The sequence below is a fragment of the Geodermatophilus maliterrae genome, from assembly GCF_041018925.1.
GTDB classification, from domain to species: domain Bacteria; phylum Actinomycetota; class Actinomycetes; order Mycobacteriales; family Geodermatophilaceae; genus Geodermatophilus; species Geodermatophilus maliterrae.
In genome coordinates, this window is sequence record NZ_JBFNXQ010000032.1 from 1 (window position 1) to 48,830 (window position 48,830).

Sequence of the window (48,830 nt, forward strand, 5' to 3'; positions counted from 1 at the left end):
GGGCCTTGCTGGCCGGCCGCGAGGTGGGCGCCCGCCTGCTCGCCGACGAGGCGCCGTACGGGGTCGGCTACCTGGTGGCCGCCTGGGCGGCCCGGTGAGCGCTGCGGACGACGGGCGCCCGCCCGTGGTCGCCGTCGTCGGGCCCACCGCCACCGGGAAGACGGCGCTCGCGGTCGCGCTGGCCCGGCGGCTCGGCGGCGAGGTGGTCAACGCCGACTCCATGCAGCTCTACCGCGGGATGGACGTCGGCACCGCCAAGCCCGACGCGGCCGAGCGGCAGGGCGTGCCGCACCACCTGCTCGACGTCTGGCACGTCCGCGAGGCCGCCTCGGTGGCCGAGTACCGGCGCCTGGCGCGCGCCGAGGTCGACCGGCTGCGCGCGGCCGGCGTGCTGCCCCTGCTGGTCGGCGGGTCGGGCCTGTACGTGCGCGCCGTCCTCGACGACCTCGACTTCCCGGGCACCGACCCGGCGGTGCGGGCCCGGCTGGAGGGCGAGCTGGCCGACGCCGGCCCGGCCGCGCTGCACGCCCGGCTGGCCGCCGTCGACCCGGCTGCTGCCGCCGCCGTCCTGCCCAGCAACGGACGGCGGATCGTGCGCGCGCTGGAGGTCGTCGAGCTGACCGGCGGCCCGTTCCGGGCGACGCTGCCCGAGCCGCGGCCGCACTACCCGGCCGTCGTCGTCGGCCTGGACCGGGAGCCGGCCGAGCTCGACGCCCGGGTGGCCGAGCGGGTGGACCGGATGTGGGCCGCCGGCCTCGTCGCCGAGGTCGAGGCGCTGGCCGCCGACGGGCTGCGGGAGGGGCTGACCGCCTCCCGCGCGCTCGGCTACGCGCAGGTGCTCGCCCAGCTGGACGGCGTGCTGACGCCGGAGGAGGCGCGGGAGCGGACGGTCACCGCGACGCGGCGGTTCGTCCGGCGGCAGCGGTCGTGGTTCCGCCGTGACGCGGCCACCACCTGGTTCGACGCCGCCCGTCCCGACCTCGCCGACGCCGTCGGGGCGCTGGTCGCCGGCCGTACGATCGGGCGGTGAGCGACCGGTTCCTCCTCGGGCACGGCACCGAGAACGACTTCGTCGTCCTGCCCGACCCCGACGGGGACCGCTGGCCCGAGGACCGCCTCGACGCCGCGCTGGTCGCCCGCCTGTGCGAGCGCCGCTCCGGCCTCGGCGGCGACGGCGTCCTGCGGGTGGTGCGCAGCCGGCACGTCCCCGACACGCCCGCCGTCCTGGGCGCGGACCTCGAGCGCTGCGAGTGGTTCATGGACCACCGCAACGCCGACGGCTCGTACGCCGAGATGTGCGGCAACGGCGTCCGGCTGTTCCTGCACGTGCTCGTCGGCGAGGGGCTGCTCGACCGGTCCGCCTGCGCCGACGGCGTGCTGGTCGGCACCCGCGGCGGGCCGCGCCGGGTGGGCGCGGGGCCCGACGGCACCTACTGGGTCGACATGGGCCCGGCCCGGCCCTTCGGCCGCGGCGAGGCGACCGTGGCGGGGCGGGCGTTCCCCGGGCAGGCGGTCTCGATGGGCAACCCGCACCTGGTCTGCCTCACCGACGCCGACCTCGACGCGCTCGACCTCACCGTCCGGCCCGGCGTCGACCCGGGGCTGTTCCCTGAGGGGGTCAACGTCGAGTTCGTGCGGGTGCTGGCGGCCGATGTGGAGGGCGCCGACGCGCACGTGCGGCTGCGGGTGCACGAGCGCGGCGTGGGGGAGACCCGCTCCTGCGGCACCGGCGCGTGCGCCACCGCCTACGCCGCGCTGGCCCACGCCCGGCCGGCCGCGGAGTCCGGCGACGACGCGGTGCGCGGCACGGTCGTCGTCGACGTCCCCGGCGGCCGGCTGTCGGTCGACGTCTCCGCGGAGACGACGGTGTTGCGCGGCCCCGCCGTCGTGGTGGCCACCGGCGAGCTGACGCGGGAGTGGCTGGACGACTGACGCCCGGCTAGGGGTTGTCGGGGGTGTCGGCGCGGGTCTCCGGCTCGTCGGTCGGCGCCTCCGGCTTGTCCCCGGGACCCACGTTGCCGGTGCCGCGCGGCTCGCCGGCCCCGGTGTCCTGGTCCGCGCCGCCGAAGGGGTTGCGCGGGACCTCGAGGCCCACGGGGTCGCGGCCCGGGTCGTCGGTACCGGCGTCGTCGCTCGTGCTCACGGTTCCTCCTCTGGGCGGGTCGGTCGCTCCCGGCCCTACCCGGCTCCCACCGGGATGTGAACGCGGGGATGCGAACGCCGGGATGCAAACGCCGTCCGCCGGTGTTGTACCCCGCGTATGACGACTGCACGGGTAAGTGAGATGACCGGGGACGGCGCGCGTGTCACGCTGGACCCGATGACGACCGCACAGAACCGCGCCGTGCTCGCGGACGCACAGGACCGAGCCGAGCGAGCAGAGGGTGATCCCCGGCCCGCACCGGCCGGCCAGTGGGACGACGACGACTCGACCGGCTCCTACGACCTCGAGGCCCGCGGCGCGCTGCGACGCGTGGCCGGGCTGTCCACCGAGCTCGCCGACATCAGCGAGGTCGAGTACCGGCAGCTGCGCCTCGAACGGGTCGTGCTGGTCGGCGTCTGGACCGAGGGCACGCAGGTCGACGCCGACCGGTCGCTGGCCGAGCTCGCCGCGCTGGCGGAGACGGCCGGCTCCGAGGTGCTCGAGGCGGTCACCCAGCGGCGCGACAAGCCCGACGCGGGCACCTACGTGGGCTCGGGCAAGGCGGCCGAGATCCGCGACATCGTGGCCGCCAGCGGTGCGGACACGGTGATCTGCGACGGCGAGCTGACCCCCGGCCAGCTCAACGCGCTGGAGAAGATCCTCAAGGTCAAGGTGGTCGACCGGACCGCCCTGATCCTCGACATCTTCGCCCAGCACGCCACCAGCCGGGAGGGCAAGGCCCAGGTCGAGCTGGCCCAGATGCAGTACATGCTGCCGCGGCTGCGCGGCTGGGGTGAGTCGCTGTCCCGGCAGGCCGGTGGCCGCGTCGCCGGCGGTGGCGGCATCGGTACGCGCGGTCCCGGTGAGACCAAGATCGAGACCGACCGGCGCCGCATCCGGTCGCGGGTGAGCAAGCTGCGCCGCGAGATCGCCGGCATGGCCACCGCCCGCGCCACCCAGCGCTCGGGCCGCGACCGCAACTCCGTCCCCGGTGTGGCGATCGCCGGGTACACCAACGCCGGTAAGTCCAGCCTGCTCAACCGGCTGACCGGCGCCGGCGTGCTGGTGGAGGACGCGCTGTTCGCCACCCTCGACCCGACGGTGCGCCGTGCCCAGTCGCCCGACGGCCGCGAGTACACGCTCACCGACACCGTCGGCTTCGTGCGGCACCTGCCGCACCAGCTGGTCGACGCGTTCCGGTCGACGCTCGAGGAGGTGGCCGGCGCCGACCTGCTGCTGCACGTCGTCGACGGCTCCGACCCCGACCCGCTCGGCCAGATCGACGCGGTGCGCGTCGTCCTCCAGGAGATCGACGCGGCGGCGGTGCCCGAGCTGATCGTCGTCAACAAGGTCGACGCCATGACCGAGGACGACGTGCTGACGCTGCGCCGCGCGCTGCCCGGTGCGGTGTGGGTCTCGGCCCGCACCGGCGAGGGCATCGAGCGGCTGCGGGAGATCGTCGCCACCCGCCTGCCGCACCCGGACGTCGAGGTCGAGGTCCTCGTCCCCTACGACCGCGGTGACCTGGTGGCCCGTGTGCACCGGGACGGTGAGGTGCTCAGCGAGCAGCACGAGGTGACCGGGACGCGGATGTCCGCCCGGGTCGACGGCGGCCTGGCCGCCACCCTGGAGCGGTTCGCCGCACCCGTCGGCTGACCGACTCCCTCCGCACCCGCCGCCCGGGTGCCCGGCTCCCCGCCGGGCACCCGGGCGGCTCGCCGTCGGCCGCTCCGAGGTCACGGGCCGGTCACGGGCCGGTACCGTGACCGCGTGACCAGCGGCGTGGCGCGACGCCCGGCCGGCGCGCCGTCCGGCGACGGGCCGGGTGAGCACGCGACCGCGTCCGGGCGCGTCACGGCCGGCCGGCCGCAGTGGTGGCTGCTGCTGGGTGCCCTCGTCGTGGCCGTCGCCGTCACGGCCGACCTGCTCACCCGCGGCTACCTCGAGCGGGTGGACCTGCAGGTCTCCGAGGTGGTCAGCGGCTGGGACCTGCGGGACTCACCGGCCTACCGGCCGGTCTGGGTGGTCACCCAGATCGGGGGCCGCGGCACCATCCTGGCCGTGCTGGCCGTCCTGGTCGGCTGGCTGTGCGTGCGGCAGCGGACGCTGCTCCCGCTCGTGCGTGTCCTCGCCGCGTTGGTGCTGCTGACGGTCGTCGTCTACGCCGTCAAGTTCGGCACCGGGCGCACCGCGCCGGCCTACCCCGGGTCGTTCTTCCACCGAGACGGGGCCTCCTACCCCTCCGGGCACGTGGCCAACGCCGTGCTCATGTGGGGTGTGGCCCGGTGGCAGGCGGTCGAGTACCGGCTCCGGCCGTGGCTGCAGCGCACGCTGTGGTGGCTCAGCGTCGTGGGGCCGGTGGCCACCGGCGTGGCCATGGTGTCGCTGGACTTCCACTGGGTCACCGACGCGGTGGTCGGCGCGGCCGTGGGCCTGCTCCTGCTGGGCGTGGTTCACGCACTCGACGCATCCGTGCTGTCACGCTGGGCGAGTGCCCGAGCCGGCCGTCCACCCGCGCAGCCCTGACGCGGGCCGCCGGCCCGTCCCCGGCCGCCGGGGTCCCCGCCCGATCCGTGCGGCCGCGCTCGCCGGCCCGGTGCTCGCCCTGACGCTGGGAGCCGCGCCGCCCGCCGGCGCCGAGGAGCCGGCCACCCCGTCGACCCGCTGTCAGGTGGGCGACCCGCGGCTGGCGGAGCTCTCCGGCCTGGTCGACGTCGGCGACCGCATGCTGGCGATGGTCGACGGCGGCGATCAGGTGACCGTGTACGTGCTGGACGGCACCTGCCAGGTCGTCGACGTTGTCACCGCCCCGCTGGACCCCTACGACCCCGAGGACCTCGCCGTCGGCGCCGACGGCACCGTCTGGCTGGCCGACACCGGGGACAACAACGCCACCCGGGCGACCGTCGCGCTCCTCGCCCTGCGCCCCGACGGGACGACGGCGCTGTACCGGATGACCTACCCCGACGGCCCGCACGACGCCGAGGCGCTGCTGCTGGCCCCCGACGGCACGCCGTACGTGGTGACCAAGGAGGTGCTCGGTGCCAGCCACGTCTACCGGCCGGCGACGGCGCTGGTCGACGGCGGGACGGTCGGACTGGCCGACGTCGGCACGGTGACCTTCACGCTGACCGGTACGCCCGGGGGCCCGGTGGGGCGCGCGGGCCAGCTGCTGGTGACCGGCGGGGCGGTCGCCCGCGACGGCAGCCGGATCGCGCTGCGGACCTACACCGACGCCTACGTGTGGCCGCTGGCCGGCGCCGACGTCCCCGGCGCGCTGGCCGGCGAGCCGGTGCGCGTCGCGCTGCCGGGCGCGCCGCAGGGCGAGGCGGTCAGCTTCACCGCGGACGGCAGTGCCCTGCTCGTCGCCGGCGAGGGCGTCCCCGGCGACGTCACGCTGGTCCCCGTCCCCGCCGCCACGGCGCCGTCGTCGACGGCGCCTCCCGCCGACCCGTCCCTGCCGGGGTTGCTCTCCGACGGGAGCGGCGGTGTCCCGCCCGTCACCGCCGGGCTGGTCGCCGCTGCCGTGGCGACGGCGCTGGTCTGGATCGGTGGGCGGCTGCTCCGGCGGCGCCCCGCGGCCGGCGACGCGCCCGGGCCGCCCCGGAACGGCTGACGGCCGCCCCGCGAGCGCGGGACGGCCGTCGGGCCGGAGCAGCGGTCAGACGCGGCGCAGCACCGTCACGACGCGGCCGAGGACGGTCGCCTCGTCGCCCGGGATCGGCTCGTAGGCGGGGTTGTGCGGCAGCAGCCACACGTGCCCGTCGCGACGCTTGTAGGTCTTCACCGTGGCCTCGCCGTCGAGCATCGCGGCGACGATCTCGCCGTTCTCCGCGGTGGGCTGCTGGCGCACGACCACCCAGTCGCCGTCGCAGATGGCCGCGTCGACCATCGAGTCGCCGGCGACGCGCAGCATGAACAGCGTGCCCTCGCCGACCAGCTCGCGGGGGAGCGGGAAGACGTCCTCGACCGCCTGCTCGGCGAGCACCGGGCCACCGGCGGCGATCCGGCCGACCAGCGGCACGTAGGTGGGTGCGCCGGCGTCGGCCGTGGCAGCCGGAGCCGCGGGTGCGCCGGTCTCGGCGGGCGTCTCGCCGGGGAGCCGGACGTCGAGCGCCCGGGGGCGGTTGGGGTCGCGCCGCAGCCAGCCCTTCTTCTGCAGCACCGAGAGCTGGTGGGCGACCGACGACGCCGAGGACAGGCCGACGGCCTCGCCGATCTCGCGCACCGAGGGCGGGTAGCCACGGCGCTCGATCGAGTCGCGGATGACCTTGAGCACCCTGCGCTGCCGCTGGGTCAGGCCGTCGCCGGCCTCCGTGCGGTCGGGGAAGGTCCGCACCGCGCCGGCCTGGTCGGCCGCGTCCGGGGTCTCCGTCGCCGCGCCGGCCTTCGCGCCGCGCCGGGTCGCCGTCCCACCGGTGCGCGTGCGCTGGCCGGTCCCGCTCGTGCCCGCCACGTCTCCTCCTCGCCGACTGTGCCGCCACAGCCCTCGTGTCCTGCCCTCCGCCCGCGGTGCCCCGGTCCGGCTGCCGATCCCGTGCGGGACCCGCGGCGGGCCGTGACCCCCACGACGCCCGGGGGCGACGGCGGACGGGTGCTGAACGGACGGTAGCGCCTCGGCGCCGGTACTTCAAACGTGTGTTCGAAACCGCGTGACGTGTCGGGTCGCCCCTATCGGGAGCGTGCGGTAGGAATCGTACGGGCGTTCGATCGAACACCTGTTCGACCGGGTGGGCTCGACGAGGAGGAGTGGTCATGGGGAGCGTGCGGCAGGACGTGCTGCAGTTCGACGCGACGGTCCGGGTCCCGTGGCGGCCGTTGCTCGGATCGGGGGCCGGTGGGGGTGCGGCGGCTCCCGGTCGCTCGGCCTGGCCGGCGGTGCGGGCCGCCCTGCCGGGCTCCGGACCGCGGGTCACCGGGCACCTGCGGCCCGTCCCCGACCGGCCGGCCGTCCCCGGGGGGCGCACCGGCGGGGCCGGTCCGGCCGTCGAGGCGCCGCCCACCCGCCGCGACCCGGCCCGCCCGAGTGGGCGGCCGCTCCGCTCCAGGACCGCCACCGGCCCGGTCCGGGGCGGGTGCGCGCCGTCGCCGGCCCCTGCGCGGCTGACCCGTCGGGGGCGGCGCCTCCTCGCCGCGCTCACCCTGGGCGGGGCCGTCGCCCTGGGCTCGTGGATCTCGCCCCTGCTGCCCGGCGGCGACGGCGGGCTGCGGCTGGCGGGGGAGAGCAGCGTCGTGGTCGAGCCGGGCGACACGGTGTGGTCGATCGCAGGCGAGCTCGCCGGGGACGGGCAGGACGTGCGGGTCGTGGTCGACGCCATCGAGGAGCTCAACGACCTCGAGGACTCGGCGGTCGTGCCCGGCCAGGTCCTCCAGCTGCCGTGAGCGCCGCGCCGACCCCGGGTGTCGCGTCGACCGTGGGCGCCGCGTCGACCCTCGTGGAGGCACGCGGCGTGCGCGCGGTGCCCCGGCCCCGTCCCGGCAGACTTGGACGAGGCTGCCGCGTCCGGTTCGTCAACCCTCCGCGCGAGGTCGCTCACGGATGGGAGCCGGTCCGGCACCTACGGTCGAGGGCGTGTCAGCAGCCGTGAACAGCCGGGCCGCAGTCGCCTTCCGCTCGCCGCAGGACGTCGAGGTCTGCCTGGACGGCACGTGGGCGCCCGGCGCCATGCTGGGCTGGCGGCACGACGAGACCGGTGGTTGCCAGGCGCAGGTCCGGTGGCAGGACGGAGCCGAGGGGGAGTCCACCTGGGTCGACCTCGCGGCCGTGCGGCTGCCCGAGCGGCACCTCGCCCTCGCCTCCGCCGAGGCGCCGGCCGTCGTGGCGTCGGCCGTCGTGGCGGCGGCCGGCGCCGGCGGTGGCGGGCAGGGTCCGGCGTCCCGACCCGACGCGACCGTGGTCATGACCGCGGTGGCGTCGGCCCGCCGCGCGTTCCGCGCCGTCCGCCGGCACGGCGCCGACGGCACCGCCGAGCAGCCCGCCGTGGGGTCCGCCGGCGCCGGGCGGCACCGCGCGCCCGCGGACGCCGGCCGCCACCGCGCCCTCACCGCCGAGATGCCCGCGATCGCCCTCGGCGCGCCCGCCCACGTCTCCGCCGCTGCTGCTCCCGGCGGCGCTGCCGGTGAGCCGGACCTGCTGACCCGCCCGATCCGTCTCGACGACCTCGCGTCGCACCCGCGTGGCGGCCGTCCCGCCGTCCGCCCCACCGTCTGAGTGGTCCCGGGGACTCCTACGGAGTCCGCCCGTCGGTGACCCTGTCGGCGTCCGTCCGGCGTCCGCCCGGCCGTCCCTTACCCCTGCCCCGGCCCTCTCCGCGCGTCGACACGCGCGGCGTCCCGGCGTGTCGTGTGACGGGTGGGAAGCGTGCTCGCACCTGGTCACCGGTGGGTCACGACCGCATCTCGGCGGAAGAGACACGCCCGCATCCGGCTTGCAGATGTAGTGGGGCCCGGCCTAGGGTTCCCCTACATCTAGTAGTTGCACCGCTGGGAGTTCTCCACAGGTCCGTCCTCAGGACTTCCCCCGGGCATCCACCGGATGTCCCCAACGGGGTCCACAGACGGACCCCCGGGGCGATCAGCGGCCGCCGGCACCGGCCGCCCGGGACCGGTCACCGGTCACGGGCGACCAACCGGTCGCGGAGGGGAGGTGAACCGCAGTGCGCTGCCCGTTCTGCCACAACCCCGACAGCCGGGTGATCGACTCGCGCGAGGCCGACGAGGGGGCCACCACCCGCCGCCGCCGCTCGTGCCCGGCCTGCGGTCGCCGCTTCACCACCGTGGAGGAGGCGGTCCTCGCCGTCGTCAAGCGCAGCGGCGTCAGCGAGCCGTTCAACCGGGCCAAGGTCGTCGCCGGCGTCCGCCGGGCCTGCCAGGGCCGGCCGGTCGACGAGGACCAGCTGCAGCAGCTCGCCCAGCAGGTGGAGGACGCCATCCGCGCCAGCGGGGCGGCCGAGGTCCCCAGTCACGAGGTGGGGCTGGCGATCCTGCGGCCGCTGCGGGAGCTCGACGAGGTGGCCTACCTCCGCTTCGCCAGTGTCTACCGGGCCTTCACCTCCCTCGAGGACTTCGAGAAGGCGATCACCGAGCTGCGGGCCCGCCACCTCGCCGGCGGCAACCCGCCGCTGCCCGGGATGCAGCTCGACCCGCCGGCGCCCCGGCGCCGCGGCGGCGGGCGCGCGCAGCCCGCGGCCGACCGCACGCCGTCCCCCTGACCGCCGTCCCCTGACCGACCCCGTCCCGACCCGCCGGCAGCGCCGCCGGCACGCAGAAACGTCAGTACCGACCGATAGAACGGTGGCGGCTCTTCCCCAGCCGCCGACCACCACACGAGGGAGAGCTCCGTGACCGAGACCGAGGACCGCTTGTCAGGCCGCACGCGTCGCGCCACCGCCAAGGCGCCGACCCGGGGGAAGGGCCTGAAGGTCAAGCGCGTCTACACCACCGCCGGGGTGCACCCCTACGACGAGGTGACCTGGGAGCGGCGCGACGTCGTCATGACCAACTGGCGTGACGGCTCGGTCAACTTCGAGCAGCGTGGCGTGGAGTTCCCCGCCGAGTGGAGCATCAACGCCACCAACATCGTCACCACCAAGTACTTCCGCGGCGCCGTCGGCACCCCGCAGCGCGAGACGAGCCTGCGCCAGCTCATCGACCGGGTGGTGCTCACCTACGGTGCGGCCGGCCGCGAGCACGGCTACTTCGCCAGCGAGGGCGACGCCGAGATCTTCGAGCACGAGCTCACCTGGATGCTGCTGCACCAGGTGTTCAGCTTCAACAGCCCCGTGTGGTTCAACGTCGGCACCAGCGCCCCGCAGCAGGTCAGCGCCTGCTTCATCCTCGCCGTCGACGACACGATGGACTCGATCCTCAACTGGTACCGCGAGGAGGGGCTGATCTTCAAGGGCGGCTCCGGTGCCGGCCTGAACCTCTCCCGCATCCGCTCGTCCAAGGAGCTGCTGTCCTCCGGCGGCACCGCCTCGGGCCCGGTCAGCTTCATGCGCGGCGCCGACGCCTCCGCCGGGACGATCAAGTCCGGTGGCGCCACCCGCCGTGCGGCCAAGATGGTCGTCCTCGACATCGACCACCCCGACATCGAGGAGTTCATCGAGACCAAGGCGCGCGAGGAGGACAAGATCCGCGCGCTGCGCGACGCCGGGTACGACATGGACCTCGGCGGGCGGGACATCACCAGCGTCCAGTACCAGAACGCCAACAACTCCGTCCGCGTCTCCGACGAGTTCATGCGCGCGGTGGAGGACGGCACCGACTTCGGCCTGCGCGGCCGCATGGACGGCTCGGTGATCGAGACCGTCGACGCCAAGGACCTGTTCCGCAAGGTCACCAAGGCCGCCTGGGAGTGCGCCGACCCCGGCATCCAGTACGACGACACGATCAACGACTGGCACACCAACCCCGAGACCGGGCGGATCAACGCGTCCAACCCGTGCTCGGAGTACATGAGCCTGGACAACAGCTCGTGCAACCTGGCGTCGCTGAACCTCATGAAGTTCCTGAAGGACGACGGGACCTTCGACGCCAAGACCTTCGTCAAGGCCGTCGAGCTCGTCATCACGGCGATGGACGTCTCGATCTGCTTCGCCGACTTCCCGACCGAGCCGATCGGTGAGACCACCCGCGCCTACCGGCAGCTGGGCATCGGCTACGCCAACCTCGGCGCGCTGCTCATGGCCACCGGCCACGCCTACGACTCGCGCGGCGGTCAGACGCTCGCCGCGGCGATCACCTCGCTGATGACCGGCACCGCCTACCGGCGCTCGGCCGAGCTCGCCGGCATCGTCGGCGCCTACGAGGGCTTCGCCCGCAACGCCGACGCCCACGCCCGGGTCATGCGCAAGCACGCCGCGGCCAACGACGCCATCCGCCCGGTCGGCGCCGACGACGCCGACGTGCTGCGGGTCGCCACCGCCCAGTGGCAGGAGTGCCTGGAGATCGGCGCCGACAACGGCTGGCGCAACGCGCAGGCCTCGGTGCTGGCCCCCACCGGGACCATCGGATTCATGATGGACTGCGACACGACCGGCATCGAGCCGGACTTCTCGCTGGTCAAGTACAAGAAGCTGGTCGGCGGCGGGTCCATGCAGATCGTCAACCAGACGGTCCCGCGGGCGCTGAAGAGCCTCGGCTACCAGGACGAGCAGGTCGAGGCGATCGTCGAGTTCATCGCCGAGCACGGCCACGTCGTCGACGCCCCGAGCCTGCGCCCGGAGCACTACGAGGTCTTCGACTGCGCGATGGGCGAGCGGGCCATCTCCCCGATGGGCCACGTCCGGATGATGGCCGCGGTGCAGCCGTTCATCTCCGGCGCCATCAGCAAGACGGTCAACATGCCGGAGACGGCGACCGTCGAGGACGTCGAGAACATCTACTTCCAGGGCTGGAAGCTCGGCCTCAAGGCGCTGGCGATCTACCGCGACAACTGCAAGGTCGGCCAGCCGCTGTCCGACGCGAAGGCGAAGAAGAAGGCCACGGACTCGGTCGAGACGCCGGCCCCGGTCACCACGACGTCGCACCCGGTCCGCCGCCGGCTGCCCAAGAAGCGGCAGAGCATGACGACGTCGTTCAGCGTCGCCGGTGCCGAGGGCTACATGACCGCTGGGATGTACGAGGACGGCAGCCTCGGCGAGGTGTTCCTCAAGCTCGGCAAGCAGGGCTCGACCCTGGCCGGTGTCATGGACGCCTTCTCGATCGGCATCTCGATCGCGCTGCAGCACGGTGTGCCGCTGGAGACCTACATCCAGAAGTTCACCAACATGCGCTTCGAGCCGGCCGGCATGACCGACGACCCGGACATCCGGATCGCCCAGTCGGTGATGGACTACATCTTCCGTCGCCTGGCGCTGGACCACCTGCCGGTCGACACCCGCGCCACCCTCGGCATCTTCACCGCCGAGGAGCGCGCGGCGCAGGTGTCGGGCTACGACACCTCCGCGTCGACGGCCGCCGTCGTCGAGGAGGAGGAGGTCGACGTCGAGGCGCTGCGCAGCTCGGTGCCGACCGAGGGCGACATCAAGGGCGTGGCCAAACCCGAGGTCGCCGACAAGCCGGTCAAGGAGGCCCACTCCTCGGCGGAGCTGTTCGAGCTGGTCACCGGGACCGCCACCGACGCGCCGCTGTGCATGACCTGCGGCACGAAGATGCGGCCGGCCGGCAGCTGCTACGTCTGCGAGGGCTGCGGCTCCACCAGCGGCTGCAGCTGAGCCGATGACGCGTCGGACGGGTCCCGGCTGACCGGGACCCGCTCGACGTGAGACGTGCCAGTGGCGGAGTGGGGGAGTCCCCCGCTCCGCCACTGGCGTTCCCGGGGTCGACCGGCCAGCCGTCCCGGTCGCCGCGGTGTCAGCTGAGCCGCTCGGTCAGCTGCACCGTGACGGTGTCGCCGGCGCCCTTGCCGATCGCCCGGCGGAGCTTGGCCGCGACCGGGAGCTTGTGGGTGCCGTCGCCGAGGGCCATGAACGAGCTGGTGAACGGCTCGCCGTCGACGGTGCCGGACACCTTGACCAGGCCCCGGGTGCCGAAGTAGTCGGCGGAGTCCTCGAGCACGACGTAGGTCCAGCCGCCCTTCGCGTCGCTCTGCTGCAGGACTGCGGTGAACCGGCGGTCGATCGGGCCGGCGGAGCGAGCTGCGGTGGTCATGACAGGTCCCTTCTGCGGTGGCGGTCGTCAGTGCAGTGCGCCGAGGACGGCGCCGATCAGCAGGAGCTTGAGCAGCCAGTCACCGGCGTGCAGCGCCGCGGTGACCGGCGGCGCGCCCTCCCAGGTGACGGAGCCGGTCAGCAGGACGACGGGGAACCCGATCCAGGTAACCAGGGCGAGCAGGGCAGCCCCCGGCAGGGTGAACAGGTCCGCGCTCGCGGCGATCCAGGCGAAGACGCTCGCCACCACCGCAGTGCGCAGGAGCTCCGCCGCGACCTGCCACGGACCCGGGCGTCCGCGGTCCAGCGCCCGGTCACCCAGCGCACGGCGCTCCAGTGGGGTGGCCACGCCGTAGTAGACGGAACTGAGCACGAACGCCGCCACGGACGCGACGGCCACTGCGAGTGCGGTCACGAGGACCTCCTTTTAGTACGTGCCAGTACGCTACTGCCATCGGTGCGTACTGTCCAGTACTGTTTCCGGGCATGGCCGAGGCGGTGGCAGCGAAGCGCGGGCGCCCGGGCGGCAGCACGGGCAGCGACCTGGTGGCGATCGCCCGGCAGGTGTTCCTCGCCCAGGGCTTCGCCGGCGCGACCATGGACGCGGTCGCGGCCGGGGCGCGCATCTCGAAGCAGACCCTCTACCGGCAGTACGCCTCCAAGGACGCGCTGTTCGCCGCCGTGGTCCGCGACTGGGTCGACCGGGGCCATGATGCGATGCGTCCGCACACGCGGGCGTTGCTCGCGGCGCCGGACCTGCGGGAGGGGCTGCTCCGGTTGGCCCGCGTCCTGCAGGCCGGCGTCCTGAGCACGCCCGTGCTGCAGATGCGGACGCTGGTCGCGGCCGAGGCGGAGCGGTTCCCCGAGGTGGCGGCGGACTACGTCGCACGCAGCTGGGACCGCAACCAGCGCCTCCTCGCGGAGGCGCTGGCCGAGCTCGCCGCGCGGGGGCAGCTGGACGTCGACGACGCCGGCATCGCCGCGGAGCAGTTCACCTGGCTGGCCCTCGCCGCGCCCCTGAACCGGCTCACGCTCCAGGCGGGCGCGCAGCCCTCCGTCGACCAGGACCTGGAGGTGATCGCGACGGAGGCGGTCACCACCTTCCTGAGCCGCTTCGGGCCCGCCGCCACGGCCGACTGACCTCCGTCCCGCCGTCGGCCCCGTGTCAGGGTGGCGGGGTGCGGATCCTGGTCACCGGCAGCTCGGGACACCTCGGCGAGGCGCTCGTGCGGGAGCTGCGCGCCGCGGGTGAGGACGTCGTGGGGCTCGACGTGCTCCCGTCGGAGTGGACGGACGTCCTCGCCTCGGTCACCGACCGGGCCGCCGTCCGCGAGGCGCTGGCCGGTGCCGACGCCGTCCTGCACACCGCGACGCTGCACAAGCCGCACGTCGGCTCGCACGACCGGCAGGCCTTCGTCGACACGAACGTGACCGGCACGCTGATCGTCCTGGAGGAGGCCGTGGCCGCCGGCGTCGGCCGGTTCGTGTACACGAGCACGACCAGCGCGTTCGGGCGCGCGCTGGTCCCCGCACCCGGGGAGCCGGCCGCATGGATCACCGAGGCGGTGCCCCCGCGGGTGCGGAACGTCTACGGCGTCACCAAGGTCGCCGCCGAGGACCTCTGCGAGCTCGTCGCCCGCGACACGGGGCTCCCGGTGATCGTCCTGCGCACCTCCCGGTTCTTCCCCGAGGGCGACGACGCCGACGACGTCCGCACCGCCTACGCCGACGACAACGCCAAGGTCAACGAGCTGCTGTACCGGCGCGTGGACATCGCCGACGTCGTCTCGGCCCACCGCGCCGCCCTGGCCCGTGCGCCGGAACTCGGCTTCGGCCGCTACGTCGTCAGCGCCACCACGCCGTTCCGGCAGGACGACCTCGCCGAGCTGCGCACCGACGCCCCGGCCGTCGTCGCCCGGCTGTTCCCGGACTCCGTCGAGCTCTACCGGCAGCTCGGCTGGCGCGTGTTCCCGGGCATCGACCGGGTGTACGTCAACGACGCGGCCCGCGCCGACCTCGGCTGGACGCCCCGCTACGACTTCCGCACGGCGCTGGACCTCCTGGCCCAAGGCCGGCCGCCGCGCAGCGACCTGGCCGTCGCGGTCGGCGCCAAGGGCTACCACCCGGTCACGACCGGGCCGTACACGAGACGCTGACGGTGCTGTCCTCCCTCAGCTGAACGGCCCCCGGGTGCCGCCGCGGCCGCCTAGCGTCCGGGCATGGACGTCGTCGAGGTCGTTCCGGGCCTGCACCTGTTGCCGCTGGGCATCGCCAACGCCTACCTGTGGCACGGCGGGGACGGCGTCACGCTGGTCGACACCGGCCCGCCCGGCAGTGGTCCCGCGGTCGTCGCCGCCCTGGACCACCTGGGCCTGCGCCGGCGCGACCTCCGCCGGATCGTGCTGACCCACTTCCACGACGACCACGCCGGCGCGGCGGCCGAGCTGGCGTCCTGGGCGAGTGCGCCCGTGGTCGCCGGGCGCGGCGACGCGGCATTCGTGCGTGGCGACGTCCCCGGCCCGCTGCCCTCCTTCACCGAGGCCGAGCGCGCGCTGCACGCGGTCGTCGCCGCCGACCTGCGACCCGCTGCCGCCTCCCCGGTGGACCAGGAGGTCGACGACGGGCAGGTCCTGGGGGCGGTCGGTGAGGCCGTGGTGCTCGCCGTGCCGGGTCACACACCGGGCAGCATCGCCCTGCACCTCCCTCGGCACGGCGTGCTCATCACCGGGGACACCGTCGCCGAGCACGAGGGGCGGGCGATCCTCGGTCCGTTCAACGCCGACCGCGCCGGCGCGTGGGCCTCCCTGCAGCGGCTCGCCGGGCTGGACGTCGACGTCGCCTGCCCCGGCCACGGCCGGCCGATCACGAGTGCAGCCGCGGCCGCCCTGCGCCGGGCCACCGACCCGTTCGGCAGCGCTCCGTAGGGCACGGGCCTGCTGCCGATGCCGCTCGGCGAGCAGGCGGGACGTCCACGTCGGTGAGGAACGCCGTCTCCCGCTGCGCCTCGTCGGCCGGGGTCGCCCGCGGTCACGCAGGAGCGCTGAACAGGACCGCGATGGGGCCGATGGCCTCCGGGGCGCCGGCGGGGGCGCGCACCGTCAGCACCGCCCGACCCGCCTCCTCCGTCACGTCCCACGTCACGAACGCGCAGCAGGTCGCCTCGGCGGCGGCGAGGCTCCGGAGCTCCTCCGTCACCCCGGGCCCGCCGGGGTAGCTGACCCGCAGCTCGCCGTCGGCCACGTGGACCGCCGGGACGGCGGTGCGGTGCAGCGCCTCCCAGCGCGACAGCCGGTCGCGCCCGTCCTCGGGTCCCAGGGTGCACGCCAGGGGGAGGACCGTCCTCGGGCTCGTCTCGGGCACGCCCGCAGTCGACGCCGCGCACGCCCCGCTGTCAACGGGCCAGCGCGGCGCCGAGCCGCCGCACCGCGTCGGTGAGGCGGTCCGGGGTGTGGGCGGCGTAGCCGAGGACGAGGCCGGGCGGGCCGGGCCGTTGCCGGTGCCAGGACAGCGGGTGCACCAGGACGCCGACGTCGCAGGCCCGGGCCGCCAGGTCGACGTCGTCCCCGGCCGCGGCGGGCAGGGTGAGCAGCAGGTGCAGGCCGGCGGCCGCGCCCTCCACGCGCGCGGCGGGCAGGTGCTCGCGGACGGCGGCCACCACGGCGTCGCGCCGGTCACGCTGCCGGGCGCGGACCTGGCGCAGGTGCCGGTCGTAGGCCCCGCTCGCCAGCAGCTCGGCCAGCACCAGCTGCGGCAGCACGGGGCTGCCGAGGTCGTTGGCGTGCTTGGCGGCGACCACCTCGGCCAGCAGGGAGGCCGGCGGCACCAGCCACCCCAGCCGCATGCCCGGCGCCAGCGTCTTGGACGTGCTGCCGGTGTGCGCGACCAGGTCCGGGGCGCCGGCCTGCAGGGCCGGGACCGGCGCGCGGTCGTAGCGGTGCTCGGCGTCGTAGTCGTCCTCGACGACGAGGCCGTCCGCCGCCCGGGCCCACGCCAGGACCTCGCGCCGTCGCCCGGGGGCGAGGACCACGCCGGTGGGGAACTGGTGCGCCGGGGTGAGCACCGCCGCCCGGGCGCCCGTCGCGGCCAGCTCGGCCACCCGGACGCCGTCCTCGTCGACCGGGACGGGCAGCACGTCCAGTCCCCAGTACCCGATCGCGTCGCGGGCGCCGCGCGACCCCGGGTCCTCCACGGCGACGGTGGTCTCGCCGCGGGCGCGCAGGACCTGGGCCAGCAGCGCCAGCGACTGGGCGACGCCCGCGACGACGACGATCCCCTCCGCGGGGACGCGCAGTCCGCGGGTGCGGGCCAGCCAGGTCGCGAGCTCGCCGCGCAGCCGGGCACTGCCGCGGGGGTCGCCGTAGCCGAGGTCGGCCGCGGCGGCGTGCGCGAGGACGGCGCGCTCGGCCCGGAGCCACACCGAGCGCGGGAATGCCGACAGGTCCGGCACCCCGGGGGAGAGGTCGACGTCGACACCGGCGGGCGGCCGGGCCGGGAGGAGGGGGACGGCGACGTCCGCGGACCCGGCCGGCACGACGGCGGCCGGGGCGGGGGGTGCGGCGACGACGGTGCCCGAGCCGGTCCGGCTGACGACGACGCCCTCGTCGGCCAGGCGCTGGTAGGCCTCCACGACGACGCCGCGCGACACGCCGAGGTCGCGGGCGAGCGTCCGCGTCGGTGGCAGCGCGGAGCCGGGACCCAGGCGCCCGTCCGCGACGGCGGCCCGGACCTCGGCGACCAGCCACGCGATCAGCCCGCGCGGCGGAGCGGCTGCCCGGTGCAGCTGGAGGAAGTCCGTCCCGTTCGTCGACCGCACCGGCGCCCCCTCCCATTGGTCCACCTGCCGACGTCTCGATCGGCCCTGCCCGCCGGACCATTGACCGCCCAGGCTGGCCGGGTGGTCAAGCGGTGGTGGGCGGCGCTGCCGGGAGCGGTGGCGATGGGGTTCGTCGGCGGCAGCGTCGCGGTGTCCGGGCTGCTGTCGCCGGCGGAGCTGTTCACGGCACAGGCCGTGCGCTACGCCGTCGCCTGCGCGCTGCTCGTGGGCCTCGCCCGCCTCGCCGGGCGGCGGCTGGTGCGTCCCCGGGGAGCCGAGTGGGCGTGGCTGCTGGGGGTGGCCGGAGCGGGCCTCGTGGTGTTCAACGTGGCGCTCGTGCACGGCGCCGGTCACGCCGAGCCCGCGGTGCTCGGCGTGGCCGTCGCCTGCGTGCCCGTGGTGCTGGCCGCGGGCGGGGCGGCGCTGGAGCGGCGACGTCCCTCCCCGTCGCTGCTGACCGCCGGCGTCGTCGTGACCTGCGGCGCGGTGCTGGTGCAGGGCCTCGGGCGCGCCGATGCGGCGGGCATCGGTTGGGCGCTGGTCGTGCTCGCCGGCGAGGCGGGGTTCACGCTGCTCGCCGTCCCGGTGCTGGGCCGGCACGGGCCGTGGGGTGTGTCGGCGTGGAGCACCGGCATCGCGTCCGGTGTCTTCGCCGTCCTCGCGCTCGTCGTCGAGGGCCCCGCGGCGGGAGCCGGCCTCGGCCCTCGGGACCTGTGGGCCGCCGCCTACCTGGCGGTCGCCGTCACCGCCGTCGCCTTCGTGCTCTGGTACTCCACCGTGACCCGCCTCGGTGCCGGCCGGGCCGGGCTGCTGACCGGCATCGCGCCCGTGGCGGCGGCCGGGACCGGCGTCCTCCTGGGCGGCGCCGTCCCCGCGCCGCCGGTGTGGGCCGGCGTCGCCCTCGTCGCCGCCGGCCTCGTCCTCGGCCTGACCCAGGGGGACCGGCGCCGCCCGCTACGTTCGCGGGCATGGTCACAAGGGGCGTCCTCTTCGACTGGCGGGGCACGCTGGTGACCTGCCTGACCGAGCGCGAGTGGGTCCGGGAGGCGCTGACCCTCGCCGGCCGGACGGCGGCCCCCGCCGACGTCGAGCGGGTCGTGGCGGCCGTCGCGGCGGCCGACGGGCCCGGGGACCGCCTCGACGCGCCCGGCGTGGACAGCGACCCGGTCCTGCACCGCCGGGTGTACCTCGACGTCTTCGCCGACGCCGGCCTCGACGACGCGCTCGCGCAGGCGCTGTACGCCGTCGAGTCCGACCTGCGGCACAACCCGTTCGCCGACGACGTCGCCGCGACCCTGGCCGCGCTGCACGCCCGGCGCGTGCGGGTCGCGGTCGTGAGCGACGTCCACGTCGACGTGCGCCCGGCGTTCGACGCCGCGGGGCTCACCCGGTTCGTCGACGTCTTCACGCTGTCCTGCGAGACGGGCGTGCAGAAGCCGGACCCGGCGGTGTTCACACGGACCCTGGAGGCCCTCGGCGTCGCCGCTGCCGAGGCGCTCATGGTCGGCGACCGATCCGGGCCCGACGGCGGAGCGGTGGAGCAGGGCATCGCGACCCTCCTGCTGCCCCCACTGCGGCACGTCACCGAGCGCCGCCTGCACCGGGTGCTCGCCCTCTCCGACGCGGCGCCGCCGCCCTGAGCGGGAGGCGGTAGCCCGGCGGTCCGTACCGTGCGGGGCGCCCCCGCGACGCAGAGGAGTGCCGTGCTGCCCACCGACACCGCTGCCACCGTCCGGGTCCGGCGGGCCCGGACCGCCGTGGCGGTCGCCTTCGTCGTCAACGGGTTCGCGTTCGCGTCGTGGATCTCCCGCGTCCCGGCCGCCCGCGACACCCTGTCGCTGTCGGCGGCCGAGCTCGGTCTGCTGCTGCTGTGCGTGGCGGTGGGGTCGACGGTGGCGCTGCCGGCCACCGGCCCGGTCGTGCACCGCATCGGCCCGGCCCGCGGCGTGCTGGCCGGTGCCGCCGTCGCGACGACCGGCCTGCTCCTGCTCGGCGCGGGCCTCGGCTGGGCGTCGGTCCCGCTGGCCGGCGCGGGGCTGGCGCTGATCGGGGTCGGTGTCGGCGGCTGGGACGTCGCCATGAACATCGAGGGCGCCGCCGTCGAGCAGCGGCTCGGCCGGCCGCTGATGCCCCGCCTGCACGCCGGCTTCAGCCTCGGCACCGTCGCCGGCGCGCTGATCGGCGCGGCGGCCGCGGCACTGGCGTTCCCCGTGGCGGCCCACTTCGTGCTCATCGCGGTGCTCTCGTTCGGCACGGTGGCCCTCGCCGTCCGCTCCTTCCTGCCCGCCGACCCGGAGCAGGCGGCGGCCGCCCGCCAGGCGGGCTCCGGCGTCGGCCGGGCCTGGCGCGAGCCGCGCACCCTGCTCGTCGGCGTGCTGACACTGGCGTTCGCGTTCACCGAGGGCAGCGCCAACGACTGGCTCGCCGTCGCGCTCGTCGACGGGCAGGGCGTCTCGGAGGCCACCGCCGCCGTCGGCTTCGCCTCCTTCGTCGCCGCCATGACCGCCGTCCGGCTGCTGGGCGGCACGCTGCTGCAGCGGTGGGGGCGGGTGGCCACCCTGCGGGCCGGCGGCGCGACCGCCCTCCTCGGGCTGCTGCTCTTCGTCACCGCGCCGTCGCTGCCCCTGGCGATCGCCGGTGCGGTGCTGTGGGGTGCCGGCGCCGCCCTCGGCTTCCCGGTGGGCATGAGCGCGGCCGCCGACGACCCGGTGCGGGCGGCGGCGAGGGTGTCGGTGGTCAGCTCGATCGCCTACACGGCGTTCCTCGCCGGGCCGCCGCTCATCGGCCTCGTCGCCGAGGTCGTCGGCGTGGTGGACGCGCTCCTCGTGGTGCTCGTCGTCCTGGTCGCGGGTCTGCTGGCCGCCGGGGCCACCCGGCCGCCGGCGACCGGTCAGTCGGTCGCGGCGCGCAGTTCGGCGACGTAGCGGGCGGTCACCGGCACGGCGATCCCGTGGCGGTCGGCGGCGCGGACGACGGCTCCGCCGATGGCGTCGAGCTCGGTCGGCCGGCCCGCGGCGGCGTCGCGCTGCATGGACGAGCGCATGCCCTCGGGGACGCTGTCGAAGAAGGCCACGACCATGTCGGTGTCGACCGGTACGCCTTCCGCGCGGGCCACCGACGCGACCTCGTGCACCAGGGCGAGCAGGTCCTCCCGCCGCTCCTCGCGCACCCGGCCGACGGGCGCCCGTGCCGACGTCGTGAGCAGGGCGAACGGCGCGAGGAAGGCGAGCTTGCCCCACAGTACGGCCGCTTCGTCGTTGGTGGTCCGCACCGTCACGCCGGCCCGCTCCAGGACCCCGGCCAGTCGGACCACGCGCTCCTGGAGCCCGGCGGCGGGGGCCAGGTCGATGGTGACGAACGGGCTGTCGTGGCGCACCACGCCGGGCTCGACGCGGGTGCTCTCGACGCGGATCGCGGCCGGGACGACGGCGGCGTGCGGACGGCGGCGCCGCAGCTCGGCGACGTGCTCGATCCCGTTGAGCAGCGGGACCACCAGCGCGTCGCCGAGCACGTCGGCCGGCACCCGCTCCAGGGCGGCGTCCAGGTGCGTGGCCTTGACGCAGACCAGGCAGACGTCGACCGGCGCGGTCAGCTGCTCGGCGGCCTCCACCCGCGTGGTGACGACGCCGAGCAGCCGGCTCTCCACCCGCAGCCCGTGGGTGCGGAGCACCTCGACGGTCCGCGCGCCGGCCAGGCAGGTCACGCTCGCCCCGGCCTGGGTCAGCAGCGCGGCCAGCAGGCCGCCGACCCCGCCCGGGCCGAGCACCGCCACGCGCAGGGCGTCGGACGGGTCCCGAGCCGGTTCACCGCTCATGCCCGCTCATGCAAGCAGAGCCGGGGGGTGGCGTCACGGGCCGTCGGCGCGCCCGTCCCGAGGGGGTCGACCGGCCAGCAGGGCCGCGGTGAGGCCGGCCAGGACGTCGGCGCCGTCGGGCGAGAGCAGCGACTCGAGGTGGAACTGCACCGAGGCGAAGGCCGGCCCGCGCAGCGCGTGCACCTCACCGGTCCGCGGGTCCAGCGCCGCCTCCACCCCCTCGGGCAGGGCGCCCGGCCCGGCGGCGAAGGTGTTGTAGAAGCCCATCCGGACGTCCCGGCCGAACAGGTCCAGCCGTCGCTGGGTGCCCTGGTGCGGGCGGGGCAGCGGCCGGACCGGCAGCCCGAGCAGCTGGGCGAGGACCTGGTGGCTCAGGCAGACGGCGAGCAGCGGCCGTGCGCGGGTGAGCCGCTGGTGCACGAGTCCGCGCAGGGCGGCGATGCGGGGGTCGCCGAGGACGCGCGGGTCGCCGGGGCCGGGTCCGGCGACGAGCAGGTCGTAGCCGTCGGGCTCGGGGGCGGCGTCCCACGCGACGACGTCGGTGCGCAGGCCCAGGCGGCGCAGCTGGGTGGCCAGCATCGCCGTCCACGCGTCCTCGGCGTCCACCACGAGCGCGCTGCGGCCGCGCAGGGCCGGCAGTTCCCGGCCGGCCTGCGGCTCGAGCCAGAAGCGCGCCAGGCGCCGGTTGCGCCGGTCGAGGGCGGCGCGGACGGCGGGCGCGTCGGCGAGCCGGGCCGCCGGGGGAGGGGCCGCGTGCCCGTCCAGTGCCCGCAGCACCGCGGCGGCCTTGGCGTGCGTCTCGGCGACCTCGTGCTCGGGAACGGAGTCGCGCACGAGCGTCGCGCCGACGGGGACGCGGATGCCGCCGTCGGCGTCGAGGTGGGCGGTGCGGATGACGATCGGCGCGTCGAGGGTCTGCCGACCCTCGTCGTCGTACCCGAGCAGCGCGAGGACGCCGGAGTAGTAGCCGCGCGGCGTCGTCTCGTACCGCCGGATGACCCGTGCGGCGTTGCGCACCGGTGAGCCGGTGACCGTCGGCGCGAACGCGGTCTCCCGCAGCACGTCGCGGACGTCGAGGTCACTGCGGCCCTGCAGCAGGTACTCGGTGTGGGTCAGCGCGCTCATCTGCTGGAGGTACGGGCCGAGCACCCGGCCGCCGTCGGGGCAGACGGCGCTCATCATCTTGAGCTCCTCGTCGACCACCATGAACAGCTCCTCGGTCTCCTTGGTGTCGCCGAGGAAGGCCAGCAGCCCCTGCTCGTCGGGGCCGGTCGCCGGGTGCCGGTAGGTGCCGCTGATCGGGTTCATCAGCACCTCGCCCGCGCGGCTGCAGACGTGCCGCTCGGGGGTGGCGCCGACCAGGGTGTGCTCCCCCGCGGAGACGGCGAAGGTCCAGTAGGCGCCCGGCTCGCTCACCAGCAGCCGGCGGAGCAGCCGCAGGGCGGCCTGGGCCGGCGGGGTGCTGGTGCGCGCGCGGTGGTCCCTGCGGACGACGAAGTCGGCGCCCTCGCCGCGGCCGATCTCGTCGGTGACGACGGCGGCCACGGTGGCGGCGTAGGCCTCGTCGTCGACGTCGAAACCGAGGTGCTCGACGTCGACGGGCCCGTCGGGGAGGAGGTCGAGTGCCTGCCGTGCCTCGAGCAGCTCGCGCTCGCGGACGACCAGGCAGCGCAGCGGGGCGCCGTCGTCGTGGCAGACGAAGCCGCGCTCGACCACCTGGCGGTAGGGCACGAGGGCGAGCACCTGCGGGCCCGCAGGCGCAGCGCTGGTCAGGGGGATGTCGGCGAGGGTCGGGACGTCGACCAGGTCGCCGACGAGCACCTCGACGCCGGGGCCCTCCTGGCGACGGAGGACGGCGAACGGTGGTGGGGTGGGGTCGGCGACGAGGCGGGCGAGCAGGGGATCGGGCACGGGGTCCTCCGGGTGGGGAGGCCGTCGACCGGGCCGGTCCTGCGCACGTGGCAGCGGCCGCCTCGATCGAGGCGGCCGCGGATGGGGTCGAGCAGGTGCAGGGCGGGCGCCTAGGAGGCGCGCCACCACGACTGCAGGGCTGCGGACACGGGCGTCACGGTAGGCGACCACGGGCTGCCGACGCCAGGGGCGTGCCCTCCGGGTGGGGAGGCCGGCCCGGCCATGAGGCCGTGAGCTGCACGTTCTCGCCTACCGATCTTGCGGTGATGGACGTTCGAACACATGATCCAAAGCGTGGACGACGTGCTGACCGCGGTGCTGCAGCCGCCGGTCGGGCTGTCGTCGGGGCCGTGGGGGGCGGTGCAGGCCGCCGACCGGGAGATCGCCCGGCAGACCGCGGTGCGGGCGCGGGCGGTGGCGGCGTTCGCCGCCGGCCGGCCGGCGTCGGCGGACCGGGCGCAGGGTGAGCGCGGGGCGATGAGCCCGCAGCAGTGGGCGGCGCGGCCTGCGGTGCTGCGCCCGGTCAGTGAGTGGGCGGTGCAGGAGCTGCGGGTGGCGCTGTCGCTGACCGCCGAGGCGGCCGAGGCGCTGCTGGCGCGGTCGCTGACGCTGGTGCACCGGCTGCCGCGGACCCTCGATGCGCTGGAGGCCGGGGCGCTGCACCCCGGGCACGTGTGGCCGCTGCTGAACGAGGTCGCCCCGATCGCCGACGACGCGCTGCGCGCCGAAGTGGAGCGCGGCCTGCTGGCCTGGGCGGCCGGGCGGGTGACCACCCCGGCGCAGTTGGGGGACAAGGCGCGGCGGGAGGTGCTCAAGCGCAACGCCCGCACCGCCGCCGATGACCTGGCGCGGGTGGTGCGGCAGCGGGGGATCCCGGTGCGCCCGGACCGCACCGACGGGATGGCGGTAGTCAGCGCGCTGCTGACCACGCCGGAGGCGGCCGCGCTGTACCGGGCGCTGGGCGCCTACGCCGACGCGCTGCCCGACGATCCCGGCGATGTCCGCACCCGGGGGCAGCAGATGGCCGACTGCCTGCTGGACCTGGTGCTGCGCCCGACCGGGACCGGGCTGCCGCCGGTGCAGGTGACCCTCACCGTCATCGCTCCGGCCGGGGCGCTGCTGGGCGGGGACGCTCCGTGTGAGATCGACGGGCAGGTGGTGCCCGCCGAGATGGTGCGCGCCCTGCTCACCGCGCTCACCGGCCACCCGCTCGTGACGAGCGCGGCGCCGGTCGACGTGAGGTCGGCCTCCACCGGCACCGCCGTCGAGCCGAGGCGCCCCGACAGCGCCGTCGAGCCGAGGCGCCCGGACAGCGCCGTCGAGGGCGACCCGGAAGACGGCCGCGCACTGCAGCACATCAGCCCGGCCGAGGCCGCCCGGAACGAGACCGAGGCGGGCGAGCTGTCGTCGTGGTGGGCCGAGATGGCACGCCGGATCCTGGCCGGCGAGGTCGACGACAGCGATCCCGACCCGCCGCCTGAGGAAGAACTCCTCCGCTGGCTCGAACACGACGGTGCACCGCCCGACGAGTGCAGCGACGACTCCCCGGCCGACGTCGACCCGCCACCCGGCCCCGACCGGTTCCCGCACCCCGACGCGGCCGATGCCGGTGACGGCTGGTGGGCGCGCGCCGACCGGGCCGTCGCCGACGCCGGCACCGCGCTGCTGGCCGCTCAGCGGGCACTGGGCCACGCCCACCGGCTGGTGCGCACCGCCGAGCACGCCGCGGCCGCCGACGAGGCCACCTGGCAGGCCGGCCTGGGCGCACCCCCACCCACCGCCGGCTACACCCCCGGCGCCGCCCTCGACCGCCACACCCGCGCCCGCGACCGCCGCTGCCGCTTCCCCGGCTGCCGCCGCCGGGTGCCCCATGGCGGCCAGCTCGACCACGGCACCCCCTGGCCGGCCGGACCCACCGCCGCGGGCAACCTGGCCGGCTACTGCACCACCGACCACCGCGGCAAGCACCAGGCCCCCGGCTGGCAGCACGACCTCGCCGGTGACGGCACCCTCACCCTCACCACACCCACCGGCCTCACCACCGCCACCACACCCCCGCCCTACTGAGCGAGTGCCACGGGACGAGCCCCTCGACCCGCGCCATGACAGAGACCGGCGTCCCGATCACCGAGGCGACCTCCCGGAGCCCGACCATCCGCGGGACGGCGAGCAGGACCGGCCCGGGGTGACTGCCTCCGGCACGGCCTGGGCAGGACCCGGGCATGACCTACACCGCCGCCGACGACCGCTACGAGACGATGACCTACCGCCGCACCGGCCGCAGCGGCCTGGACCTGCCGGCGATCAGCCTCGGGCTGTGGCACAACTTCGGCGACGACGTCCCGCTCGATCGGCAGCGCGCCGTCCTGCGCCGCGCCTTCGACCTGGGGGTCACGCACTTCGACCTGGCCAACAACTACGGCCCGCCGTACGGCTCCGCGGAGACCAACTTCGGCCGGCACCTGCGCGACGACCTCGCGCCCTACCGCGACGAGCTCGTCCTCTCGACCAAGGCCGGCTGGGACATGTGGCCGGGCCCGTACGGGCAGGGCGGCGGGTCGCGGAAGTACGTGCTGGCCAGCCTCGACCAGTCGCTGCGCCGGATGGGCCTGGACTACGTCGACGTCTTCTACTCCCACCGGCCCGACCCGACCACGCCGCTCGAGGAGACGATGGGCGCGCTCCACACCGCTGTCCGGTCGGGCCGGGCGCTCTACGCCGGCATCTCCTCGTACTCGCCGGAGGACACCACCCGGGCAGCCGCGATCCTGGCCGACCTGGGCACGCCGCTGCTCATCCACCAGCCGAGCTACTCGATGCTCAACCGCTGGGTGGAGACCGAGGGCCTGCTCGACACGCTGCAGGAGGTGGGCGCGGGCTGCATCGCCTTCTCGCCGCTGGCCCAGGGGATGCTCACGAACAAGTACCTCGACGGGATCCCCGAGGGTTCGCGCGCCAGCCAGGGCAAGTCGCTGTCGCCGGACCTGCTCTCCGAGGAGTCGCTGGCGCACGTCCGCGCGCTGGGTGAACTCGCGCGCGAGCGGGGGCAGGAGCTGGCGCAGATGGCGCTGGCCTGGGCCCTGCGCGACCCGCGGGTCACCAGCGTGCTCATCGGCGCGAGCAGTGTCGCCCAGCTCGAGCAGAACGTGGCGGCGCTGGACCGGCTCGACTTCTCCGACGAGGAGCTCACCCGCATCGACCAGCACGCCGTCGACGCCGGCATCGACCTGTGGCAGGGCGCCCGCACGGGCTCTTGACGGGGCACCGGGCCGGCCCGCACGTGCGGACCGGCCCGGGTCTCAGCGGCGGCGGCGCGCCAGGACGGCGACGAGCACCAGCAGGGACGCCGCGGCGGCCAGACCGGCCGGCCCGCTGCTGCGCAGTGCGCCGGCGGGGTGCACGCGTGCGTGGCGCGTCCCGAGCAGGCCCGACCCGGCGGCCGAGTCGACCGCCGCACCCAGGGTCATCACCCGGCCGGCGGGCCCGTCGAGCCGGGCGGTGAGGCCGTGCTCGGCCAGCGTGTCGGCCACCCGGGCCAGCTGTGCCCGCCCCGGCGTCCCCTGGGTCGTCGCACCCCCGGCCAGCCGGACCGCGGACACGAGGCGGCGGACGTCGCCGGAGGTCACCGCCACGTCGGACCCCGACGCGCGGATCTGCACCGGCACGCCGTCGACCTCGAGCGAGAGGTCGGCGGTCACGTCGAGGGCGCGCTCGCCCTCCGGCGTCATCCGCGGCTGGCGTTCTCGGCGGTGGTGATGCGCAGCGTCCCGTTCAGCTTCCACGTGGCCCGCGGCGCCTGGGGGCCGGTCTCGCGCGGCACCTCGACCGTCATGTCGACGAACTCGTAGTTGATCGCGGCGCCCTTCCCGGTGAGGTAGGACCACATCTCCTTGCCGAGGTCGGCGAAGCTGGTGGTCTCGTGCGACTTGATGTCGCGGGTGCCGGTGGCGGCGTCGCGGGTGGTCGTCTCGGGCGTGGTCATGGGAGCTCCTGGGCTGGAAGGTGCAGGTCAGCGGCCCCTACCCGTGCCCCTGCGGCCGCACACGACGCGCCGCGGACGGCTCAGTTCCCCGGGACCCCGATCCCGTCGAGCAGCGCGGTGACGGCGGGGAGGCGCCCGATCGCGTCGCGGGCGAGGAGGAAGCCGACGATCCCGACCACCCACGCGGTCGTCTCGGCGCCGCTGCGTTCCAGCCACGAGCCGACGCGGGTCAGCAGCGGCTCGACCCGGCGGGCGGCGAGCACCCGCAGCGCCAGCAGCCCGAGTGCCGGCAGCACCATGACCAGGCAGTAGCCGGCCAGCGCGGCCCCGCGCTGCACGGCGGTCAGGTCCGAGGTGCTCAGCAGCCCGACCGCGCCCAGGTAGGGCAGCATCGTGGCCACCTCGAGCACCCCGGCGCCGAGGGCCAGCCCGACCAGCACCCCGGTCCCGCCGCCCTCCTCGGCGCCCATCGCGCGGTCCCGCCAGCGCAGGACCCGGCCGGGCCGGCGGGCGCCGTCGTCCTCCCGCCGGCGGCCCGTGGTGAGGCCGAGGACGAGCAGGGTCGCGCCGAGGACGAGCTGGAGGACGGCGAGGACGGGGGAGCCCGCCAGCCGGGCCGCCCCGTCGCGCAGCGCCTCGGCGCCGGCCAGCAGCACGAGGCCGACCAGCAGGTAGAAGCCGGCGATCGTGCCGAGGAAGGTCAGCAGCCGCCGCGCCCGGACCTGCCCGGGGACGAGCAGGAACCAGACGGGCACCAGGAGCGTGCCGAAACTGGTGCTGTCGACGAGCGCGAGGGGGACGAGCGCGAGCAGCTGGAGGTCCACGCGGCCGACCCTCGCCGTCCGCGGCGGCGGCCGCGTCGGCCGGAGGAGTGGTCCTGCCGCCGGCGGCGTACCTCCTTCGACGGACGTCGTCCGGACGGTGCCGTGCTGGGATGGGCGGGTGGGTGTGGTCGCCGTCCTCCGGCACGTGTGGCTGACGCGGGTCCGCGGCACCGAGCGGGCCCGCGACGTCAGCGACGCGGTCCTCACCGCCCTGGCCGGCCTCGTGCTGGTGGCCAGCGGGCTGGTCGGGATCTGGAACGGGGAGCCGGCGGGCTCGCCCTGGGTGCACGCGGGTCCGCTGGCGGTGGGCTGCCTGGCCATGCTGGGCAAGCGTCGGCACCCGGTCGCCGCGCTGCTGGCCGGAGTGGCCGTCTTCGCCGTCGACGTGGCCCTGGGCGGCAGCGTCGGGCTGCTGCTGGTCCTGTTCGACCTCGTGTACAGCGCGGCCCTGCACGCCGGACCGCGGGCGGTGCTGCGGCTGCGCGCCGCGTCCTGGGCGCTGGTGGTCCTGTCCCTGCTCGTGGGCTGGACGGCCACCGGAGAGCTGCGGATCACCGTCTTCCTCGGGCTGCAGTCCTTCGCCCTCGTCACCACGCCGCTGTGGTGGGGGCTGGCCGTGCGGCGCGAGCGGGAGCTGGCCGCACTGGCCCGGGCGCGGGCCGACGACCTGCGTGACCTCGCCGAGCTGCGGGCGGCCGAGGTCCGGGCGGAGGAGCGTGCGCAGATGGCGCGCGACCTGCACGACGCCGTCGCCGGCAACGTCTCGGCGATCGCCCTGCACGCCGAGGCCGCACTGGCCCACCCGGCAGCGCCCGGCGGTGCGGCCGACCGGGAGCGGGCGGCACTGGAGGCGGTCCGGGCGGCCGGCCTGACCTCGCTGGAGGAGATGCGCGCGATGATCCTGCTGCTGCGCGCCGACAGCGGTCCGCTCGCCGCGGCCCCGCGGCTCGACCGCCTCGACGGCCTGCTGGCCGGGGCCCGGGCCGCCGGCCTCGACGTGCGGCTGGTGCCGGCCCGGCCGGTGCCCCCGCTGCCGGCGGCGGTGGAGCAGGCGGCCTACCGGATCCTGCAGGAGGCGCTGACCAACGCGGCCAAGCACGCGCCGGGCGGCCGGGTCGAGGTCACCGCCGCGGTGTCCGGCGACCGGCTGGGGCTGCGCGTCGACAGCGAGGACGGCCGGCGCGGGACCGCGGTCCCGGGTGCCGGACTGGGGCTGCTCACCATGCGGGAGCGCGCCGAGTCCCTGGGTGGCCGCTTCGCCGCCGGCTGGTCCGACGACGCGCGCTCGCGCTGGTCGGTGGCGGCCGAGCTCCCGGTGGGGGTGCCGGTCGAGCGGCCGGTGGAGGTGGGCCGGTGAGCGTGCGAGTGCTCGTCGCCGACGACCACCCGGCGGTCCGCAGCGGCCTGCGGATGCTGCTGGAGAGCGATCCCGGCATCGAGGTGGTCGGTGAGGCCGCCGACGGCGCCGCGGCCGTCGGCAACGCCCGGGCGCTGCGCCCTGACGTCGTCCTCATGGACCTGCGCATGCCCGGCACCGACGGGATCACGGCGACCCGCGCCATCGTCGACGCGCGGCTGGCCGACGTCCTGGTGCTGACGACCTTCGACCTCGACGAGTACGTCTTCGGCGCGCTGCAGGCCGGCGCCGCCGGCTTCCTGCTCAAGTCCGCCGACGCGGCCACCCTCGTCGACGCCGTCCGCCGGGTGGCCGACGGGCAGGGCGTGGTGGCACCCGAGGTGACCCGCCGGCTGCTCGAGCGGTTCGTCACCCCGGCCGCGCCGCGTCCCGAGCCGCCGCCCGCGGGGCTGGCCGACCTGACGCCGCGCGAGCGGGACGTGCTCGGCTGTCTGGGGCAGGGGATGGCCAACGCCGAGATCGCCGCGGCGCTGGTCATCACCGAGGCCACGGCGAAGACGCACGTCTCCCGGGTGCTGGCCAAGCTCGGCCTCACCAGCCGGGTCCAGGCCGCCGTGCTGGCCCGCTCCGCCGGCGTGCCGGTCCCCGCCGGAGCCGCCCGCCGCCCCGGCGACGGACCGCCCTAGCCTGCGCCCGTGGACGCGGGAGCGCGGGTGCCGGCCGCCCCGGACGCGCTGCTGAGCTGCTCGTCCCGCGTCGAGCTCGACGTCGCCGCGACCCGCTGACCAACACCTTCCCGGCCCGGCGGCTGACCTCGAGACCCACCGCCGGCTCGACGACGGCCTCGTCGTCGTCCACGAGGGCTTCGCGACCCGGGTCCCCGGCCGAGGGTCGGTCCTGCGCGGTCGACGGCGGATCCGGGTAGGACGCGGGCATGGAGCTGCAGGACGCCGTCACCGTCATCACCGGGGCGGGCAGCGGCATCGGCGCCGCGCTGGCCCGCCGGTTCGCCGCGGAGGGTGCCGCCGCCGTCGTGGTCAGCGACCGCGACGGTGCCGCCGCGCAGCGGGTGGCCGACGAGGTCGGCGGGACGGCGGACACCACCGACGTCACCGACGAGACCGCCGTCGCCGCCCTCGTCGAGCGGACGCTGGCCGCGCACGGGCGCATCGACCTCTTCTGCTCCAACGCCGGGGTGTTCACCGGCGGGGGCCTCGAGGTCGACACGGACGTCTGGCAGCAGGTCTTCGCCGTCAACGTGCTCTCGCACGTGTACGCCGCGCGGGTGGTGCTGCCCTCGATGCTCGAGCGCGGCCGCGGTCACCTGCTCCACGTCGCCTCGGCGGCCGGCCTGCTCACCACGCCCGGCGACGCCCCGTACACCGTGACCAAGCACGGCGCGGTCGCGCTGGCCGAGTGGCTGGCGGTGACCTACGGCGACCGCGGCATCGGCGTCAGCGTCGTCTGCCCCCTCGGCGTCGCCACCCCGCTGCTGCTCGACCCGCTGGAGCAGGGCCGCTCGGCGGCGTCGGTGGTCGCCGCGTCGGGGACGGTCATCACGCCGGAGGACGTGGCGCAGGCGGTGGTCGAGGGCCTGGCCGAGGACCGCTTCCTCGTGCTGCCGCACCCCGAGGTCGGCACCTACTGGGCGCAGAAGGCCGCCGCCCCGGAGAAGTGGCTGGCCGGCGTCCGCAAGCTCGTGCGGAAGACCACCGAGGAGCGCTAGCGGCCGGCGGCCGGGAGCCCCGGCGCGGCGGCCATCCGCCCGTCGGGGTCCAGCCGGGAGAGCACCGCGTCGGCGATCTCCGCGAGCTGGGTGACCTGCTCCGGCGTCAGCGCGTCGAGCACGTGCTCCCGGACGGTGGCGACGTGCCTGGGCGCCGTCTCCCGCACCTTGTCCCAGCCGGCCTGCGTCAGGCGCGCGTCGGTGGCCCGGCCGTCGTACGGGCACGGCGTCCGCTCGACCAGCCCGCGCTCCTCGAGCCGGCGCACGACGTGCGACAGGCGGGGGAGCGTGGCGTTGGTGCGCGTGGCCAGCTCGGTCATGCGCAGGGTGCGCTCCGGCGCCTCGGAGAGCATCGCGAGCACGTGGTAGTCGAAGTGGGTCAGGCCGGCGTCCCGGCGCAGCTGGCCGTCGAGGACCCCGGGGAGCAGCTCCACGACGGCGACCAGCCGCACCCACGCCGCCATCTCGGTCTCGTCCAGCCACCGGGGTTCCACGACGACATCGTCCCACCCGGATACTTGTAGCTTCAACCTCCGTGCCCTAGGGTCTTCGGTTGTAGGTACAACTGATCCGGAGGACACGATGACCCTCACCCTCGGCGCCGACGTGGTGTCCCCGGTCCCGTCGGCGACGGTGCGCACCCGGGTCACGGTCCCGCTGCGCTTCCCCGACGGCTACGCCACGACCGCCGAGGTGTTCACCTTCACCGGCCTGGCCGACGGCAGGGAGCACCTCGCGCTGGGGCTGGGGGACTGGCGCACGGCCGTGGACCGCGCCGCCGCCGGCGGGCCGGCCCCGCTGGTGCGCCCGCACAGCGAGTGCCTCACCGGCGACGTGTTCGGCTCCCAGCGGTGCGACTGCGGCCCGCAGCTGCGCGAGGCGGCCGAGCGCATCACCGCGGCCGGCGGCGTCCTGCTCTACCTGCGCCAGGAGGGCCGCGGCATCGGCCTGTACGCCAAGCTCGACGCCTACGCCCTGCAGGACGCGGGCCTGGACACCTACGAGGCCAACCTGGCCCTGGGCCACGGCGAGGACGAGCGCGACTACACCGTCGCCGCCCAGATGCTGCACGCCCTCGGCGCCGACCGGGTCCGGCTGCTGTCGAACAACCCCGACAAGGCCGTCCAGCTCGAGCTGCTCGACGTCGCGGTGACCGAGCGCGTGGCCACCGGCGTGCACCTGTCGGCGGCCAACGCGCGCTACCTGACGGTCAAGCGCGACCACACCCAGCACACGCTCGACCTGCACACCCTCGACCTGCCGCTGGCGGGCTGACCCGTGCACACCACCACGTTCCCGAGCACTGCTGCCGCCGACGCGCGCATCGACCCGCGGCACCCCTTCGCCGCGCACCTGCGGCACGTGGCCACGCTCGGGGAGCACCGGTCCTGGACCCCGGACGACGGCCCGCTGCCGGCGCTCTACCTGAGCCACGGCGCCCCGCCGCTGTTCGAGGACGCGCCGTGGATGCGCCGGCTGGCCGCCTGGGCCCGCGCCCTCCCGAGGCCGCGCGCGGTGCTCATCGTCAGCGCCCACTGGGAGTCGGACTCCCTCGGCATCACCAGCACCGTGCCGACCGAGCTGGTCTACGACTTCGGCGGCTTCGACCCGATGTACTCCCGCATGCGCTACGACACCCCCGGGGCCGGTGCGCTGGCCCGGCAGCTGCTGGCGGTCCTGCCCGAGACGGCGCACGTGCACGAGCACCGCGGCCGCGGCCTCGACCACGGGGCCTGGGTGCCGCTGAAGGTCATGTACCCGGAGGCCGACGTCCCGGTCCTGCAGCTGAGCCTGCCCACGCACGACACCGCCACGCTGCTGGCACTGGGCGAGCGGCTGCGGCCGCTGCGCGAGCAGGGCGTGCTGGTGGTCGGGTCGGGTTTCATGACCCACGGCCTGCCACACCTCACCCGCGAGATGCTCGGCGGCGCCGTCCCCGGGTGGTCGGCGGACTTCGACGCCTGGGCCGCCGACGCGCTCGACCGCGGCGACGTCGAGGAGCTCGCGCGGTTCCGGCTGCGGGCGCCCGGGCTGCGCTACGCCCACCCGACGGTGGAGCACTTCACGCCGCTGTTCGTCACCCTCGGCGCCGCGACCGACCCGGCCGCCGGCGTCACCACGACCGTCGACGGCTTCTTCATCGGCCTGGCCAAGCGCTCGTTCCAGATCGCCTGAACGCGGCCGCCACCCGGCGGCGTCAGAGGTCGGGGGTCGTCACAGGCCGGGGTCATCAGAGGTCGGGGTCGTCAGAGGTCGAGGGTCTCCGAGAACCGCCGCTCCCGGCTCGCCAGCAGGGGGATGGTGGGCACCGCGTGCCGCTGGAAGTGCGCGGACTCCTGGTGCGCCCGGTAGGCGTCGGCGTCGTCGTAGACCTCGAACAGCTCGAACACCAGCGGCGCGGCCGGGTCCTGGTGGGCGATCCAGTGCCGGCAGCCCGGCTCCTCCCGCGAGGCCGGTCCCAGCGCGGCCAGGGCCGAGCGGACGGCGTCCACCGACTCCTCGGTCGCCGTCCACGTGGCCCGCACGACGTAGCCCACCGGTCCTCCTCGCCTCGTCCGCGGTCGAGCACCGACTCCCCGCCGCGCGGACCGCTCACGGCGCGAGTGTGGCACCCGGGACTCCCCGACCCCGCCCGTCCGCCGCCGGACCGCCTGGGGGAGGCTCGGCCCCGGACGAGCGGAGGGGGACGCGAGGCGTGCGGGGACGCGGGAGCGGTGCCGGGGCGGGGACGCGGACCCGGTGAGCGACCTGGTCCTCCCCGACGGGCTGACGCCGTCGGTCCTCGCGTTCGTGCTGGTCGCGGCCCTCACGGCCGGCTGGGTCGATGCCGTCGTCGGTGGTGGGGGGCTGGTCCAGCTGCCCGCGCTGCTGCTCGTGCCGGGGCTCTCCCCGGTGCAGGCGCTGGCCACCAACAAGCTGGCCTCGGTCTTCGGCACCACGACCAGCGCGGTCACCTACCAGCGGCGGGTGCACCCCGACCTGCGGACGGCGCTGCCCATGGCCGCGGTCGCGCTGGCCGCCAGCGCCGGCGGGGCGTCGGTGGCGGCGCTGGTGCCGGCGCAGGTGTTCAAGCCGGCCATCGTCCTCGCGCTGGTGGGCATCGCGCTGTTCACCGCGTTCCGGCCGGCGCTGGGGGAGGTGACCGTCCTGCGGCACACCGGCCGCCGGCACCACGGCACCGCGCTCGCCGTCGGCGCGGTGATCGGCTTCTACGACGGCGTCCTCGGCCCCGGCACGGGCTCCTTCCTCGTCTTCGCGCTGGTGTCGCTGCTGGGCTACGACTTCCTCAACGCCAGCGCCAAGGCCAAGATCGTCAACGTCGCCACCAACCTCGGGGCGCTGGCGTTCTTCGTGCCGCACGGGTCGGTGGTCTGGGGCCTGGGCCTGCTGCTGGGCGCGGCCAATACGCTCGGCGGCTACCTGGGGTCGCGCACCGCGACCAGCCGCGGCACCGGCTTCGTCCGCGCGGTGTTCCTCGTCGTGGTCACCGCGCTGATCGTCCGGCTCGGCTGGGACGTGTGGACGGAGAACCTGCGCCCGCTGCTCGGCTGACCGGTCCCGCGCCCGCTCACGCCCCCCGCAGCTCGCGCCGGAGGATCTTGCCGGTGACCGTCTTCGGCAGCTCGTCGATCAGCTCCACGCTGCGCGGGTACTTGTAGGCGGCCATCCGCTCCCTGCAGTGCGCGATGAGCTCCTCGGGGGTGACGCTCGCGCCGGGCCGGAGGCTCACGTAGGCCTTCACCGTCTCGCCGCGCTTCTCGTCCGGGACGCCGACGACGGCGGACTCCCGGACGGCGGGGTGCTCGGCGAGCACGTCCTCGACCTCGCGGGGCCACACCTTGTAGCCGGACGCGTTGATCATGTCCTTCTTCCGGTCGACGATGAACACCCAGCCCTGGGGGTCCATGAAGCCGACGTCGCCGCTCCGGAGCGCCCCGCCGGGCAGGTTGGCCGCCGTCTCCTCGGGCTTGCCCCAGTAGCCGGCCACCACCTGCGGCCCCTCGGCCACGATCTCGCCCACCTCGCCGAGGGGCAGGTCCTGCCCCTCGTCGTCCTGGATGCGGACGACGGTGTTCGGCGCGGGCACCCCCACCGAGAGCGCCCCCGAGGTCGGGTCCACCGGTGACGGCGACCCGAAGGGCGTGACCGTCATCGGCGAGGTGGTCTCGGTCAGGCCGTAGGCGTTGTGCACCTGCTTGCCCGTGGCCTCGAGGAAGGCGCGCTCGGCGGCCGGGGAGATCGCCGCCCCGCCCGAGTAGATCGAGGTGAACGAGGCGAAGTGGTCCTTGGTGAACCCCGGGGCGTTGAGCAGCGCGCTGAAGGCGGTGATCGCCCCGATGGTGAACGTCGGCCGGTGCTCGAGGAAGGCGTCGAGCACCACCTGCGGCTCGAAGCGGTAGGCCAGCACCAGCGGCGCCGGCACCAGCATGCTCACCGCGACGTGCCCGATCAGGCCGGTGATGTGGAACAGCGGGGCGACGCCGAAGACCGACCCGTCCCGCCCGGCGCGCACCCAGTCCCGGTAGACCTGCGCGGTGAAGACGACGTTGCGGTGGGTGTTCATCGCGCCCTTGGGCACGCCCGTCGTCCCCGAGGTGTAGGTCAGGAACGCGACGTCGTCGGGCGCGAGCTCCACCGGCGGCGGTGTCTGCCCCCGGTGCTGCCCGATGAACTCCAGCAGGTCGGTGGTGCCCTCGTGCCGCTGCCGGGTGACCCCGGCGAAGAGCCGCTCGTCGTCGCGGGTCTGGAAGTCCAGCCCGCTGGTGGTGAGCACGAGCCGCACACCGGTGCCGGGCACGACGTCGCGGGCGACCTCGTCGTAGAGGTGCTCCAGGCAGACCAGCACCGTCGCGCCGGAGTCGGCCAGCAGGTAGGACAGCTCCCGCGTCCGGCTCATCGGGTTGATCGACACCATGACCCCGCCGGCCTTCCAGGCCGCGACCATCGCGATGACGAACTGCGGCACGTTCTGCAGGTAGACCGCCAGCCGGTCGCCGGGGGCGAACCCGTCGGCCAGCAGGCCGGCCGCCAGCCCGTCGGTGAGCTCGTCGAGCTCGCGCCGGGTGACGGTGCCGTCGAAGTAGCGCAGCGCGACGCCGTCGGGGTCGGCGGCGACGCCGGCCCGGTACATGGCCAGCGCGTCGTCGAACTCGACGGCGTAGTCGGCCGGCTGGTCGCCGTAGAGGGCGAGCCAGGGGCGCTCGTCGTAGACGCTCACGGCCGCCGACCTCCCCGAGGACGGGCGGTCACGGGCACGGCCGAGGGGGAGCGGTCACCGGGCACCTCCGGGACGACGTCGTCGGGCGCCGTCGACCCTGCCGCGCCGTGGTGCGGGACACAAGCGACGCCTCCCCGCTCGGCGTCGTCGGCGGCGGCCGGCGGCCCGACGGCACCCGACCGGCCGGGTCAGTCGACGACGTGCAGCTGGCCGATCCAGGCGACCTCCCAGGCGTTGCCGTCCGGGTCGGTGAAGGTCCGGCTGTACCGGACGTCCTCCTCCTGCGCGGACGGCCCGGTCCGGGCGCCGGCGTCCACGGCCCTGCCGACGAGCTCGTCGACGGCCGCGGGGCTGTCCGCGGTCAGGCAGTGCACCGCCGTGGGTCCCTGCGCCGGGTCCCCCACCCCACCCGGCACCAGGGCGGCGAACCGCTCGCGGGTGTGCAGCGCGACGACGATCTCGTCACCGAGGACCACGGCGGCCTCGCCCTCGTCCGAGGAGGTCTCCTCGATCCGGAAGCCGAGGGCCTCGTAGAACGCCCGGGCCGCCGCCAGGTCGCGCACCGGGAGCTTGACGAAGAGCATGTTCACGACGCCGCCCCGTCCTTCCGGTGCGCCAGCTCGGCGAAGGTGTCGGCCACCCAGTCGGCGATGAAGGTGCTCACGTACGGCAGGTGGTCCAGGCCGATGTGCTCGGTCGCGCCCTCCTCGGGCGTGAACACGCGCAGCTCCCGCTTGGGCGAGTTGACCGCCTGGTCGTAGGACCGGTGGGCGTACTCCAGCGGGATCTGCCGGTCGTTGGCGCCGTGCGCGACGAGGAACGGCACCCGGATCCGCTCGACGGCGCCCTCCAGGTTCACCTGGTCGGCGAACTCGATGAACTCGTCGAGGTCGGTGTGGCCCCACACCCAGAGCACGTGCTCCCAGTAGTGCGGCACCGGCCGCTCGCCCTCACGCGCGCGCCGGCGGCGCTGCACCGCGCCCCAGTCGTGGTTGGCGCCCCAGGCCACGCACAGCGCGAACCGCGGCTCGAAGGCCGCCGCGCGGGGCGCGTAGTAGCCGCCGAGCGACCAGCCGACGACGCCGATCCGGTCGCCGTCGACGTCGTCGCGGGCCTGCAGGAAGTCGACCGCGGCCGCGCCCCACGCCTCGGCGTCTACGCGCCCGGTCAGCCCCTGCAGCCGCAGCGCCTCGCCGGTGCCGGGCTGGTCGAGCATCAGGCAGGAGATGCCACGGGCGGCCAGCTCCTCCCAGTGGTTCGAGGCGTACATGTGCTCCTTGGTGGAGTCCAGCCCGTTGACCAGAACGACGACCGGGACGGGGCCGTCGTCGGCGGCCGGTGCCCGGCTGAGGTAGGCCGGCAGCGTGGTGCCCTCGTAGGGGACCTCGACGCGGCTGACCCGCGGGCTGTGCGTCTCGAAGGCCCGCTGCGCGAGCTCGAGCATCCGCCGGTAGGTGGGCACCCGGTCCGGGTCCGAGTGCGCCAGCATCCGCTCCGCCTGGGCCAGGTAGTTGCTGGCGCGGAACCACAGCTGCCCGGCGGTGCGGGTGTGCCCGGCCTTCCCGGCCTCCTCGGCCTGACCGACGAGCTGGTCGGTCAGCGCGGTCCAGGCGCGCAGGAAGTCCGGCGTCCCGGCGTCCTCACCGGCGTTCGCGGCGTCCTTGATCGGTCGGCAGGCGCGGTCGACCTCGTCGATCAGGCCACCGGAGTTCAGCGTCGCGACGACGCTGAGGTTCCAGGTGTAGGGCCCGGTGGGGAAGTACTCGAACACGGGTGGTTCCTCTCAGGGGTTGCGGACGGCGTCGCTGATCGGGCTCACGCCGGGCGCTCGCGGGTCCGCGGCCGCGGCCGGGCGGGCGCCACCGGTGGCAGGTCGAGGCCCTCGACGACGCGGTTGCGGATGGTGCCGATGCCCTCGACGGTCATCTCCACGACGTCGCCGGGACGCAGCGGGGGAGGGGCGGACTCCCCGCGCCGTCCCCACAGCTCGGCCAGGCAGCCGCCGTTGCCGCAGGTCCCGGAGCCGAGCACGTCCCCGGCGCGCACCTCCGTGCCGCGCGAGGCGTAGCTGATCAGCTCCTCGAACGGCCAGCCCATGTTGGACAGCAGGTCCTGGCCGATCTCGGTGCCGTTGACGCCGACCCGCATGTCGAGCTGCAGGAAGCCCTCGGCGTCGCGGTACGGCTCGAGCTCGTCGGCGGTGACCAGCCAGGGCCCGAGCGTCGTGGCCGAGTCCTTGCCCTTGGCCGGGCCGAGCCGGACGGCCATCTCGCGGAACTGCAGGTCGCGGGCGGACCAGTCGTTGAGGACGGTGTAGCCGAAGACGTGGTCGCGGGCCTGCTCCGGGGTGACCGAGGCGCCGTCCCGGCCGACCACGACGGCGACCTCGAGCTCGAAGTCGAACCGCTGCGAGCCCGGTGGCACCGCGACGTCGTCGTGCGCGCCGACCAGCGCGTACGGGTTCGTGAAGTAGAAGGTCGGGGCCTGGTGCCACTCGGGCGCGACCGGTTCGCCGCTGCCGGCGACCATGCCCTCCACGTGCTCCTCGAACGCGACGAAGTCGCGCACGGTCGGCGGCGTCAGCGGGGGCAGCAGGCGGACGCCGTCCAGCGGCACGGCCGGTCCGTCGAGGGCGGCGGCGCCGGCCTCCAGCGCGGCGGGCAGCCCCGCGCGGACGAGGTCGAGCACCGTCGTCCGCGCGGGGAGCCCGTGCAGCCCGGCGTCGCTCACGACCCCGGCGGAGACGACCCCGCCGGCCTCCCAGGTGGCGAACCGCATCAGACCGGCGGGGCCACGAACAGGCCCTTGTCCGGGTCGTTGAACGACTTCTTCGCGACGAACTCGTTCATCGCGTTGGCGGTGCCCCACTGGTCGCTGACCGCGGGGTCGCTGATGTCGTAGACGTGCGGGTGCCAGGTGTCCTCGTCGAGCTCGTCGAGCTCGGTCGTGTACTCGACGGTGTTCCCGTGCGGGTCCAGGAAGTAGCTGAACGTGTTGTTGCCGGCCAGGTGGCGGCCCGGACCCCAGATCTTCTCGACGCCGGCACGCAGCAGCCGGCCGGTGCCACGCATGTACTCGTCGATGCCGCGCATCTCGAACGAGGCGTGGTGCAGCGAGGGGTGCGGTCCCCGGGCGATCGCCATGCTGTGGTGCCAGGCATTGACCCGCATGAACCACATCATGTTGCCCATGCGCGGGTGCACGAGCGTGTCGGACAGCGCGAAGGCGAGGTGCTTCTCGTAGAACGCCCGGGTGCCCTCGGGGTCGGCGGAGTTGAGCACCACGTGCGAGAGCCGGACCGGGATGGACTCGCCCTCCTCGATCCGCCGGTGCTGCCGGACGGCGACGTCGGAGCTGATCTCCACCGTGCGGCCCTCGTTGTCGAAGAACCGGAAGCCGTAGCCGCCGCCGGGGGTCTGCAGGTCGGTCGGCTCGTGCACCAGCTGCACGCCGTCGCGGGCGAGCTGCCCGGCGAGGGTGTCGACGTCGGCGGCGGTGGCCGCCCCGAAGGAGATGAGGTCGATCCGCTTGTCGGTGGCCTCCCGCAGCCGGACGACGTACTGCTCGGGGGAGCCCTCGGCGGCCAGGAACGTCAGGCCCGGGTCGCTGTGCTCGGCCTTGAGGCCCCACGTGCCGGTGTAGAAGTCGAGCTGCTTCGCGTGGTCGGGCACCGCCAGGTCGACGTGCCGCAGGTGGGTGATCAGGCGCTGGGTCATGTCTCTCTCCAGGTGGCGCCTTTATCGCGATAAAGGCTCAACGGGGTGGTTCAAGCGGGCTGGCTGGTCAGCTGGGCGATGGAGCGCATGAGGCTCGGGATGTCGCCCTGCACGTGGTCGAGCTGCCACTGGGCGAGCTGGTTGGAGGCGTCGACGACGGTCCTCGCGCGCTCGCAGCGGCGGGCGTGGAAGGCGTCCCACAGGTCCTGGTCGAGTGCATGGCGCTCGGTGAGCAGCTCGGCGAGGACGACGGCGTCCTCGAGGGCCATCGCCCCGCCCTGGGCGATGGTGGGCGGGCAGGTGTGGGCGGCGTCGCCGATCAGCACGACGCGGCCGCGGTTCCACGGCGCGTCGAGCACGTGCGTCTCGAACCACGTGTAGTTGACGCGGGACGCGTCGGTGAGAGTCTCGCGGATCTCGTCCCACGGGCCGTGGTAGGCCTGGGAGAGCTGCTTCATCGTCGCGAGCTGCTCCTCGGGGGTCAGCGCGCTGCGGTCCTGGGCGTCCTCGACGATGTAGGCGTAGAGGGAGTCCTCGCCGGTCGGGCAGTAGCCGGCGATGTAGGAGGGGCCGCCGTAGTAGAGGTCGGTCCGGGTGACGCTCGCCGGCCGCGGGCCGAACGCCCGCCAGATGCCCATGCCGACCGACCGGGTCTCCAGGTTCACCCCGAGCGCGCGCCGGGTCCACGACCGGATGCCGTCGGCGCCGACCACCAGGTCGTACCGGCCGGTGGACCCGTCGGCGAAGGTCACGTCCACGCCGTTCGCGTCCTGGCTCACCTCGTTGTGGGTGGTGCCGAAGCGCACCTTCACGCCGACCTCCGCGGCGCGGTCGAGCAGGATCCGGGCCAGCTCGGGCCGGGGCATGCCCATGGCGGCGGGCAGGTCCGGACCCCCGGTCCTGGCGTCGGGGATCTCGGCGACCACCGTGCCGTGCGGGTCGGGGGCGCGGATGCCGGTGACGTCGAAGGCGTAGCCGGCCGCCCGCACCTGCGCCCACACCCCGAGGGACCGCAGCTCGCGCAGGGCGTTGCCCTGCAGCGTGATGCCGGAGCCGAGCGCGGCGGTGTCGGGCTTGATCTCGGCCAGGTCGACGGCGACGCCGGCCTGCGCGAGGTGGATCGCGGTCGCGGCGCCGGCCAGGCCACCGCCCACGACGAGGACACTGTTCACAGCGGGCACGTCAGGACTCTCCGTTCAGCTACTTGACGGCGATCGGGTTGACCGGCGCGCCGACCGCGCCGGTCACGCGCAGGGGGGCCGCGGTGAGCCAGAAGTCGTAGCGCCCGTCGTCGGCGCAGTCGGCGGCGAGCGCGTCGAGGTCCCACATCTCGCCGATGAACAGGCCCATGTTCGGGATGGCGACCTGGTGTAGCGGCTGGAAGGCCACGTCGAACTCGTTGGGCCGGACCTCGAAGCCCCACGTGTCGGTGGCGACGCCGGCGATCTCGCGGCCGTGCAGCCAGTCGGCGGTGGTGAAGGACAGACCGGGGGAGTCGCCGCCGGCGTAGTCACCCCAGCCCTCCCGCCGCGCCCGGGCCAGCCGCCCGGTGCGCACCAGCAGGAGGTCGCCCCGGCCGACCGCCGAGGACCCGCCCTGGGCCGCGATCGTGGCCTCGAGGTGCTCGGCGGTGATCGCGAAGCCGTCGGGCAGTTCCCCGTCGGTGCCGACCGCCCTGCCCACGTCCAGCAGCACCCCGCGGCCGGCGATCCGGTCGGCGACGGTCTCGATGCCGGTCACCGAGTCGCCCAGGCTGGTCACGACGTCGCCGGCGCGGCGCCCGTTCCAGGCCGTGCCGTGGTCGAAGATGTGCCCGAGGCCGTCCCACTGCGTGGAGGCCTGCAGCGGCATGGCGATGTAGTCGTCGGCGCCGCCGATGCCGTGCGGGAAGCCCTGCACGCCGCGCTCGGCGTCGAGCCCGGTGTCGGTCATCGTGTGGACGGGGTTGTTCCGCCGCCGCCAGCCCTTCTGCGGGCCGTCCATGTCGAAGGACTGCGACAGCGAGAAGCTCGCCCCCCGGCGGACCAGTGCCGCACCCTCGCGCCGCTTGGCGTCGTCGAGGAAGTTCAGCGTGCCGAGGACGTCGTCGGCGCCCCAGCGGCCCCAGTTCGAACAGCGCTTCGCGGCGGCGGCGATGGCGCCCTCCGGATCGGTGCGGTCCAGGCGGTCGGGGGTCTGGTGCATGCCTTCGACAGTGGGCCAGCCCACACGGGTGAGGGAAGACGGAATGCCTGATGACGGGCATCAGCAGGGTCTATACGGTGCGGCCGTGAACATCGCGAGCCTGGATCTCAACCTGCTCGTGTCGCTCGACGCGCTGCTCCAGCAGCGCAGCGTCACGCGGGCCGCGGCGCAGATGGGGCTCAGCCAACCGGCTCTCTCGGCGTCGCTGGCCCGGCTCCGCCGCCACTTCGGCGACGAGCTGCTCACCCGCGTCGGCAACGAGTACCGCCTGACGCCGCTCGCGGTCCAGCTCCGGGAGCTGGCCCGGATCGCCCTCTCGGGAGTCGAGCGGGTGTTCTCCGCCCAGCCGGAGTTCGACCCGGCGTCGTCGACCCGCGAGTTCACCCTGCTGGTCAGCGACTACGTCGTCACGGTGCTCGGTGACACCGTGGCCGGCCTGCTGGCCGAGGAGGCGCCGCACACCCGGCTGCGGCTGAGCACGCACTCCCCGGCGATCGTGGACCGGGCGGAGCAGGCGCTGCTGTCCGCCGACCTGCTCTTCCTGCCGCCCGGGTTCCTCACCGACCTGTCCCGCCGCGACCTGTACCGCGACGAGTGGGTCTGCGTGGTGGCCGCCGACAACCCCGTCGTGGACGCGGGCCTGACCGTCGACGACCTGGAGACCCTCCCGTGGGTGGCCACGTACCACGGGCCGACGGCGTCGACCCCGGCCGCGCGCCAGATGCGCATGCTGGGGATCGAGCCGCGCGTCCAGGTGGTGACCGAGAGCTTCCTGACCGTGCCCGCGCTGGTCTCCGGCAGCGACCGGATCGCGCTGCTGCAGCGCAGGCTGGTCGACCTGCTGCCCCCCAACACCGGCATCCGGGCGCTGCCGTGCCCCTTCGACGCCGGACCGCTCATCGAGGCGATGTGGTGGCACCCCGTCTTCGACGACGACCCCGAGCACGCCTACCTCCGTGACCTGGTCGCGCGGGCGGCCGACCTGGCGGTGGGGCAGCAGCCGGTGGGTATCGATCTGATCGATGGCGCGTAGCACGACAAGTGATTTCCGCTCGACGCACGGCGTCCTGACACTTCACCGCCAGTGATGCCGGTCACCGGGACCGGCACGCCCGTCGATGGAGACGCCCGTGTCGGAGAACGTCCTGAGCCCTGAACGGCCGGCCGAGGAGCCGCTGGCCGGCGAGGTCGCCGTCGACCCCGCCACCGGGCGGCCTGCCGGCCGGCCGCAGGCGCTGGTCCTGCTGTTCTCCAGCTGCCTGGCGGTCCTCGGCGCCGTGCTGCTGGCCCCGGTGCTGCCCCGCATCCAGGACGCCTTCGCCGGCACCCCCGGCGTCGAGGCACTCACGCCGATCGTCCTGACCGCCCCGGCCCTGGTCATCGGGCTCACGGCGACCTTCGCCGGGCGCATCGTCGACCGGCTCGGCCGCAAGCGGCTGCTCGTCGGCGCGCTGGTCGTGTACGCGTTCGCCGGCACCGCCCCGCTGTGGCTGCCCTCGCTGGAGCTCATCGTCGCCAGCCGGGTCCTGGTGGGCCTGACCGAGGCGGCGATCATGACCTGCTGCACCACGCTGCTGGCCGACTACTTCCACGGCTCGACACGCGACAGGTACTTCGGGCTGCAGGTCATCTTCACCACCGTCGCCGCGACCGTCTTCTTCGCTCTCGGCGGGGTCCTCGGGGCGCAGGACTGGCGGACGCCGTTCTGGCTCTACGCCGTCAGCCTGCCGCTGGCCCTCGCCGCCGCCCGGTACGTCTGGCAGCCGTCGCCGCAGGCCCTCTCCCGCACCGGCAGGCTGCCGGGCCTGCCCTGGCGCCGGCTGGGCGCGCCCGTCGGCGTGAGCCTGCTGGGCGGGCTGGTCTTCTACGTCCTGATCGTGGAGCTGTCCTTCAAGCTCGACAGCATCGGCGTGGACTCGCCGGCGACCATCGGCGCCGTCAGTGCGGTGGCCTCCCTGGGCACCGCCGTCGGTGGCTTCCTGTTCGGCCGGCTGGCCAAGCACGGCCCGGCGACCACCGTGCCGCTGGCGTTCGCCGTCTCCGGGGTCGGCCTGGTCGGGCTGGCGCTGGCGCCGTCGGTGCCGCTGGTCGTCGTCGCGGCGGTCGTCGCCGGGTTCGGCAACGGCCTCCTGCTGCCGTCCCTGCTCATCTGGGCGCTGGGATCGCTCACCTTCGAGCAGCGCGGCCGCGGCACCGGCGCCTGGACGTCGGCGATGTTCATCGGGCAGTTCGTGTGCCCGCTGGTCGTGCTGGCCCTCGTCGGTGCCCTCGACGGGCTCGGCGCGGCGCTGGCAGTGCTCGGCGGGGTCAGCCTGGCGGTCGCGGCCGGCGTGCGGCTCGCCCGGCCCGCCCGCCCCGTCGAGCCGGTCGGTCCCGGCGCGCACTGACGTCCCCCCCGGTGCCCCGGCTCCCGCGTCCGCGGGGCCGGGGTGCCTTGACGCCGGCACCCGGTCGTCGTGGACTGGGGCCCTCGGCTCCCCGTCGCCGGAGGAGGTCCCCGTGGACGTCGCCGTCGTCTCCGTCCCCGTTCGCGACCAGGACGCCGCCGTCCGGTTCTGGACCGGCCAGGTGGGCCTGCAGGTGCTCGCCGACGCGGAGTTCGCCCCCGGGATGCGCTGGGTGCAGGTGGGCGCCCCCGGCAGTGGGACGTCGCTGTCGCTGGTCACCTGGTTCGAGCAGATGCCACCCGGGTCGCTGCAGGGGGTGGTGTTCGAGGTCGACGACGTCGACGCGGCGTTCGCGCAGCTGTCGGCGGCGGGCGTGCCCGTCGAGGGGCCCCCGTCCGACGAGGCGTGGGGCCGGCAGGCGGTGTTCCGCGACCCCGACGGGAACGGGTTCGTGCTCAGCGGCCGGTCGCCCGTACCCGCCTGAGCACCGCCGGCCGGGTCAGGAGCCGGTGCGCTTCCGCATGCCCAGGGCCGCCGTGACGAGGAAGAGCCCCAGGCCGACGACGGTGAGCCAGAACAGGCCCTCGACGACCCAGCCGATGACGGTCACGACCAGCCAGACGACCAGCAGCAGGCCGATCAGGCGCAGCAGCACGGTGACCTCCGGGACGCCGTCGGGGTGGGTGCGGCCAGCCTAGGCCCGAGCGGGTGCGCGCAGTCCGGGTCCCGCCACCCCGCGCACGGCGCGGGCGCACCCGGTCCCCGCCGCACCCCGGCGGCGCCCGGCGGGTCAGGCGGCCAGCTCGGTGAGCAGCCCGCGCACCCGGCGGTCCAGCTCGTCGCGCACCGGCCGGACGCCCGCGACGTCCCGGCCGGTGGGGTCCTCGACCGGCCAGTCGAGGTAGCGGGTCCCGGGCAGCAGGGGGCACGGCTGGGCTCCGCCGAGGGTGACCACGACGTCGGAGAGGTGCACCGCGTCGGCGGTCAGCGGCTTGGGGAAGCGGGCGGTGAGGTCGACCCCGACCTCGGCCATCGCCGCGACCGCGGCTGGGTCGACCCGGACCGCGGGCGCGGACCCGGCCGACAGCGCGCGCACCCGGCCACCGGCACGGGTGGCCAGCAGGGCGGCGGCCATCTGCGAGGTCGCGGCGTCGTGCGCTCCGACGAACAGGACCGTCGGTGGGCCGACCGGGGACGGGACGGCGCTGGGCTGGGTGGCGGGGGAGGGGACCACGGCTGCCTCCGGGAGAGGTCGGCGGTGCGCCGGCGCGGCGGGACGTCGTCCGGCCGGGGGACCACGCCGTCTCCCGGCTACACCGTGCCACCCTGGCCGCGCGTGCGCCAGCTCACTCCCGCAGCAGCGTGACCTCCTCCAGGTCCAGCTCGTGCTGCACCCGGCGGAACACCTCGTCGTCGATGCGCCGCTGGTCGCGGTGGGACACGAACACCTCCCGCTCGGCCTCGAGCATCGCCCGCCGCAGCCGCCGGTAGCGGGCGCTCGGCGTCTCCCCGCCGTCGGCCATCGGCCCGCCGAGCCGCTCCCACGCGGCATTGGTGCGCGCCTCGATGCGCCGGCGCAGCTCGGTGACCGCCTGGGCGTGCAGCGGGTCGCCGTCGTCGAGCTCCTCGAGCCGGGCGGCGGCGGCCCGGCCCGCGGCCGACTGCGCCTGCGCCTCGGCGAGCGCGTCGGCGGAGTCCTCGGATCCCTGCACGCCCAGCCGGCGGATGACGGCCGGCAGCGTCAGCCCGTGCAGGAGCAGCGTGCCGACCGTGACCACGAAGGTCAGGTAGAGCACCTCGGCCCGGCCGGGGAACGCCTCGCCGGACATCGTCGTCAGCGGGATGCCGGCCGCGGCCGCGAGCGAGACCACCCCGCGCATGCCGGCCCACGAGACCACGGCCGCGTGCGTCCACGGCGGCGACCGCCAGTCGGCGCGGCGGCGCGCCAGCGGGCGCAGGTAGGTGGTGGGGAAGACGAAGGCCACCCGGGCGAGGAACGCGACGGCGACCAGCACGAACCCCACGGCGGTCAGCGTGCCCACCCCTGGCCCGACGCCCTCCAGGACGGTGGGCAGCTGCAGGCCGATGAGCGCGAAGACGGTCGCCTCGAGCAGCGTGTCGGCGGCCTTCCAGACCGCGCGGTCCTGCAGCCGGGCGACCGGGTCGGCCTGCGGCGAGCGGTGGCCGAGGTACAGGCCGGCCAGCACCACGGCGAGCACCCCCGAGGCGTGCACCTCCTCGGCGATGACGAAGCCGACGAAGGGCACCAGCAGCCCGAGCGCGCTCTCCAGCACGCCGTCGCCGAGGGCCAGCCGCACCCGGTGCACCAGCCAGCCGAGTCCCCAGCCGATCGCCGCGCCGCCGACCGCGGCCAGCGCGAAGACACCCAGCCCTTCGACGATGCCGTAGCCGGCGCCGGCGGCCAGCGCGACGGCGACCCGGTAGAGGGTCAGCGCGGTGGCGTCGTTCACCAGGCTCTCGCCGCCGAGGATGGTCATCACCTTGCGCGGCAGGCCCAGCCGGCGGCCCACGGCGGTGGCCGCGACGGCGTCCGGCGGCGCGACGACGGCGCCGAGCACGAGCGCCGAGACCAGCGGCAACCCGGGCACGAGCCACCACGCCGCCAGCCCGACGGCCACCGTCGTGCAGAGCACCGCGCCGACGGCGAGCATCCCGATGGGCCGCAGGTTGGCGCGCAGCCGCAGGTAGGAGCTGTCCAGCGCCGCCGAGTACAGCAGCGGCGGCAGGACCAGCGTGAGGATCAGCTCGGGGTCGAGCGCGTAGTCCGGGACCCCGGGCACGGAGGACAGACCCAGCCCGACGAGCACCAGGACCAGCGGCGGCGAGACGCCGAGCCGCCGGGCCAGCGCGGTGACCGCGAACGAGCCGGCCAGCAGGGCGATGACCGGCAGCTCCATCAGACCAGCGACTGGTCCGGGTAGCACCACCGCCAGGCCTCACCCGGCTCGAAGGACCGGACGATCGGGTGACCGCTGCCGTCGGCGTGGGCGGTCGCGTGCCGGTTCGGCGAGGAGTCGCAGCACGCGACGTGGCCGCACGTCAGGCACTCCCGCAGGTGCACCCAGCCCGAGCCGATCGCCAGGCAGTCGCTGCAGCCCTCCGTCGAGTCCGGCGTCACGTCCCGGATCTGGTCCAGGTGTCCGCACGTCGTCATCCCGCCACCCCTCTCGTCGTCGCGGCGAGTCGACCACCCGCACGACGACGGCGGCAACGCCGTCCCGTGCCCGGTGTCTTCCCGGGGCGCCTCCTCCCCGGAGCGTCGTGGCAGGTTGACGGTGACGTCCGGCCGGTCGAGGAGGTGCCGTGGACCTCGACGAGGTCGCCGACGAGCTGTACGGGCTGCCGCCGGGCGAGTTCGTGGCCGCCCGCACCGCGGCCGCCCGCCGGGCCCGTGCGGCCGGGGACCGCGCGCTGGCCGGGGAGATCGGCGCGCTGGGCCGGCCCTCGACCGCCGCGTGGGCGTGCAACGCGCTGGTGCGCGACCGGCCCGACGAGATCGCCGGGCTGGTCGAGCTCGGCGACCTGCTCCGCGAGGCGCAGCAGACGCTGGCCGGCGACGAGCTCAGGGCGCTGGGCACCCAGCGCTCCCGCCTGCTGGCCGCGCTCACCCGGCAGGCGCGGGTGCTGGCGGCGCGGCTGGGGCACCCGCTCAGCGAGGCCGTCGCCGGCCAGGTCGAGGAGACGCTGCGGGCCGCCCTGGCCGACGCGGACGCCGGGGAGGCGCTGCTGGGCGGCCGGCTGACCGGCGCGCTGTCCTACCAGGGCATGGGCCCCGGCCTCGGGTCGCGGCCGGACCTGCGGGTGGTGCCCCCGCCGCGGCCGGCCTGTCCCGCGCCGGTACAGGCGCCGGCCCGCCGGTCGCGGTCCGACGGGGACGAGCGGGCGCGCCGGGCCGCGGAGGAGCGCCGGCGGGCCACCGAGGAGCACCGCCGCCGGGAGGTCGAGGCCGCCCGTGAGGAGGCGCGTGCGGCCGTCGTGGCCGCGGAGGAGGCGGCCGGTGCCGCGCGGGCGGCGCGCGACCGGGCCGCCCGCGCCGCCGGGCGGCACCAGGAGCTGCTCGACCGCGCCGAGGAGCTGGCCGC

51 protein-coding genes are annotated in these 48,830 nt (G+C 75.6%); 27 read left to right on the forward strand and 24 right to left on the reverse strand.

Going from position 1 to position 48,830, the window contains the following annotated elements; genetic code table 11:
• The first annotated feature begins 94 nt into the window (after window positions 1-94).
• Both miaA and dapF read left to right on the forward strand, forming a co-directional pair.
• A complete protein-coding gene (gene miaA, locus ABQ292_RS11790) occupies window positions 95-1,030 on the forward strand; it encodes a tRNA (adenosine(37)-N6)-dimethylallyltransferase MiaA (protein WP_369206477.1) in 936 nt (311 codons plus the stop codon).
• Window positions 1,027-1,932, forward strand: a complete 906-nt coding sequence (gene dapF, locus ABQ292_RS11795; RefSeq protein ID WP_369206479.1) for a diaminopimelate epimerase — start codon at window positions 1,027-1,029, stop codon at window positions 1,930-1,932. The genes miaA and dapF overlap by 4 nt, the downstream gene beginning before the upstream one ends.
• 7 nt (window positions 1,933-1,939) lie before the next feature.
• Here the strand turns inward: dapF and ABQ292_RS11800 are convergent, their stop codons facing one another.
• Window positions 1,940-2,143, reverse strand: a complete 204-nt coding sequence (locus ABQ292_RS11800) for a hypothetical protein (protein ID WP_369206481.1) — start codon at window positions 2,141-2,143, stop codon at window positions 1,940-1,942.
• 177 nt (window positions 2,144-2,320) lie between these two features.
• Between ABQ292_RS11800 and hflX the strand changes: the two genes are divergently transcribed.
• The 3 genes from hflX (at window position 2,321) to ABQ292_RS11815 (ending at window position 5,759) form a co-directional block, all read left to right on the forward strand.
• Window positions 2,321-3,799 carry a GTPase HflX gene (gene hflX / locus ABQ292_RS11805; RefSeq protein ID WP_369206483.1) on the forward strand — a complete coding sequence of 493 codons (1,479 nt, stop codon included), beginning with the start codon at window positions 2,321-2,323 and terminating at the stop codon, window positions 3,797-3,799.
• 114 nt (window positions 3,800-3,913) lie between these two features.
• Complete coding sequence (locus tag ABQ292_RS11810; protein WP_369206485.1) at window positions 3,914-4,669, forward strand: phosphatase PAP2 family protein; 756 nt, start codon at window positions 3,914-3,916, stop codon at window positions 4,667-4,669.
• On the forward strand, window positions 4,635-5,759 hold the full coding sequence (locus ABQ292_RS11815) for a hypothetical protein (RefSeq protein ID WP_369206487.1): 1,125 nt from the start codon (window positions 4,635-4,637) through the stop codon (window positions 5,757-5,759). Before ABQ292_RS11810 ends, ABQ292_RS11815 begins: the two co-directional genes overlap by 35 nt.
• Before the next feature lie 45 nt (window positions 5,760-5,804).
• Here ABQ292_RS11815 and lexA read toward each other — a convergent pair whose 3' ends face one another.
• Window positions 5,805-6,599: a transcriptional repressor LexA gene (gene lexA, locus ABQ292_RS11820; RefSeq protein WP_438940586.1), complete on the reverse strand. Its 795-nt coding sequence runs from the start codon at window positions 6,597-6,599 to the stop codon at window positions 5,805-5,807.
• Window positions 6,600-6,898: 299 nt separating this feature from the next.
• On the opposite strand from lexA, the gene ABQ292_RS11825 reads away from it, so the two are divergent.
• The 4 genes from ABQ292_RS11825 to ABQ292_RS11840 all read left to right on the forward strand — a co-directional run bounded on the left by ABQ292_RS11825 (window position 6,899) and on the right by ABQ292_RS11840 (window position 12,360).
• Window positions 6,899-7,525, forward strand: coding sequence for a LysM peptidoglycan-binding domain-containing protein (locus ABQ292_RS11825; protein ID WP_369206489.1), 627 nt, complete (start codon window positions 6,899-6,901; stop codon window positions 7,523-7,525).
• 190 nt (window positions 7,526-7,715) lie between these two features.
• Window positions 7,716-8,354 (forward strand): hypothetical protein, encoded by a 639-nt coding sequence (locus ABQ292_RS11830; protein WP_369206491.1) that lies wholly within the window; start codon window positions 7,716-7,718, stop codon window positions 8,352-8,354.
• 445 nt (window positions 8,355-8,799) lie between these two features.
• On the forward strand, window positions 8,800-9,354 hold the full coding sequence (nrdR, locus tag ABQ292_RS11835; protein ID WP_369206493.1) for a transcriptional regulator NrdR: 555 nt from the start codon (window positions 8,800-8,802) through the stop codon (window positions 9,352-9,354).
• Window positions 9,355-9,483: 129 nt separating this feature from the next.
• Window positions 9,484-12,360: a vitamin B12-dependent ribonucleotide reductase gene (locus tag ABQ292_RS11840; protein WP_369206495.1), complete on the forward strand. Its 2,877-nt coding sequence runs from the start codon at window positions 9,484-9,486 to the stop codon at window positions 12,358-12,360.
• Window positions 12,361-12,499: 139 nt separating this feature from the next.
• Here the strand turns inward: ABQ292_RS11840 and ABQ292_RS11845 are convergent, their stop codons facing one another.
• Together ABQ292_RS11845 and ABQ292_RS11850 are read right to left on the reverse strand one after the other, a co-directional pair.
• Window positions 12,500-12,796, reverse strand: coding sequence for a DUF1905 domain-containing protein (locus ABQ292_RS11845; RefSeq protein WP_369206497.1), 297 nt, complete (start codon window positions 12,794-12,796; stop codon window positions 12,500-12,502).
• A 27-nt stretch (window positions 12,797-12,823) separates the two neighbouring features.
• Complete coding sequence (locus tag ABQ292_RS11850) at window positions 12,824-13,210, reverse strand: DUF1761 domain-containing protein (RefSeq protein WP_369206500.1); 387 nt, start codon at window positions 13,208-13,210, stop codon at window positions 12,824-12,826.
• 71 nt (window positions 13,211-13,281) lie between these two features.
• Between ABQ292_RS11850 and ABQ292_RS11855 the strand changes: the two genes are divergently transcribed.
• From ABQ292_RS11855 to ABQ292_RS11865, 3 genes are all read left to right on the forward strand, one after another.
• Window positions 13,282-13,935 (forward strand): TetR/AcrR family transcriptional regulator, encoded by a 654-nt coding sequence (locus ABQ292_RS11855; protein WP_369206502.1) that lies wholly within the window; start codon window positions 13,282-13,284, stop codon window positions 13,933-13,935.
• Between the two features lie 38 nt (window positions 13,936-13,973).
• Window positions 13,974-14,951: an NAD-dependent epimerase/dehydratase family protein gene (locus ABQ292_RS11860; RefSeq protein ID WP_369206504.1), complete on the forward strand. Its 978-nt coding sequence runs from the start codon at window positions 13,974-13,976 to the stop codon at window positions 14,949-14,951.
• A 63-nt stretch (window positions 14,952-15,014) separates the two neighbouring features.
• The gene (locus ABQ292_RS11865) at window positions 15,015-15,719 is read left to right on the forward strand and encodes an MBL fold metallo-hydrolase (RefSeq protein WP_369206506.1); all 705 of its coding nucleotides are present in this window, start codon (window positions 15,015-15,017) and stop codon (window positions 15,717-15,719) included.
• A 103-nt stretch (window positions 15,720-15,822) separates the two neighbouring features.
• On the opposite strand, the gene ABQ292_RS11870 is transcribed toward ABQ292_RS11865, so the two are convergent.
• Together ABQ292_RS11870 and pdxR are read right to left on the reverse strand one after the other, a co-directional pair.
• On the reverse strand, window positions 15,823-16,155 hold the full coding sequence (locus ABQ292_RS11870) for a hypothetical protein (protein ID WP_369206508.1): 333 nt from the start codon (window positions 16,153-16,155) through the stop codon (window positions 15,823-15,825).
• Between the two features lie 31 nt (window positions 16,156-16,186).
• Window positions 16,187-17,608: a MocR-like pyridoxine biosynthesis transcription factor PdxR gene (pdxR, locus tag ABQ292_RS11875; protein ID WP_369206510.1), complete on the reverse strand. Its 1,422-nt coding sequence runs from the start codon at window positions 17,606-17,608 to the stop codon at window positions 16,187-16,189.
• Between the two features lie 81 nt (window positions 17,609-17,689).
• On the opposite strand from pdxR, the gene ABQ292_RS11880 reads away from it, so the two are divergent.
• The 3 genes from ABQ292_RS11880 to ABQ292_RS11890 all read left to right on the forward strand — a co-directional run bounded on the left by ABQ292_RS11880 (window position 17,690) and on the right by ABQ292_RS11890 (window position 20,532).
• The gene (locus tag ABQ292_RS11880; RefSeq protein ID WP_369206512.1) at window positions 17,690-18,622 is read left to right on the forward strand and encodes a DMT family transporter; all 933 of its coding nucleotides are present in this window, start codon (window positions 17,690-17,692) and stop codon (window positions 18,620-18,622) included.
• Entirely contained in the window at window positions 18,577-19,248 is a 672-nt protein-coding gene (locus tag ABQ292_RS11885; RefSeq protein ID WP_369206514.1) for an HAD family hydrolase, read from the forward strand. The genes ABQ292_RS11880 and ABQ292_RS11885 overlap by 46 nt, the downstream gene beginning before the upstream one ends.
• Window positions 19,249-19,311: 63 nt before the next feature.
• Entirely contained in the window at window positions 19,312-20,532 is a 1,221-nt protein-coding gene (locus ABQ292_RS11890; RefSeq protein WP_369206516.1) for an MFS transporter, read from the forward strand.
• Here ABQ292_RS11890 and ABQ292_RS11895 read toward each other — a convergent pair.
• A complete protein-coding gene (locus tag ABQ292_RS11895; RefSeq protein WP_369206518.1) occupies window positions 20,499-21,422 on the reverse strand; it encodes a ketopantoate reductase family protein in 924 nt (307 codons plus the stop codon). The two genes, ABQ292_RS11890 and ABQ292_RS11895, sit on opposite strands and share 34 nt — an antisense overlap.
• A 33-nt stretch (window positions 21,423-21,455) precedes the next feature.
• Window positions 21,456-23,333: an anthranilate synthase family protein gene (locus ABQ292_RS11900; protein WP_369206520.1), complete on the reverse strand. Its 1,878-nt coding sequence runs from the start codon at window positions 23,331-23,333 to the stop codon at window positions 21,456-21,458.
• A gap of 294 nt (window positions 23,334-23,627) precedes the next feature.
• Here ABQ292_RS11900 and ABQ292_RS11905 point away from each other — a divergent pair, with 294 nt between their 5' ends.
• Window positions 23,628-25,400 carry an HNH endonuclease signature motif containing protein gene (locus tag ABQ292_RS11905; RefSeq protein ID WP_369206522.1) on the forward strand — a complete coding sequence of 591 codons (1,773 nt, stop codon included), beginning with the start codon at window positions 23,628-23,630 and terminating at the stop codon, window positions 25,398-25,400.
• Between the two features lie 155 nt (window positions 25,401-25,555).
• Window positions 25,556-26,590 carry an L-glyceraldehyde 3-phosphate reductase gene (gene mgrA, locus ABQ292_RS11910; protein WP_369206524.1) on the forward strand — a complete coding sequence of 345 codons (1,035 nt, stop codon included), beginning with the start codon at window positions 25,556-25,558 and terminating at the stop codon, window positions 26,588-26,590.
• Window positions 26,591-26,632: 42 nt separating this feature from the next.
• Here the strand turns inward: mgrA and ABQ292_RS11915 are convergent, their stop codons facing one another.
• The 3 genes from ABQ292_RS11915 to ABQ292_RS11925 all read right to left on the reverse strand — a co-directional run bounded on the left by ABQ292_RS11915 (window position 26,633) and on the right by ABQ292_RS11925 (window position 28,139).
• Entirely contained in the window at window positions 26,633-27,061 is a 429-nt protein-coding gene (locus ABQ292_RS11915) for a hypothetical protein (protein ID WP_369206526.1), read from the reverse strand.
• On the reverse strand, window positions 27,058-27,315 hold the full coding sequence (locus ABQ292_RS11920) for a hypothetical protein (protein ID WP_369206528.1): 258 nt from the start codon (window positions 27,313-27,315) through the stop codon (window positions 27,058-27,060). Before ABQ292_RS11920 ends, ABQ292_RS11915 begins: the two co-directional genes overlap by 4 nt.
• Before the next feature lie 80 nt (window positions 27,316-27,395).
• Complete coding sequence (locus ABQ292_RS11925; RefSeq protein ID WP_369206530.1) at window positions 27,396-28,139, reverse strand: GAP family protein; 744 nt, start codon at window positions 28,137-28,139, stop codon at window positions 27,396-27,398.
• A 118-nt stretch (window positions 28,140-28,257) separates the two neighbouring features.
• Here ABQ292_RS11925 and ABQ292_RS11930 point away from each other — a divergent pair, with 118 nt between their 5' ends.
• The 3 genes from ABQ292_RS11930 to ABQ292_RS11940 all read left to right on the forward strand — a co-directional run bounded on the left by ABQ292_RS11930 (window position 28,258) and on the right by ABQ292_RS11940 (window position 31,222).
• Window positions 28,258-29,496, forward strand: coding sequence for a sensor histidine kinase (locus tag ABQ292_RS11930; protein WP_369206532.1), 1,239 nt, complete (start codon window positions 28,258-28,260; stop codon window positions 29,494-29,496).
• A complete protein-coding gene (locus tag ABQ292_RS11935) occupies window positions 29,493-30,182 on the forward strand; it encodes a response regulator (protein WP_369206534.1) in 690 nt (229 codons plus the stop codon). The genes ABQ292_RS11930 and ABQ292_RS11935 overlap by 4 nt, the downstream gene beginning before the upstream one ends.
• Window positions 30,183-30,430: 248 nt before the next feature.
• Complete coding sequence (locus tag ABQ292_RS11940) at window positions 30,431-31,222, forward strand: SDR family oxidoreductase (RefSeq protein ID WP_369206536.1); 792 nt, start codon at window positions 30,431-30,433, stop codon at window positions 31,220-31,222.
• Here ABQ292_RS11940 and ABQ292_RS11945 read toward each other — a convergent pair.
• Window positions 31,219-31,716, reverse strand: a complete 498-nt coding sequence (locus ABQ292_RS11945) for a MarR family winged helix-turn-helix transcriptional regulator (RefSeq protein WP_369206538.1) — start codon at window positions 31,714-31,716, stop codon at window positions 31,219-31,221. The two genes, ABQ292_RS11940 and ABQ292_RS11945, sit on opposite strands and share 4 nt — an antisense overlap.
• Window positions 31,717-31,804: 88 nt before the next feature.
• On the opposite strand from ABQ292_RS11945, the gene ABQ292_RS11950 reads away from it, so the two are divergent.
• Window positions 31,805-32,497: a GTP cyclohydrolase II gene (locus ABQ292_RS11950; protein ID WP_369206540.1), complete on the forward strand. Its 693-nt coding sequence runs from the start codon at window positions 31,805-31,807 to the stop codon at window positions 32,495-32,497.
• Window positions 32,498-32,500: 3 nt separating this feature from the next.
• Entirely contained in the window at window positions 32,501-33,397 is an 897-nt protein-coding gene (locus ABQ292_RS11955; RefSeq protein ID WP_369206542.1) for a dioxygenase family protein, read from the forward strand.
• Window positions 33,398-33,468: 71 nt separating this feature from the next.
• On the opposite strand, the gene ABQ292_RS11960 is transcribed toward ABQ292_RS11955, so the two are convergent.
• On the reverse strand, window positions 33,469-33,759 hold the full coding sequence (locus ABQ292_RS11960; RefSeq protein WP_369206544.1) for a putative quinol monooxygenase: 291 nt from the start codon (window positions 33,757-33,759) through the stop codon (window positions 33,469-33,471).
• A 202-nt stretch (window positions 33,760-33,961) separates the two neighbouring features.
• Here ABQ292_RS11960 and ABQ292_RS11965 point away from each other — a divergent pair, with 202 nt between their 5' ends.
• The gene (locus tag ABQ292_RS11965) at window positions 33,962-34,774 is read left to right on the forward strand and encodes a TSUP family transporter (protein WP_369206546.1); all 813 of its coding nucleotides are present in this window, start codon (window positions 33,962-33,964) and stop codon (window positions 34,772-34,774) included.
• A gap of 16 nt (window positions 34,775-34,790) precedes the next feature.
• Here the strand turns inward: ABQ292_RS11965 and ABQ292_RS11970 are convergent, their stop codons facing one another.
• From ABQ292_RS11970 to ABQ292_RS12000, 7 genes are all read right to left on the reverse strand, one after another.
• Window positions 34,791-36,440, reverse strand: coding sequence for an AMP-binding protein (locus tag ABQ292_RS11970; RefSeq protein ID WP_369206548.1), 1,650 nt, complete (start codon window positions 36,438-36,440; stop codon window positions 34,791-34,793).
• A 188-nt stretch (window positions 36,441-36,628) separates the two neighbouring features.
• Complete coding sequence (locus ABQ292_RS11975) at window positions 36,629-37,024, reverse strand: VOC family protein (protein WP_369206578.1); 396 nt, start codon at window positions 37,022-37,024, stop codon at window positions 36,629-36,631.
• A 2-nt stretch (window positions 37,025-37,026) separates the two neighbouring features.
• Entirely contained in the window at window positions 37,027-38,211 is a 1,185-nt protein-coding gene (locus ABQ292_RS11980) for an alpha/beta hydrolase family protein (RefSeq protein WP_369206550.1), read from the reverse strand.
• 44 nt (window positions 38,212-38,255) lie between these two features.
• Entirely contained in the window at window positions 38,256-39,218 is a 963-nt protein-coding gene (locus tag ABQ292_RS11985) for a fumarylacetoacetate hydrolase family protein (RefSeq protein WP_369206552.1), read from the reverse strand.
• Entirely contained in the window at window positions 39,218-40,156 is a 939-nt protein-coding gene (locus ABQ292_RS11990) for a VOC family protein (RefSeq protein WP_369206554.1), read from the reverse strand. The genes ABQ292_RS11985 and ABQ292_RS11990 overlap by 1 nt, the downstream gene beginning before the upstream one ends.
• A gap of 50 nt (window positions 40,157-40,206) precedes the next feature.
• Entirely contained in the window at window positions 40,207-41,337 is a 1,131-nt protein-coding gene (locus ABQ292_RS11995) for an FAD-dependent monooxygenase (RefSeq protein ID WP_369206556.1), read from the reverse strand.
• Window positions 41,338-41,356: 19 nt separating this feature from the next.
• Entirely contained in the window at window positions 41,357-42,340 is a 984-nt protein-coding gene (locus ABQ292_RS12000; protein WP_369206558.1) for a cyclase family protein, read from the reverse strand.
• An 85-nt stretch (window positions 42,341-42,425) separates the two neighbouring features.
• On the opposite strand from ABQ292_RS12000, the gene ABQ292_RS12005 reads away from it, so the two are divergent.
• The 3 genes from ABQ292_RS12005 to ABQ292_RS12015 all read left to right on the forward strand — a co-directional run bounded on the left by ABQ292_RS12005 (window position 42,426) and on the right by ABQ292_RS12015 (window position 45,211).
• A complete protein-coding gene (locus tag ABQ292_RS12005) occupies window positions 42,426-43,373 on the forward strand; it encodes a LysR family transcriptional regulator (protein WP_369206560.1) in 948 nt (315 codons plus the stop codon).
• Window positions 43,374-43,470: 97 nt separating this feature from the next.
• The gene (locus ABQ292_RS12010; protein ID WP_369206562.1) at window positions 43,471-44,727 is read left to right on the forward strand and encodes an MFS transporter; all 1,257 of its coding nucleotides are present in this window, start codon (window positions 43,471-43,473) and stop codon (window positions 44,725-44,727) included.
• 112 nt (window positions 44,728-44,839) lie between these two features.
• Window positions 44,840-45,211, forward strand: coding sequence for a VOC family protein (locus tag ABQ292_RS12015; protein ID WP_369206564.1), 372 nt, complete (start codon window positions 44,840-44,842; stop codon window positions 45,209-45,211).
• Window positions 45,212-45,226: 15 nt separating this feature from the next.
• Here the strand turns inward: ABQ292_RS12015 and ABQ292_RS12020 are convergent, their stop codons facing one another.
• From ABQ292_RS12020 to ABQ292_RS12035, 4 genes are all read right to left on the reverse strand, one after another.
• The gene (locus ABQ292_RS12020; RefSeq protein ID WP_369206566.1) at window positions 45,227-45,382 is read right to left on the reverse strand and encodes a hypothetical protein; all 156 of its coding nucleotides are present in this window, start codon (window positions 45,380-45,382) and stop codon (window positions 45,227-45,229) included.
• Window positions 45,383-45,517: 135 nt separating this feature from the next.
• The gene (locus tag ABQ292_RS12025; RefSeq protein ID WP_369206568.1) at window positions 45,518-45,961 is read right to left on the reverse strand and encodes an arsenate reductase/protein-tyrosine-phosphatase family protein; all 444 of its coding nucleotides are present in this window, start codon (window positions 45,959-45,961) and stop codon (window positions 45,518-45,520) included.
• 112 nt (window positions 45,962-46,073) lie between these two features.
• Window positions 46,074-47,645, reverse strand: coding sequence for a Na+/H+ antiporter (locus tag ABQ292_RS12030; RefSeq protein ID WP_369206570.1), 1,572 nt, complete (start codon window positions 47,643-47,645; stop codon window positions 46,074-46,076).
• A complete protein-coding gene (locus ABQ292_RS12035) occupies window positions 47,645-47,902 on the reverse strand; it encodes a UBP-type zinc finger domain-containing protein (protein ID WP_369206572.1) in 258 nt (85 codons plus the stop codon). The genes ABQ292_RS12030 and ABQ292_RS12035 overlap by 1 nt, the downstream gene beginning before the upstream one ends.
• A 149-nt stretch (window positions 47,903-48,051) precedes the next feature.
• On the opposite strand from ABQ292_RS12035, the gene ABQ292_RS12040 reads away from it, so the two are divergent.
• Window positions 48,052-48,830: hypothetical protein (locus tag ABQ292_RS12040; RefSeq protein ID WP_369206574.1), on the forward strand; the 779-nt coding region annotated here is incomplete at its 3' end.

Coding starts and splice junctions, on each gene's coding strand:
- ABQ292_RS11825 (WP_369206489.1), top strand. CDS start 6,899: ATGGGGAGCGTGCGGCAGGACGTGCTGCAGTTCGACGCGACGGTCCGG.
- ABQ292_RS11865 (WP_369206506.1), top strand. CDS start 15,015: ATGGACGTCGTCGAGGTCGTTCCGGGCCTGCACCTGTTGCCGCTGGGC.
- ABQ292_RS11915 (WP_369206526.1), bottom strand. CDS start 27,061: ATGACGCCGGAGGGCGAGCGCGCCCTCGACGTGACCGCCGACCTCTCG.
- ABQ292_RS11950 (WP_369206540.1), top strand. CDS start 31,805: ATGACCCTCACCCTCGGCGCCGACGTGGTGTCCCCGGTCCCGTCGGCG.
- ABQ292_RS11985 (WP_369206552.1), bottom strand. CDS start 39,218: ATGCGGTTCGCCACCTGGGAGGCCGGCGGGGTCGTCTCCGCCGGGGTC.
- ABQ292_RS12000 (WP_369206558.1), bottom strand. CDS start 42,340: ATGCACCAGACCCCCGACCGCCTGGACCGCACCGATCCGGAGGGCGCC.
- ABQ292_RS11975 (WP_369206578.1), bottom strand. CDS start 37,024: ATGCTCTTCGTCAAGCTCCCGGTGCGCGACCTGGCGGCGGCCCGGGCG.
- ABQ292_RS11885 (WP_369206514.1), top strand. CDS start 18,577: ATGGTCACAAGGGGCGTCCTCTTCGACTGGCGGGGCACGCTGGTGACC.
- ABQ292_RS11895 (WP_369206518.1), bottom strand. CDS start 21,422: ATGAGCGGTGAACCGGCTCGGGACCCGTCCGACGCCCTGCGCGTGGCG.
- ABQ292_RS11990 (WP_369206554.1), bottom strand. CDS start 40,156: ATGACCCAGCGCCTGATCACCCACCTGCGGCACGTCGACCTGGCGGTG.
- ABQ292_RS12035 (WP_369206572.1), bottom strand. CDS start 47,902: ATGACGACGTGCGGACACCTGGACCAGATCCGGGACGTGACGCCGGAC.
- mgrA (WP_369206524.1), top strand. CDS start 25,556: ATGACCTACACCGCCGCCGACGACCGCTACGAGACGATGACCTACCGC.
- ABQ292_RS12030 (WP_369206570.1), bottom strand. CDS start 47,645: ATGGAGCTGCCGGTCATCGCCCTGCTGGCCGGCTCGTTCGCGGTCACC.
- ABQ292_RS11940 (WP_369206536.1), top strand. CDS start 30,431: ATGGAGCTGCAGGACGCCGTCACCGTCATCACCGGGGCGGGCAGCGGC.
- ABQ292_RS11855 (WP_369206502.1), top strand. CDS start 13,282: ATGGCCGAGGCGGTGGCAGCGAAGCGCGGGCGCCCGGGCGGCAGCACG.
- ABQ292_RS11920 (WP_369206528.1), bottom strand. CDS start 27,315: ATGACCACGCCCGAGACGACCACCCGCGACGCCGCCACCGGCACCCGC.
- hflX (WP_369206483.1), top strand. CDS start 2,321: ATGACGACCGCACAGAACCGCGCCGTGCTCGCGGACGCACAGGACCGA.
- ABQ292_RS11845 (WP_369206497.1), bottom strand. CDS start 12,796: ATGACCACCGCAGCTCGCTCCGCCGGCCCGATCGACCGCCGGTTCACC.